A 53,997-nucleotide genomic window follows, 5' to 3' on the forward strand; every position below is an offset into this window, starting at 1 on the left:
TTGGCGCCGACGTCGAGCACGGTGGTGCTGAAGTGCAGCACCAGGTCCACCGGGTGGCCCGTGGTGTTGCTCCACTGCGCCGGGAACGTCGCCTTCACGGTGCCGGCCGGGGACTCGGCGACCGTGATGGTGCCGGGCAGCGCGGCGCCGTCGAGGGTGCAGGCGACCTGGCAGATGCTGCCGGGCACCAGCTGCTGCTGGCTGTTGATCGTGTCGACGACCGTCGGGATCCCGTAGATCGTGGTGCCCTTCGGGATGGTCGTGGTGACCGTGTAGTCGATCCGCTCACCGATGGTGGCCTGGTCGGCCGCGGTGTTGCCGGTCTCGTCGACCGACGTGGCCCGGATCTTCACCACGGCGGCACCGGGGGTGTAGATGTCGGAGGGGTCCTCGGCCTTGACCGTGTTCGGCGTCAGGGTCGGGTCCTTGACGATCGGGTTGTCCGGCACCAGCAGGACGTGCTGGTCGTGGTTGCCGATGTAGGTGTACTCGATGACGCCGGCCCGGTTCACGAAGGTCTGGGCCGGGCTCACGCCGGCGGGCACGGTCACCTGGTAGGTGAGCGTCTTGCTCGCGGCCTTCGCGATGTCGATGCCGGTCCACTGGAGCCGTCCGGCGCTGCAGGTCCCGCCGTCGGAGATGCTGCCCCCGACCAGGTCGGCGCAGGTGATGCCAGCGGGCAGGACGTCCCATACCTTCGCGTCCCAGGCCTTGGCCAGCCCGTTGTTCGTGACGTCGATGCGGTAGGTGACGACGTCGCTGCCCTGGACCTCGACGTGGTCGTGGTCGGGGCCGTACGTCGGGCCGCTGTCGACCTGCTGCACGCCCTTGACTAGCGCCAGCTGCGGCATCTTGAGCTGGAAGTCCGTGCGGTCGCGCAGGGTGAAGGCGCTGCGGGGGGTGTTCTCGTAGGAGAACTTCTGGAGGTTGCCCTCGACGTCGCCGGAGTGGTGGCCGGCCGGCGGACCGACGGTCGTCTTGATCGTGACCTCGAAGACCTGGTGGCCGGTGTCGACGTCGTCGTTGCCGGCGCCGGTGCCGATGGGCCAGCTGAGGCGCCCCGCGGTGCTGGTGTCGATCGGACCGACGTACACCGTGTTGTTGCTCGTGGCCTGCCAGGAGCCGGCCACGTAGTCGATGCCCGACGGCAGGATGTCGAAGACGTCCTGGCTGAGCGTGTCCAGGTCGGCCGGGAAGTCCAGCCGGAGCTTCCAGCAGACGAAGTCGCCGGGGCCGTAGAGCGGCACCGTCTTGCCGTAGTCCGCCGCCGCGAGGTTGTTGCAGTTGCCCGAGGCGGGGTAGTTCGCGCCGACGGTCTTGAGGATCGTGGGACCGGTGGCGGCCTTGCCCGAGCCGGAGACGTCGTAGTCCGTGGTGCCGTCGGTCTCGTCGGCGTCGATCGGGGCGCCGGCGCCGGTGCAGTCCGGGTCCGCCGGTGCGCAGCGGATCCAGTCCTCGCCGTGGGTGTCGATGTCGTTGTGGACCGCGTCGCGCGACAGCACGGGGGTGCTGTTGGTGAAGTTCTCCTGGTAGTTGGCCCGGGTGCGGGTCCAGAAGGTGAGCTGGCGGGTGCCGTTCGGCTGGATCTTCGCCAGGGTCGGGAAGGTCGCCTTGGTCCACGTCATGTCGAAGGTGCCGTTGCCCTGCTCCTCGACCGTCGTGTACGGCGCGCTGGGGCCCTTGCCCGGGGCCGCGGCGCACTCGGCGTCCTGGGCGTTCGGGTTGTGGGTCAGGTTCAGCGTCGCGCTCAGCGGGCACAGCCCGTCGGGCGACACGTCGTGGATCACGAGGTCGGTGACGTAGCGGTACTCGGAGACCTGCACGTCGATCGTCCACTGGGTGACGTCACCCTGGTCGAGGCTGGGCAGGTTGTTCGACTTCTGGATCGCGATGTCCTCGGCCGTCCGCAGCAGCGTGCCCTCGTCGGACACCGAGAAGGGCGGCTTCACCGGTGACTGGTAGGTGCCGGTCGCGACGGCCCCGTTGAGCAGCGGCTGCTCGTCGTAGGTCTCCGGGCCGGAGTTGTTGTCCAGGTTCGAGGCCTGCGCACCTGTCGTCGCGGGGGTCGCGCCGCTCCACGTCATCGTGTTCTCGCGGATCGGAATGGCGGCCGCGTAGGTGAGGAGCCGCTCCTGGCTGGCGGCGAAGTTCCCCACGTTGTTCCAGCGCACGTGGGTGTAGACGCCGGCGGTGAGCGGGCCGGACCCGTCGGGGTCGGCGTTCACGGTCTCGACCAGGTCCGGCACGACGCAGTCCTCCGCGGCGGTCGGGTGGGTCACGACGATCGGCCCGGAGCCGGGGTACTCCTGCGCCGAGCCCGGGTTGGTCGGGGCGTCGGTCGTGTGGTCCGTGGTGCCCGCGCAGCCCAGGAACTCCAGCCCGGCCGGGAGCCAGTCGTCGACCTGGACGCCGTTGGTCGGGTTGACCTCGTTGTTGGTGAGCTTCAGCGTGTACACGACCTGCTGGTCGTGGACGCCGCGCGGGATCTCGCCCTCGGGGCTGGGCTCGCTCTTGCGGATCTGGATCGCGGTCAGCGCGGTGGTCGAGCTCAGGGTGTCGGAACCGGTGTAGGAGTCGGGCCCGGCCGTCGCGTTGCCGAGCGCGTCGAAGTCGGTCTCGTCGCGCGGGTCGGTGGAGATGTAGGCGCCCGAGTCGATCGCGAGCGTGTCGCCCACGTCGTACCTCGGCGTGCCGGCCGCGCTCGTGTCGTTGTAGTCCACCTGGAAGCTCAGCGTGTGCGAGGAGCTCGCGACGAGGTCGTCGACGTTGGGCCAGATCAGCGTGGTCTTGCCCGCGGTGGGGGCGTTGGTCAGGATCGTGGGCTCGCCGTCGTTGCCGGCCGACCCGGCGACGTACGTCGTCCCGGCGGGCAGGACGACCCGGTAGGCGAGGTTGTAGCCCTTCGGCTGGCCGGCGCCGAGCGCTGCCGTCAGGTCGACCGGCACGGTGCGCCCGTAGAGGACCGACGCGGCGGGTCCGCCGCTGAGGTCGAGGTCCGGTGTGCCGGCCGCCTGGGCCGGCGCGGCCGCGAGGGCGACACCGAGCAGGCCGAGCGTCGCGGCGACCAGGCCGAGCACGACGGTCTGTGCCAGCCCGGGCACTCGGTGAAGCGATCCGATCCCTGTCGTCCGGTGCGCGCGACTGCGACCCATGACGGCCCCCCAGCGGTCGTTGTGCCGTCCAGGACGGCGGTGAGGAAGTGGTCAGCCCGCTCCCCCGAGCGGGGGGCCAGCGGTCATCGTGTCAAGCGGACGCGCGGCGCGTGCAGGTTTTCCACAGGTACGTCGGAACTGGTCCACACCGGCTGCCCGCCGGCGCGGGTCCCGCTGCGACTTGGTAGTAACCGCGCAGCGGGGAGAGGCTGCCGACCATGCCCGCCACCACCTCGTCGTACTCCATCACCATGCGCCTGCACACCGCACCGGACCACGGCGTGGTCGGTCACGTGGCCACGGCGATCTCGGCGGCCGGCGGGATCGTGACCGCGATCGACGTGGCGGAGTCCAGCCACGTGCGCCTCGTCGTCGACGTGACCTGCTCGGCGAGCGACGCCGAGCACGCGGACGAGCTGCGGGTGGTCGTCGACGCGCTGGACGGCGTCGAGGTGCATCGCGTCAGCGACCGGACCTTCCTGCTGCACCTCGGCGGCAAGATCGAGGTGAGCTCCAAGGTCCCGCTGCGCACCCGCGACGACCTCTCGATGGCCTACACCCCCGGGGTGGGCCGGGTCAGCCAGGCGCTCGCCGACAGCCCCGAGGACATCGCGCGGCTGACGGTGAAGGGCAACTCGGTCGCGGTGGTCACCGACGGCTCGGCCGTGCTCGGCCTCGGCAACATCGGCCCCGGGGCCGCGCTGCCGGTGATGGAGGGCAAGGCCGCGCTGTTCAAGCGGTTCGCCGGCATCGACGCCTGGCCGATCTGCCTCGCCTCGCAGGACACCGACGAGATCGTCCGGGCGGTCGAGATGATCGCGCCCGGCTTCGGGGGCATCAACCTCGAGGACATCGCAGCGCCGCGCTGCTTCGAGATCGAGCGCCGGCTGCGGGCGAGCCTCGACATCCCGGTCTTCCACGACGACCAGCACGGCACCGCGATCGTCGTGCTCGCCGCGCTCACCAACGCGCTGCGCGTGGTCGGCAAGGAGCTGACCGCCGTGCGGATCGTCGTCTCCGGCGGTGGCGCGGCCGGCACCGCCATCGTCACCCTGCTGCTCGCCGCCGGCGTCACCGACGTCGTGGTCGTCGACCGCGAGGGCGCGCTGGCCGCCGACGACGAGTCGCTCTCGCCGGCCCACCGCCAGCTCGCGTCCGTGACCAACCCGCGCCGGGTCCGCGGCGACCTGCACACCGTCCTCACCGGCGCCGACGTATTCATCGGGGTCAGTGCACCCGGGGTGCTGCGGGCCGAGTGGATCCCGGACATGGCGCAGGACGCCGTGGTGTTCGCCCTGGCCAACCCCGACCCCGAGGTCGACCCGGCCGAGGCGGACAAGTACGCCGCGGTGGTCGCCAGCGGCCGCTCGGACTACCCCAACCAGATCAACAACGTGCTGGCGTTCCCCGGGGTGTTCCGTGGCCTGCTCGACGCCCGTGCCCACGAGGTCACGGTCGACATGCTGCTGCGGGCGGCCGAGGCGATCGCGCTCGTCGTCAAGGACGACGAGCTCAACCCCAACTTCATCATCCCGACGGTGTTCCACCCCGATGTGCCGCACGCGGTCGCTGCGGCGATCCGAGGGTCGGAGCACCCGACTCGCTGACCGGTGCCCCCCCGGGCACCGACGGCCACCAGAACCGGTCGCCGAGCTTCAGGGCCAGGGCCGGCACCAGCAGCGTCCGCACCACCAGGGTGTCGAGCAGCACGCCGATGCAGATGACGGTGCCCAGCTGCGCCAGGACGACGAGCGGCAGCACGCCGAGCACCGCGAACACGGCGGCGAGCAGGATGCCGGCGCTCGTGATCACCCCGCCGGTGGCGGCCAGGGCGCGCAGCATCCCCTGGCGCGAGCCGGCGGCCGGCGTCTCCTCCCGGGCCCGGGTCACGAGGAAGATGTTGTAGTCGACGCCGAGCGCGACCAGGAACAGGAACGCCAGCAGCGGCACCCCGCTGTCCATCGCGTCGAAGCCGAGCAGGCCGGTGAAGACCCACCAGGACGCGCCCATCGCGGCGACGTAGGTCGCCACCACCGTCAGCACCAGCAGGACGGGGGCGACCACCGAGCGGAGCAGCAGGAGCAGGGCGCCGAGCACCAGGACCAGGATCAGCGGCACGATCACGCGCAGGTCGCGGGCGTTGGCGGCCTCCTCGTCGATCGACTGCGCCGCCGAGCCCGTGACGTGGGTGTCGTCGTAGGACGCCAGCGCGTCGCGCAGGTCCTCGATCGAGCCCGACGAGGTCCCGGAGCCGGTGAACACGGTGTCGATCACGGTCACGCCGCCACCGGACTGGCTGACGGTCGCCGACTCCACGCCCGGGGTGGCCTCGATGGTGGCGACCACCTGGTCGGCGTCGTCGGTGGTGACGACCTGGGTCGGGTCGGCGACACCGGCGGGGAACGACTCGGCCAGCCGCGTGGAGGCGGTGATCGCCTCGGGGGTGTCGAGGAACTGGTCGGACTGGTCCAGCCCCAGGTTGATGAACCCCACGCCGGAGGCGAGCAGGGCGAGCAGCACGAGGGTGCCGGCGACGACCCCGCCGGGCCGGCGCGCGACCCGGTCGCCGATGCGGTGCCAGATGGTGTCGGACTCGCTCGCGGCCGGCTCGCCCACGTGCGGCACCCGCGGCCAGAACACCCAGCGGCCGAAGAGCACCAGCGTCGCCGGCAGGACGACCAGGGCGAACGCGGCGGCCACCACGATCCCGACGGCACACGCGAAGCCCAGTCCCCGCGTGCTCGGGAAGACCGAGAGCAGGAGCGTCAGCAGGCCGAGCACGACGGTGGTCGCGCTCGCCAGCACCGCCTCGGCGGTACGACGCAGCGCGGCCGCCATGGCGACGTACCGGGACTCCTCGCGGCGCAGCTCGTCGCGGTAGCGCGAGATGAGCAGCAGGGCGTAGTCGGTGCCCGCACCGAAGACCAGCACGGAGAGGATGCCGGTCGTCGACTCGTCCCAGGCCATGTCCAGGCCGGCCATCAGCTGGGTGGCGGCGACGGCCGCGAACCGGTCGGCGACGCCGACGACGACGAGCGGGATCACCCACAGCACCGGGCTGCGGTAGGTGATGACGAGCAGGAACGCCACCACCAGGGCGGTCGCGAGCAGCAACCGGGTGTTGGCGCCGTCGAAGACCGCCGCGAGGTCGGCCTCGATCGCCGCGGGTCCGGTGACCTGCGCGGTGACGCCGTCGGGCGCGAGCTCGTCGGCCTGGGCGCGGAGGTCGCCGACCTCGGCGCTGACCTCGGTCGCGCCGGCGTCGGGCACCGCGACCACCGCGATCGCGGCGGTGCCGTCCTCGGAGGGCAGCACCTGCTGCCCGGCGGCGCCGAGCTCGCCGGCGGCCTGCTGGAGGCCGCGCAGCTGGGCGCGGTCGAGCGTGCCCTGGTCGGCGGTGAAGAGGACGACCGCCGCGGTGGTGGTCTCGTCGGGGAGCTCGTCGAGCAGCGCCGTGCCCGCCGTGCTGTCGTAACCCGCCGGCAGGCTGTCGGTGCTCAGCTGGGTGTGCTTCCCCTCGCCGGCCCCGGTCATCACGGCGATGGCCACCAGCAGCGGGACGAGGGCGACCGCCCAGGCCGTGCGGCGTCCGGTGATGAGACCGACGACCCTGCCCACGAATGAGCGGTCCGGCGTCGCGGGCATGAGAACCTCCGGGGGAGACGACGTACTATTGCTAACTAGATTAGACATCAAGTGGGTGAATCAAAATGGCGGACCCCTCCGTGCCGGCCGGACCGGCCAGCGAGTTCGCCGACTCCTGGCAGCAGACGGGCAGCCTGCTCGCGCTGCGCGAGGTCGTCGAGGCGGCCAACCGGGTGCGGCACCTGATCGCCCGGCGCGCGGGTCTGACCGAGACCGACCTGCTCGCCATGGAGCACCTGCTGCGCGAGCCGGCCGGCCCCGGCGAGCTCGCCCGTCACCTCGACGTGACGACCGCGGCCGCGACCGGCCTGGTGGACCGGCTCGTCGGCCGCGGCCACGCCGAGCGGCGCCCGCACGACCGGGACCGGCGCCGGACGACGGTCGAGGTGACCGCGTCGGGGCGCGAGGAGGTGCTCGCGCACCTGCTGCCGATGTTCGTGGCGCTCGACCGGCTGGACGCCTCCTTCACCGACGACGAGCGCGCGGTGGTCGAGCGCTACCTCCGCGGTGCGATCGACGCGTTCGCCGCTGTCGAGGCGCAGCCGCGCGGATGACCGGGACCCGCCCCGCTCCCCTCAGTCGTCGTGCAGCACCCCGCCGCCCTCGCTGGCGTAGAGCGCGGCGCCGACGACCCCGGCCTTGTTGAGCAAGGTGGCGGGGACGATCTCGGTGTCGATGTCGACGAGCGGGAGGAACTGGTCGCTCTCCTTGCTCACCCCGCCGCCGACGACGAACAGCTCGGGGGAGAACAGTCGCTCGAGCGTGCGGTAGTAGGTGGTCAGCCGCTTGGCCCAGTGGTGCCAGGAGAGGTCGTCGCGCTCGCGGGCGCTGTTGGCCGCGCGCGACTCGGCGTCGTGCCCGTCGATCTCGAGGTGGCCGAGCTCGGAGTTCGGCACCAGGACGCCGTCGTACACCATCGCCGAGCCGATCCCGGTGCCGAGGGTGGTCACGATCACCAGGCCGGACCGGCCCTTCGCGGCGCCGTACCGGACCTCGGCGAGGCCGGCCGCGTCCGCGTCGTTCACCACGTGCACCTCGCGGCCGGTGGCGTCGGTGAAGACCCGGTCGGCGTCGGTTCCCACCCACGACTTGTCGATGTTCGCGGCCGAGTGCACGACCCCGTGGCGCACGACGCCGGGGACCGTCACGCCGACGGCGCCGTGGCAGTCGGGGAACTGCGCCAGCAGGTCGGCGAAGACCTCGGCGACGTTCTTCGGCGTCGACTTCTCCGGCGTGCGGATGCGCACCCGCTCCGCCGCGAACTCACCGGTGTCGAGGTCGACGGGCGCCCCCTTGATGCCCGTCCCGCCGAAGTCGATCCCGAACGGCTGCTCCGTGGTGGTCATTGCGCGACCTTAGTCGGCGGGGCTGCTCGCAGCCGAGCCCTTCGCGGCGGACTTCTTGGCCGTCTTCCTCGCGGCCCGCTTCGCTCCCTCCGCGGGAGCGGCCTTCGCGGGAGCGCCCTCCCCACCCGCCGTCGCGCGCTTCGCGGAGGACGTCCGCTTGCGCGGCTGCCGCTGGGTCCGCAGCCGGACCCGCGGCTGGCCGCCCTCGGGGTGGTCGAGGTCGAGGTAGTCCTGCGCACCGGCGAGCGCGCCGAGCCGGGGGAACCCGTAGTGGCGCGGGTCGAAGGCGGCATGGGTCTTCCCCAGGTAGGTGCCGACGGCTCCCAGCGGCGCCCACCCGTCGTCCTGGGCGGTGCTGCGCACCGCCGCCTCGAGGATCGTGCGCAGGTCCGGGAGCGAGTCGCCCTCGGCGTCCGCGTCCCGCTCGCCGTCGGCCTCGTCCTCGTCGCGCAGCACCTCGAGGAAGATGAACTTGTCGCAGGCCGCCTGGAGCGAGGCCGGCGTCTTGCGCTGGCCGAGGCCGTAGACCGTCTTGCCGGACTCGCGCAGCCGGGTCGCGAGCCGGGTGAAGTCGGAGTCGCTGGAGACCAGCGCGAACGCGTCGAGGCTGCCGGAGTAGAGCAGGTCCATCGCGTCGATGATGAGGGCCGAGTCGGTCGAGTTCTTGCCGACGGTGTTGGCGAACTGCTGGATCGGCTGGATCGCGTGCCGCGCCAGCTCGCCCTTCCAGCCGCTGAGCTGCTGTGTCGTCCAGTCGCCGTAGGCGCGCTTGACGGTCGGCACGCCGTACCGGGCGAGCTCGGCGAGCAGCGCCGCGGAGTGCGAGGAGGAGACGTTGTCAGCGTCGATGAGGACGGCGAGACGGACGGTGGCGGGCTCGGTCACCTCCCACTCCTACCACTGCCGACCCCGGTCGACGCGTAATCGGGATGCCCCACGCCGACGGAGGTGCCACGCTCGCCGGGTGCCCACCGAGCTTCCCCTGGACCGTCACCTCGACGGTCTGCGCTGCGCGATGGTCGCGTTCGTGCGGTACGCCGACCGCGCCGGCCCGACCGCGCCGGTGCCGACCTGCCCGGACTGGACCGTGCTCGACCTGGTCGCGCACCAGGGGATGGTGCACCGGTGGGCGGCGGCCCTCCTGCGCGGGCAGCAGGACGTGGACGCGGACGCGCTCGAGGCGCAGGGCCGGGCGGAGCCGGACCCGCTCGCGTGGCTGCTGGCCGGCGCTGCCGACCTCGCCGGGGTGCTCGACCGGGCCGCGCCCGACACGCGGGCACCGGTCTTCCTCCGGGACGCACCCGCGCCCCGGGAGTTCTGGGCCCGGCGGCAGTGCCACGAGACCACGGTGCACGCCGCGGACGCGCTGTCCGCGGCGCTCGGCCGGCTGCCGGTCCCGGCCGACACCTGGATCGACGACGACGTGGCGGTGGACGGGATCGACGAGCTGCTCGGCGGCTTCCTGACCCGCCCGCGCTCGCAGCTGCGGTGCGACGACGACGCCGTCCTCGTGGTCGCGCCGGACGACGCGGTCGACTGGTGGCGGGTCCGGCTGGGACCGCGGCCGGCCGTGACCGAGCGGCTGACCGGGCCGCGCCACGGCCTGGACGACGCGGACTGGGTGCTCGGCGGGTCGGCCGTCGACCTCTACCTGTCGCTGTGGAACCGCACCGGCAGCCCGGTCCTCGGGGACGGCTGGCGGGAGCGGGCCGCCATCACCTGGTCGTGAGCCGGGCACCGATGACTGCGCGGCCGCCGCCGGGTCTGCCCTGGCGCGCTGGGATCTCACACGGACTCGGACGAGAGGAGCTCGGATGATCGACGCACGAGGGCTCGTGCAGACGTTCCGCACGGGGCGGGGCAAGAAGGTGAAGGAGGTCCGGGCCGTGGACGGCGTCGACCTCCACGTCGGCGCGGGCGAGGTGGTCGCCTTCCTCGGCCCCAACGGTGCCGGCAAGACGACGACGCTGCGCATGCTCACCACCTTGCTGCGGCCCACCGCGGGGACCGCCACCGTCGCCGGCTACGACGTCGTCGAGGAGTCGGTCCAGGTACGCCGCAGCATCGGCTACGTGTCCCAGGTCGGGTCGACGTTCTCCGGCGCCTACGCCGGAGACGAGGTCGTCGACCACGGGATGCTCTACGGGATGGGTCGCGCCGACGCCGTACGCCGCGGGCAGGAGCTCTTCGAGCGGCTCCAGCTCGACGGGCTGTGGAAGCGGATGCCCAAGAACATGTCCGGCGGCCAGAAGCGCCGGCTCGACGTCGTGATGGGGCTGATCCACGACCCCACGCTGGTCTTCCTCGACGAGCCGACCACCGGGCTCGACCCGCAGGCTCGGGCCAACCTGTGGGAGCACATCGAGGGGCTGCGCTCCGAGCACGGCGCCACGGTCTTCCTCACCACGCACTACCTCGACGAGGCCGACGCGCTCGCCGACCGCATCCTCATCATCGACCAGGGCCGGATCGTCGCGGCCGACACGGCCGACAACCTCAAGGCGCAGGTCGCCGGCGACCTGGTGGACCTCGAGGTCGCCGAGACCGACCAGGTCGGCCGGGTGGCCGAGCGGCTGGCCGCGGTCGCCGAGGGCGTCGAGGTCGACGGCCGGCGGGTCAGCGGACGGGTCGGCCGGGCCGGGCGCGTCGTCCCGGTCCTCCTGCGCGACCTCGTCGGCGCCGACGTCGTGCTCGAGTCGATCGAGGTGGCGCGCCCCACCCTCGACGACGTCTTCCTCACCCTGACCGGGCGCAGCCTGCGCGACGCGGAGACCGGTGAGACCGGCGACGCGACGAGCGTGGACGAGCGGCAGGAGGTGGCCTGATGGCCTTCGCACGCGAGAGCTCCATCGTCTTCCGGCGCCAGATCCGGATGAACCTGCGCAACCCGGCCTGGGTGCTGATCGGGATCATGCAGCCGGTCCTCTACCTGCTGCTGTTCGGGCCGCTGCTCGAGCCGCTGGTCGGCTCCTTCGACTCCAGCACCGACAACGCCTACACGTTCCTGGTCCCCGGGCTGCTGGTGCAGCTGGGGATGTTCGGCGCCTTCTTCGCCGGCTTCGGCCTGATCGGGGAGTGGCGCGAGGGCGTGATCGAGGCCGAGCGGGTCACCCCGGCGAACCGGTCGGCGCTGCTGGCCGGCCGGCTGATGCGCGACGTGCTCCAGCTCTTCGTCCAGGCCCTGATCCTGGTCGCGCTCGGCTACGTCATGGGGATGCGCGGCTCGGCCGCCGGCGCCGTGCTCGGCATCGTCATCACGCTGATCATCGGCGGCGCCTGCGCGGCGGCGTCCAACGCGCTCGCGCTGACCACGAAGAGCGAGGACGTGATGGCCCCCGTCATCAACATCGTGATGATGCCGGTCCTGCTGCTCAGCGGGATCCTGCTGCCGATGACGATCGGCCCGCAGTGGCTGCAGGACCTCAGCGACCTGATGCCGTTCAAGTACGTCGTCACCGGGGTGCGCGACGCGTTCGCCGGCAGCTTCGGCAGCGGCGCGGTCCTGTGGGGCACCTTCTGGGCCCTGCTGCTCGGCGTGCTGGCGACCTGGTGGGGCACCGCGACGTTCCGGCGGGAGAACGCCTGACTTTACATTCCCGCCCCTCTTGTCAAGTTGCTTGACATCGCCTACCGTCCTGTCAATCACGTGACCGCCGTCACCGGCCCCGCCGGTGACGTCACCGACGGAAGGCATGGGGCATGTCGGAGATCGCGCACAGCACCGTCCCGTCCGGGTCCACCGCGACCTGGACCGACAAGAAGCGCTACCTGTGGCTGATCGGCCTGGTGGTGCCGTCCCTGGCATTTATCGGGTACGGCGCCTGGGAGCTGACCGGCTGGGGCGTCTGGTTCTGGATCGGGCCGATCGTCATCCTCGGCGTGGTCCCGGCCATCGACCTGGTCGCGGGCCTGGACCGGTCGAACCCGCCCGACGACGTCATCGAGGCGCTCGAGCAGGACCGGTACTACCGGTGGATCACCTACCTGTTCCTGCCGATCCAGTACGTCGGCTTCGTCGGCGCGATGTGGCTGATCGCCGGCGGTGCCGACCTGACGACCCTCGACCAGGTCGGCCTCGCGGTCTCGATCGGCTGCATCGGCGGCATCGGCATCAACACCGCCCACGAGCTCGGCCACAAGCGCGAGGAGAACGAGCGCTGGCTCTCGAAGATCGCGCTGGCCCAGAGCTTCTACGGGCACTTCTACATCGAGCACAACCGCGGCCACCACGTCCGGGTCGCGACCCCGGAGGACCCGGCGAGCAGTCGGGTGGGCGAGAACTTCTACCAGTTCTGGCCGCGCACGGTCGCCGGGTCGCTGCGCTCGGCATGGAACCTCGAGAAGCGGCGGCTGGCCCGGCGCAAGCAGCACCCGTTCCGGCTCTCGAACGACGTCCTCAACGCCTGGCTGATGTCGGCGGTGCTCTGGGGCGCGCTGGTCGCGTGGCTCGGGGTCGGGATCCTGCCCTACCTGGTCATCCAGGCGGTCGTCGGCTTCTCGCTGCTCGAGGTCGTCAACTACATGGAGCACTACGGGATGCTGCGCCAGAAGGTCGGCGTCGGTGAGCGGCAGCGCTACGAGCGGGTCGACCCGTCCCACTCGTGGAACTCCAACAACATCGCCACGAACGTGCTGCTCTACCACCTGCAGCGGCACAGCGACCACCACGCGAACCCGACGCGGCGCTACCAGACCCTGCGCGACTACGAGGAGTCCCCGGTGCTGCCGACCGGGTACGCCGGGATGATCGTGCTCGCCATCGTGCCCGCGGTGTGGCGCCGGGTGATGGACCCGCGGGTCCTCGCGCACTTCGACGGGGACCTGTCCCGGGCCAACCTGAGCCCGCGCAAGCGCGCCAAGATCCTCGCCCGCTACCCCGTCCCGGTGGCCGCGGAGGCCACCCCACGGGGGGCCGGCGACGCCGGCGCGGCCGCGACCCCGGCGGTCGACGAGGTGCTCGCCGCCCGGTGCCCCGGCTGCGGCTACACCTACCGCGTCGAGGAGGGCAACGAGCTCGAGGGGTTCGCGGCCGGGACGGCGTGGAGCGAGGTGCCCGACGACTGGTGCTGCCCCGACTGCGGCGTGCGGGAGAAGGTCGACTTCGTGCCGCTCACCGAGGCGGCGGCCTGACCGTCGGGCCGGCGCGGGGTGGTTCCTAGACTGGGCGGGTGACCACCGCCGCGACCCCGACCATGCGCGAGCGGATCATCGACGCCGCCGTCGCGGTCACCTCGGAGTCTGGCTGGTCGAGCGTCACGATGGCCGCGGTCGCCGACCGGGTCGGCGTCAGCCGCCAGACCGTCTACAACGAGATGGGCACCAAGCAGGGCCTCGCCGAGGCGATGATCCTGCACGAGCTCGACCGCTTCCTCGGCGTGGTCGTCGGGGCCTTCGACGCCCACCCCGACGACCTGGTCGACGCGATCCGCGCCGCGTCGCGCGGCGTGCTCGAGCTGGCCCCCGACAACAAGCTGCTGCACGCGGTCGTGTCCGCCACCCACGGCGCCGACACCGAGCTGCTGCCACTGCTGACCACCCACGCCGAGTCGCTGCTGGCGGCGGCCAAGCTGGTCGTGGGCGAGCGGGTGGCGCCGTACCGCGTCGACCTGGACCGCGCCCACCTGGACGCCGCCACCGACATGGTCGTCCGGCTGGTGCTCAGCCACGTGATGCAGCCCTCCGCGGCGCCCGAGCGCACCGCCGACGACATCGCCTGGATCGCGGCCCGCGTCCTGCCCTGACGCCCGCCACCGCTGCTACCGGGCCAGCTCCACGGCCTCGCGGAACGCGCGGGCGACGTACGCCGGCACCCGCAGCCCCTGCCGGTGCGCCCAGAGCAGGTCGCGCTCGACGCGGGAGACCTGCTCGGCGAACTCCTCGGGGCGGTCGACCTCGAGCCGCCGCATCACCTCGCCGAAGTCGGCCCGCTGGCGGAGGGTGCCGGCGCCGACCGGGGCGAAGGAGAGGCTGCGCAGCCGGCGCACGAGCCACCGCTGCCAGCCGCTCAGCTCCGCCCAGAGTCCCTCGGCCGACAGTCGGTAGAAGGCGTAGTGGCCCGGCTCCTGGCGCCGGATCGGCGCGACGACCGTCCGCACGATCGCGGTCTCGCCGAGGTCGACGAGGCCGTCGTGGAGGAGGTTGTAGGCGAGCACGGCGGAGCGCTCGGTGGCCGCACCGGTGAGGTAGTAGAGCATCCGGCACACGTCCTGGACCGCGTCGAGGTGCGCGAGCGCTCCGAGCACCCGCATCTTCGCGCCGATCGTCGTGAGGTCGGGCTCGGCCGGCGGCCGGCCGAGCCGGACCTGGAGCTCGTCGAGGATCAGCCCGTGCTGCACCTCCTGCGGCCGCCACACCTCGGCGTAGAAGCGCCGGTCGATGTCCGGCGGGTCGGGCAGCAGCGTGGTGAGCTCGAGGACGTTGCGGTCCACCTCGAGCTCGACCCGCGCCATGTAGTCCAGGACGTGCCCGTAGCGGTTCTCGAGCTCGCCGGGACGGTGGACGGTGAAGTCGACCGACGCGAGGTCGATCGGCGGGTGCTCGTGGCCGAGACGGTCGACGTGCTCGGCGAGCCTCGCCGCGGTGCTGGACGGTGGCATGTCGCGGGATCCTAGGGTCGGGGGAGGTCGTCCGGCATCGGGGACTTCCCTGGTTCTCTAGGCTCTTCGGAGTGAGCACCCCGTCCGGATCGGTCGGCGTCCACCTCGGGACGGCCACGGGCCGGGCCGTGGTGCTCGCCGCGGTGCTCGGGTCCGGCATGACGATGCTCGACGGCACCGTCGTCAACGTCGCGCTGCGCACGATCGGCGAGGACCTCGGCGCCTCGCTGGAGCAGCTCCAGTGGATCACCAACGGCTACTTGCTCTCGCTGTCCAGCTTCATCCTGCTCGGCGGCTCGCTCGGCGACCGGTTCGGGCGTCGTCGGGTCTTCGTGGTCGGCACGGTCTGGTTCGCGCTGGCCTCGCTGCTGTGCGGCCTGGCACCGAGCCCGGAGGTGCTGGTCGGTGCCCGGGTGCTCCAGGGGGTCGGCGCGGCGCTGCTCGTGCCGGGCAGCCTGGCGATGATCCAGGGCGCGTTCGTCGCCGGCGACCGCGCGAAGGCGATCGGCAGCTGGACCGGCCTGACCAGCGTCGCGGCGGCGATCGGCCCGTTCGTCGGCGGCGGCCTGGTGCAGTTCGCGAGCTGGCGCTGGATCTTCCTGATCAACCTGCCGGTGGCGCTGGTGACCGTCCTCGTCGCGCAGCGCGCGGTCCCCGAGACCCTCGACCCGGGCGCGCCGCGCCGCTTCGACGTCGCCGGGGCGCTGCTGGCCGCGCTGGCGCTCGGCGGCCTGACCTACGCCCTCATCGAGTGGGGGACCCCGCTCGCGCCCTGGGCGGTCCTCGTCGCGGTGGTCGCCGCCGTCGGGTACGTCGTGGACGAGCGTCGCAGCGACCACCCGATGCTGCCGCTCGGGATCTTCGCCGACCGCACCTTCACCGCGGCCAACGCGATGACGCTGCTCGTGTACGCCGCCCTGGGGGCCGTGCTGTTCTTCCTGGTGCTCCAGCTCCAGACCGTGAGCGGGTACGGCGCCCTCGAGGCCGGCGTCGCGACCCTGCCGATCACGATCTGCATGCTGCTGCTCGCGCCCCGGGGCGGCGCACTCGGCGCCCGGATCGGGCCGCGGATCCCGATGACCGTCGGCCCGCTGGTCATGGCCGCCGGCACCCTGCTCCTGCTGCGGGTCGGCCCGGACACGAGCTACTGGACCGACGTGCTGCCGGGGCTGACCGTCTTCGGTCTCGGCCTGGCGCTGATGGTCGCGCCGCTGACCGCCACCGTGCTCGCCGCCGCGTCGGACGAGCACGCCGGCATCGCCAGCGGCGTCAACAACGCGGTCGCGCGCGCCGGCTCGCTGCTCGCGGTCGCCGCCCTGCCGGTCGCGGTCGGTCTCGGCGGGGAGGAGTACGCCGACCCGGTCGCCTTCGACGCGGCGTACGACGCCGCCACCCTCGCCTGCGCCGTCCTGCTCGTCGCCGGTGGCCTGCTGTCCTGGGTCACCATCCGCGACCCGGGCGTCGCCGCGCCTCGGCCGACGAGCCTCTAGGAGCGGCCCTCCGCGCGGCGGCGGACGAGGTCGGAGACCGACGGCGGCACCGGGAGGTGCTCGGCGGCGGGTGCGGCGACCGGTGGGTCGAGCACGGTGCGGACCGGGACCACCCCGCTCCAGACGTCCGGCTCGGCGCCGGCCTCCTCCGGCGTCGCCGGGCCCTCGTCGGAGACCTTGAGCAGCCAGCCGTCCGGCCGGATCGGCAGCGCGAGGGCCAGGGTGCTGGCGAGCTCCTTGCGTGTGGAGGCCCGGACCTCCGACGTGCGGCCGGGGAGCAGGGCCTCGCTGAAGAGGTCGAGGGCGGCCTCGCGCTCGTCGTCGGGCAGCGGCTCGAGCCGGCCGCTGACCGTCGCGGACCGGTAGCCGACCGAGGACTCGAAGGTCGTCGGGGCGACGACGAGGGCGTCGAGGACGAAGACCGTGAGCACGGCCGGTGCCCCGGCCGCGACCCGGCGCAGCGCACCGGCGCCGGTCGAGCCGTGCAGCAGCAGCCGGTCGCCGTCGCGGGCGTAGAGCATCGGGACCGCGAGCGGCTCGCCGTCCACCACGGTGGAGAGCACGCCGGCCCACTGGGAGTCGAGGAGCGCGTCGAGGGCGGCGCGCTCCGTGACCTCGTGCTCGGGCAGGCGGTGCAGCCGGGACGTCATGCGGGCCGCCCCAGCTCGAGGGTGAAGAACGTGCTGTAGCCCGACGGCGCGTAGTCGCCGAACGGCCCGCACTCGACGAAGCCGCGCCGGGTGTAGAGGGCGCGGGCGGCGGCGAAGGCGTCCGGCGTCCCCGTCTCGAGGCTGAGCCGGGCGAGGCCGCGGGCGCGCGCCAGCTCGACGAGGTGGTCGAGGACCGCCGCACCCACCCCACGGCCGCGGGCGTGCTCGGCGGTGTGCATCGACTTCAGCTCGCCGCGCTCGCCGCCGAGGTCCTGGAGGGCGCCGACGCCGAGGAGCTCGCCGTCGTCGCGGTAGGACACGAACGTGATGGACGGCGCGGCCAGCGCGTCGACGTCGAGCGCGTGCACGTCCTCGGGCGGGCTGTGGTCGTTCGCGAACGCCAGGTGCCGCTCGAGCAGCGCCCGGACGTCGTCCCGGCGCGGATCGTCGACCGCCACCACTCCCACCACCCGCCGAGGCTAGGGCATCTCGGGGACGCGGCCCTAGGAGGACACGAAGATGCAGAACGGGTGGCCGGCCGGGTCCGCGAAGACGTAGAGCGGCTCCTCCGCGTCGTCGGTGCGGTCGTGCAGGACCGTGCCGCCGAGGCCGACCACGCGGGCGCGCTGGTGCTCGAGGCTCTCGGGGTCGCCGACAGCCAGGTCGAGGTGCAGCATCATCTGCTGGTCGCCGGGGCGGTCCGGCCCCGGGGTCCACACCGGGGGGACGTACTCGGCGTTGGCCTGGAACGCGAGGCCGCGGCCGGCGGACCAGGCGTCCGGCTGCGGACGCAGGACCAGCCAGTCGGTGCCGCGCGCGTCGGGTCCGTCGTCCGGCGGCTCGTCGCCGGGCCGGTAGGCGTAGCCGAGGAGCTCCCGGTAGAACTCCGCGAGCCGACGCGGGTGCGGGCAGTCGAGCACCGTCTGGGCGACGAAGGGGTGTCGGTCGGTCACCACCCGACGGTACGACGGAACCGGCCCGGTCTGGACCGGCGCCGGGACCGCGAAGGTATCTACACAAAGTTGATAGACTTTAACCATGAGGAGGTCTGGACCGGTCGGCCCGCCAGGTGTCGTGCTCGCCGCGACGGGAACCGTCGTGGTCGGGACCCTCGCCCTCACCGAGAGCTTCTCGGTGCTGCCGGCGGCGGTGGTGGCCTACGCGGCCGCCTGGTGGGTGTGGGGCCTCGACGAGCAGTCGCCTCGGACCCCGGAGGAGGAGACCCCATGACGACCTTGCAGGGTGAGCCCCGCGTCGACGAGCACCACCTCGCCGACCGCTCGAGCCGCTACGAGTTCTACCCGTTGCCGCGCGCCAACCACCCAGCCGACCTGATGGTCCGCCGTCCCGACCTCTACGGCGTCTCGAAGCTCGCCGACGTCGCCGCCGACTCCGTGCTCTGGTCCGCCTGACCCGACGGCTAGCTGTACCCGGCCGGGACGTTGGTAGCGGTCCTGGCCGTTGACGTGAAAGAGAACCTCCGGGTGGGGTGTGGCTTGTCTAAGGCCCACATCCACCCGGAGGTTCCATGTCTCACGGTAGTGCGCGGCTGACCGTCTACGGCCGGCTGCTGATCGTTCAACGCCACCAACAGGGCTGGCGCCAGGCCCACATCGCGGCCGCGATGGGGGTCTCCCGCAAATGCGTGAAGACCTGGCTCGATCGCTATGCCGCCGAAGGCGAGGCAGGTCTGCAGACCCGGTCCTCACGACCACACTCCTCGCCAACTCGAACCTCGCACGAGGTCGAGCAGCGAGTGCTCGTGCTGCGCCACCGGGAGCGGCGCGGCCAGGACTGGCTCGGCCCGGAGCTGGGTCTGCCGCCACGCACGGTCTCGCGCATCCTGCGCCGCCACCAGGTGCCCTACCTACGTGAGTGCGACCCGATGACCGGCGAAGTGATCCGGGCCTCCAAGGTCACCGCGGTCCGTTACGAGCGGCCCCGGCCCGGCGACCTAGCCCACATGGACGTCAAGAAGCTCGGGCGAATTCACGACGGCGGCGGATGGAAGGCAGGCCCCGCGCACCGACAGACCGCGAAGCAGAAGCGCGCCAAGATCGGCTACGACTACGTCCACTCACTGATCGACGACCACTCCCGCTACGCCCATTCAGAGATCCTGCCCGATGAGAAGGGCGCGACCTGTGCGGCGTTCCTGCTCCGGGCCGCCGAAGCATTCGCCGCTGCCGGGATCACCCGAATCGAGCAGGTCATCACCGACAACCACATGTCCTACAAGCTCTCGCGCGACATGCGCGAGGCGATCGCCGCGATCGGCGCCCGCCACCTGTTCATCAAGCCCCACTGCCCCTGGCAGAACGGGAAGGTCGAGCGCTACAACCGCACCATCGCCACCGAATGGGCCTACCGACAACCATTCACCAGCAACCTCGAGCGCGCAGCAGCACTTGCGCCCTGGCTCGAGCACTACAACACTCAACGCCGCCACAGCGCACTCGGCGGACTCCCACCGATCAGCCGGCTACCAACCTGATGGCCGGGTACAGCTAGCGGAAGACGACCGTCCGCGACCCGTTGAGCAGCACCCGCGACTGCGAGTGCCAGCGCACCGCCCGCGAGAGCACCTGCGCCTCGACGTCGCGCCCGGCGGCCACCAGCTCGTCCTGGTCGTAGCCGTGGTCCACGCGGATCACGTCCTGCTCGATGATCGGACCCTCGTCGAGCTCGGCGGTCACGTAGTGCGCGGTCGCGCCGACCAGCTTCACGCCCCGGTCGAAGGCCTGGTGGTAGGGCTTGGCACCCTTGAAGCTCGGCAGGAACGAGTGGTGGATGTTGATCGCCCGCCCCGACAGCTCACGGCACAGGTCGTCGGAGAGCACCTGCATGTAGCGGGCCAGCACCACGAGCTGCACGTCGAGGTCCCGCACCAGCTCCAGCAGCCGCGCCTCCGCCTGTGGCTTGGTGTCGGGGGTGACCGGGACGTGCACGAACGGCACGCCGTACGACGCCGCCATGTCGGCCGCGTCGGGGTGGTTCGAGACCACCGCCGGGACCTCGATGCGCAGCGACCCGGTGCTGGTGCGGAACAGCAGGTCGTTGAGGCAGTGCAGCTGCTTGGAGACCAGGACCAGGGTCCGGTACGGCGCCCGGGCGTCCCAGAGCTCGAACCGCATGTCGAACTCGGCGGCGATGCCGGCGAACTCGGCGCGCAGCTCCTCGGCGGTCACCGGCCCCGGGACGGCGACGTCGATGCGCATGAAGAACCGGCCGCTGAGCCGGTCGCCGAACTGCTGGCTCTCGAGGATGTTGCCGCCGTGCGCCACCAGGAAGCCGGACACGGCGTGCACGATGCCGGGTCGGTCCGGGCAGGACAGGATCAGGACGAAGTCGCCGGCAGCGATCGTCGGCGGCGCGAGGGAGGACACGGGGTCAGCCTCGCACCGCCGCGCCCGGCGTGCCCAACCCGGCTCCCGGGAGGCCGCGTGCGAGGTCGCACGCGTGGCCGGCCGCGAACGGGGTAGACGTACCCTGAGCGGGGAGGGAAAGCATGCGACTGGGGCGTGCGCTCGTGACGGCGGCACTGGCCGCCGCTGTCGGTCTGGCCGCGTCCGGCTGCGACGACGGCAGCGCCCACGCCGGCGACCCCGCCGGATCGGGCAGCAGCGCGAGCACCGGCTCGGGCAGGTCGAGCGGGTCCACCTCCGCGCCCACCTCGCCCTCGGGTGGCGCCACCCCGACCGGCCTCGACCCGGAGCACGCGGTCGACCCGCCGGGCCGGCGTACCGGCCTGATCGCGCCCGCCGACATCGTCGCCAACGGCTCGGCGACCATCCCCGACGACAAGGTCGCCGCGATCCGGCACCTCGACGGCGTGCTCGGCGTCGAGCAGATCGCGCTCGCGTCGGTGCCGATCGAGAACCGCGCGCTCAGCGTCGCCGCGGTGGACCCGGCGACCTACCGCAACTGGGTGACCGACGCGAACAGCGCCCAGACCGCCGCGGTCTGGGACCGCGTCGCCGGCGGCGAGCTCGCCCTCCGCCCGGCGCTGCGGAAGCGGACGCCGATCGCGGACGACGGGTTCCTCGCGCTGGGCAGCACCGAGGACGCCGACCGCGTGCACGTCGGTGCCTACGCGCAGCAGTCGTGGCTGGTCGACGCGGTCGTCAACGACACCTGGATCCCGACCCTGGACATGACCCCGGGCAACGCGCTGCTCATCCGCACCGGCGGCACCTCGCCGGAGCGGCTGCGCAAGCCGATCGAGCGGATCCTGCGGGGCACCGAGGCGTCGGTGCAGATGACCGACGTGGTCGCCCGCGAGGGTCTCGACCCGGGCGCCGTGCAGACCGCGGTGGTCGTCGGCACCATCGCCGACGCGGTCGGGACGTTCCGCTACACGGTGCTCGCCGGCGGCCACATCGCCCCGGCCGCGGACTGGGTGTCGGCCCACATCGCGACCGAGCCGGTGCCGCTGCTGGGGAACGTCACCTGCAACAAGCTGATCTTCCCGCAGCTGCGGGCGGCGCTCGAGGACGTGATCGCCCAGGGCCTCGCCGACAAGATCCACCCGAGCGAGTACGCCGGCTGCTACTACCCGCGGTTCATCGCCGGCACCACCACGCTCTCCAACCACGCCTTCGGGCTCGCCCTCGACCTGAACGTCCCCGGCAACCAGCGCGGCACCGCCGGCGAGATCGACCGCGGCGTGGTCGCGATCTTCAAGCACTGGGGCTTCACCTGGGGCGGCGACTGGGCCTACACCGACCCGATGCACTTCGAGATGAACCACCTGGTCCGGCCGCAGTGAGGGACCGCTAGCGTCACCTCCATGCGCGCCGCCCAGGTCGTCACCACCACCGGTCCCGCCGACGTCGTCGTCCAGGACGTCCCCGACCCGACGCCCGGCCCCGACGACGTGCTCGTCGAGGTGCACAGCGTCGGCGTCTCGTTCCCCGACCTGCTGCTGAGCAAGGGCGAGTACCAGCTCAAGCCCGACCTGCCCTTCACGCTCGGGGTCGACTTCGCCGGGACGGTCGTCTCCGGGCCCGACGGCTACGAGCCCGGCCAGCGGGTCGCCGGCGTCGGCGGGTGGGGCGGTGCCGCCGAGCTGGTGGCCAACCCCGCGCAGTCGACGTTCCTGCTGCCCGACGACGTGTCGTACGACGAGGGCGCGGCGCTGCCGATGAACTACCTGACCGCGCAGTTCGCGCTCGCCGAGCGCGGCCAGCTGCGGGCGGGCGAGACCGTCCTCGTGCACGGCGCCGCCGGCGGCGTGGGGACGGCGACCATCCAGGTCGCGAAGGGGTACGGCGCCCGCACCATCGCGGTGGTCAGCACCGAGGAGAAGGGTGCCGTCGCCCGCGCTGCCGGCGCGGACGAGGTCGTGCTGCTCGACGGCTTCCGCGCCGCCGTCCAGGAGCTGACCGACAACCGCGGCGTCGACGTCGTCCTCGACGTCGTCGGCGGTGACGTCTTCACCGACTCGCTGCGGGTGCTTGCGACCCAGGGCCGCCTGCTCGTGGTCGGCTTCGCCGCCGGCCAGGGCATCCCCGAGGTGAAGGTCAACCGGTTGCTGCTCAACAACGTCGACGTGCGCGGTGTCGGCTGGGGCGCGTTCGCGATGTTCCGCCCCGGGTTCATGCAGGAGCAGTGGGCCGAGCTGCTGCCGATGCTGGAGTCCGGCGTGGTCAAGCCACCGATCGGCGCGACGTACGACTTCGACGGCTTCGGCCGGGCGCTGGCCGACATGGACGCGCGCCGGACCCTGGGCAAGTCGGTCGTCCACGTCCGCTGACCCGGTCCCCGGCCGCGACGAGGCCGGGGCTCAGTGCCGCCGGGGGAGCCGCACCTGCTGGTGGTAGAGCGCCTGGCCGTTGTTGATCACGATGTCGGCCGAGCGGTCGGTGCCCGCGATGCTGACGCCGTAGAGGTCCGGAGCAGCCCGGGGCGGGCGCAGCGACCGGACCGGGCCGAAGGACACGCCGCGGGCCGAGGTCGCGACCACCTTGACCCGGTCGTACGTCGTCCAGGCGATCCACAGGCGGCCGTGCGGTGCGGCCGCGATGGCGATGTCGCGCGCCTCCCGTGACCCGGGCACGGTCGTCGGGTGCGCGGTGCCGACCCGCCACAGACCGATCCTCGAGCAGGTCGGGTAGCCGATGCAGTACGCCAGGTACTGGCCGCCGCCGTGCCGCGGCACGAACGCGGTCGACTGCAGCGGCGTCAGCGTGTTCGTGCCCTGGCTGGACTGCGGCACCTTCGTGGTCGGTCCGGTCGCCGGCACCAGCTGCTTGACGAACAGTCCGGCGGTCACGGGGGTGGGGCCGTTGGCGGCGAAGGACACCCAGACATCGCCACCGGAGCGGGCCAGCGTCGAGTCGTAGAGGCAGCAGGTGCCGAAGTCGTAGGTCGTGTCGCCGGCGCCGGAGTTCCAGGTGAGGATGCCGCTCAGCGGGAACGACACCATCGGCGTGCCGTCGGCGAGCGCGGTCGCGCCGGTGCCGTAGCTGTCGACGGCATAGTGGCTGGCGGTCAGCGCGTCGGCCAGGGTCCAGGTGGTGCCGGCGGCCGGTGCCGTCGCCTGGAACATCTGGCCGGTCCCGTAGGGGTCGGAGGGGTCCGTCGTCCGGATGCCGCCGAAGACGACACGCAACCCGCCTCCGGGGGCGGGGACGACCTTCGGGTCGGTGGTCAGCGCCGACCAGCCCGTGACCACGGTCCCGGTCGCCACGGTGCGGCCGGTCGCGGAGATGTTGGTGTAGGCGAGGGTGTCGATCGACGGCTGCTCGCGGCGGTAGAGGACGTGCAGGACGCCGTCCGAGGTCCGCAACAGGCCGGGCTCGACGGTGTTGGTCACCGGGCCCGAGGTCACCTTGGTCCAGGTGCCCGGTCCACCACGCCCCGAGGTGGGTGGCGCGCCGGCGGTGCTCGGCGCCACGGCCAGGGCGGGCACCACGATCGCGACGACGGAGACGGCGGCGAGGAGGGCGCGGGACGTTCGCATGGGTCGGAATCTGGCACCGGCCGACCCGCGGCGCCATGGTCCTAGGTCCCCGGCGTAGACCAGCACATCGGCCCGGTCGTGGCGGGACCTCGGGCGCCCCGGCCTCAGTGCCGCTTGCGGCGGACCTGGCGCCCGTGCGCCCGCCGCCGCTTCCGCTCCCGGCGCTCCCGGCTGCCGTGCCGGGTCTGCGAGGCGTGCTCGGTGCCGGTGTTCCGGCGCGGGTGGGCCGTGCGCTTCACCGTGGGCGGGCGGTGGCGGCGGCGGTAGAGCACGGCGACCACGAGGCCGATCGCCACGACCGCGAAGACGCCCAGGCCGACGTACCAGGTCATCGAGGGCTCAGAGGGCGCGGAGCGGGTGGATCGCGACGTCCCCGACGATGGCCGGGCCGAGCACGGTGAACGCCTCGGCGATGTGCGGGGTGCTCATGTGGGCGTCCATGTCGGCCTGCGAGCGCCAGGCCTCGATCGTGACGAACAGGCCCGGGACGGCCCCCGACTCGAAGACGTCGTACTGGTGGCAGCCCTCCTCCGCGAGCGACGCGCTCGCGAGCGTCGAGAGCGCTGCGGCCACCTCGCGCGACTTCGCGGGGTCGGTGGGGATGGTGGCGACGACGCGCAGGGCGTCCGCGGAGGCGTCGGTCATGGGTCGCAACCTAGCGGCCCTCCCCGGCGCGCCGTGCGGGTTTCACCGGTCGGCCGGTGAAACCCGGACGCGCGCGAGCGCCCCCCACGTTCGCCCTGCGCGAAGGAGGGGCGACGTCGCTCGGGTCGGCGGCTAGGGTCGCCGGGTGACCACGCTCGACGACGCCCGCGAGGGCATGAACCCCGACATCCGGCCGCAGGACGACCTGTTCGGCCACGTGAACGGCCGCTGGCTCGACGAGACGGAGATCCCCTCCGACCGGTCGAGCTGGGGCCCCTTCGTGCAGCTCGCCGACACCGCCGAGGAGCAGGTGCACGCGATCATCGAGGACCTCGCCCGGCGCGTGGCGGCCGGCGAGGAGGTCGACGAGGACGAGCGCAAGATCGGCGACCTGTTCGCGTCCTTCATGGACGAGGCCGCGATCGCCGCCAAGGGCACCCGGCCGATCCAGCCGCTGCTCGCGGCGGTCGAGGGGCTGCGCGACGTGCGCGACCTCGCCGCCTTCCTCGGCGAGTTCGAGCGGATCGGCGGCCACGGCCTGTTCGGCTCCTACGTCGACACCGACTCCAAGAACTCCGACCGCTACCTGTTCAACCTGGTGCAGGGCGGCCTCGGGCTCCCAGACGAGTCCTACTACCGCGACGAGAAGTTCGCCGAGATCCGGGAGGCGTACGTCGCCTACCTCTCGCGCCTCTTCACGCTCGCCGGGCACGCCGACCCCGCGGGTGCGGCGGCGACCGTCCTCGAGATCGACACCAAGATGGCGGCCGGGCACTGGGAGCGGGCCGAGACCCGGGACGTGCAGAAGACCTACAACCTGATGACCAAGGCCGACCTGGTCGAGCTCTGCCCGGCCTTCGACTGGGACGCCTACGTCACCAACCTCGGTGGCTCCGACGAGACCCTCGCCGAGGTGTGCGTCCGCCAGCCGTCGTACTTCTCCCACCTCTCCGGCGTCCTGGACGAGGTCGGCCTCGACGCCTGGCGGCAGTGGCTGCTCGCGCACGTGCTGCGGGCGAGCGCGGCGTACCTCACCGACGACTTCGTCGAGACGAACTTCGACTTCTACGGCCGCACCCTCAACGGCACCCCCGAGCTGCGCGCGCGCTGGAAGCGCGGCGTCGCGCTGGTCGAGGGCGCGATGGGCGAGGCGGTCGGCAAGGAGTACGTCAGCCGGCACTTCCCGCCGCACTCCAAGGCGATGATGGACGAGCTGGTGGCCAACCTGCTCGCGGCCTACCGGCAGTCGATCTCGCGGCTGGACTGGATGACCGAGGAGACCAAGCAGCGGGCGTTCGAGAAGCTGGACACGTTCCGGCCGAAGATCGGCTACCCCGAGAAGTTCCGCGACTACTCCCGCCTCCAGGTGACCCGCGACGACCTGCTTGGCAACGTCGCCGCGGCCTCGGCGTTCGAGACCGACCGGCAGCTGGCGAAGATCGGGTCGCCGGTCGACCGCGACGAGTGGTTCATGCTGCCGCAGACGGTCAACGCCTACTACAACCCCGGCACCAACGAGATCTGCTTCCCGGCGGGCATCCTGCAGAAGCCGTTCTTCTCGCCCGAGGCGGACCCGGCCGAGAACTACGGCGGCATCGGCGCGGTCATCGGCCACGAGATCGGCCACGGCTTCGACGACCAGGGCGCCCAGTACGACGGCGCCGGCAACCTGCACGACTGGTGGACGCCGGCCGACAAGGAGGCCTTCCAGGTCAAGTCCCGCGCGCTGGTGGAGCAGTACGACGGGTTCGAGCCGCGCGCCCTGCCCGGCGAGCACGTCAACGGCGCGCTCACCGTCGGCGAGAACATCGGCGACCTCGGGGGCCTGACGATCGGCCACACGGCGTACCTCATCGCCTGCGGCGGCACGGCGCCGGCCGAGGACCGGCAGAAGCTGTTCCTCAACTGGGCGTACTGCTGGCGGACCAAGCGGCGCAAGGAGCAGGAGCAGCAGTACCTCACGATCGACCCGCACAGCCCGCCGGAGTTCCGGGCCAACATCGTGCGCAACCTGGACGAGTTCCACGAGGTCTTCGGGACGAGCGAGGGCGACGGGCTCTGGCTCGACCCGGCCGACCGGGTCCGCATCTGGTGATCACAGCCGCGCCAGCCCACCGCCAGCCGGACCACCGGGTCCGCTTCGAGTGGGGCCCGGTGGGTGCGGGGGCGGTCGCCGGCGACGGCGGCGTGGCGGTCGTGGTCGACGTGCTGTCGTTCACGACGACGCTGACGGTGGCGGTCGAGCGCGGCATCACCGTGCACCCGTTCCGCTGGAAGGACGAGCGCGCGGCGGCGTACGCCGCGGAGCGCGACGCGGTGCTGGCCACCGGCCGGTCGCGGCGCGACGGGGTGAGCCTCTCGCCGGCCTCGGTGCGCGCTGCGGTCGGGGTCGAGCGGCTGGTGCTGCCCTCCCCGAACGGGTCGGCGATCGCCTTCGCCCTCGCCGGTTCGGGTGCCACGGTCGTCGGCGCGTCGCTGCGCAACGCCCGCGCCGTCGCCCGGTGGCTCGCGGACCGGGACGGGCCGGTCGCGGTCGTCGCGGCTGGGGAGCGGTGGCCGGACGGCTCCCTGCGCCCGGCGGTGGAGGACCTGTGGGGCGCGGGCGCGGTGCTGGCCGGTCTGGTGGACCTCGGCGCGACCAGCCTCAGCCCGGAGGCCCGCGTCGCCGAGCGGGCGTACCGCGCGGCGGTGCTCCCCGACGACCTGGTCGGCTGCGCCAGCGGGCAGGAGCTGGTCGACGCCGGCTTCGGTGCCGACGTCGACGTCGCCGCCGAGCTGGACGCGACCGACGTCGTGCCGGTGCTCGTCGGGGACGCGTTCGTGGCCGGCTGACCGGGCGGCCGGCCGGCTGGGCCGGAGGCCGGGTCACTCGTAGCGCTGCACGCTCATCGTCCAGTCGTCGAGCCAGCCGGAGTCGGTGGTGGCGTCGCCGGTCGTGCTCGCCTCGACGGTCAGCACGTGGGTGCCGCGACCGACCTTGGTGCAGAACTGGGCGCTGGCGCTGACGTAGGAGGAGTTCGAGGTGAAGGCGAGCGGGCTGCCGTTGTCGGCGAACGGGGCGATCGGGACGCCGTCCTTGTGGACCTCGATGCCCATCCAGCCGCTGCCGGAGTAGTAGGACTCGGCGCTGAAGGTGACCAGCACGGTGTCGGTGCCGCGCTGCGGGCCCTTGACGTTGACCCGGGCCCCGGTCACCGGCACGTCGTTCCCGGTCGTCCCGGAGAAGGAGAAGGGCTCGGCGGAGAGCTTGCTGACCAGGCCCTTCGCCGTTCCTCCGACGCAGGTGACGGGGCCGGTCGCCGCCTTGGCGGGGACCGTGCGCTGGGCCGGCGGGCGGTGACCGGTGGCGGCGTCGGAGGGCGCCCAGGTGAGCGCGGCGCCACCGACGAGGGCGAGGGTGGCGAGCCCGGCGAGTGCGGCAGGGGTGGACGTGATCATGGCTGCTCCTGGTGACCGGCGACCCCGAGTGGACCGCACTGACCACGAGGAGCCCGATGCCCGACCCCAGATACCGTGCCGGCCCGCCCACAGGGCGGGCCAGCAGGTCTCAGCAGGTGTCAGTTGGCGATGACGCAGGTGATGACGAGGCGCAACGTGTCGTTCGCGCCCGAGGTGTTCTTGCCATAGGCGTTGGCGGTGGTCGCGTTGATGAAGCGGGTGGCCGTCCCCGCATAGCTGGAGGCCCAGTCCGCCGCCGCGCCGACGATCTTCTTGCCGGCGGGGCAGCCCGCCGACGTGAAGCCCTGGGCCCCGTTGGCGATGGGCGTCGAGCTCGACACCTGCTCGAGCCCGCTGACGCCGTCCACGCCGGGATTGCCCTGCGGGCCGGCGTCGCCCTTGGGACCGGCGGGTCCGACGTCGCCCTGGGGCCCGGCAGGGCCCTCGGGGCCGGCAGGGCCGGCGGGGCCCTCGGGGCCGGCAGGGCCGGCGGCACCGCTCTGGAGCTCGTCGATGGTGGCGCCGGACAGGTCCTGGGTCAACAACGACCCGTTCTTGATGTCCTTGGTGGTGACCGTGTTGTCCTTGATCTGCTTGCCGGTGATCATCTTGGCGGCCATGGCACCGCCCGAGAACGACAGGGCCAGGACGACGGCGGCGACGAGGAGCACGGGTGCTGAACGGGGGATTCGATTCATCCTCCGACGCTAGAGCGGCGGAATCTGGACCGGCCATGGCCGGAACAGGCCGCACGGCGTCCCGTGGGGACGGGATTCCCGTAGCCCGGACGTCCCTCCGAGCGCTGGGGTCACGCCCCCGTGTCCGGAGGGGGTGGCCGCGTCAGGACGGCAGGCAGGCGTCCACGTCGGCGAGCTGCTGGTCGCCCGGCTCGGGCACGGCGAAGTAGCGCACGACGACGTTGCCGGCGATCCGCGTGGTGGGGGTGTCCTCGTCGGAGAGCGTGATCATCGCCCGGTTCGCCGCGGCGGCCGTCGGGTCGGCGAAGACCCACAGCTCGACGCCCTGGGTGCCGTCCCAGCCGTCGAGCGGCTTCACCTCGATGCCCTGGGTGGGGTCCTCGACCCCCATCGGCGTCGCGTCGTTCATGCCGGCCGGAAGGCCGGCGTCGGTCAGGCAGCCGAGGAGGTCGTCGGGGCCGGTGCCGTCGGTGACCTCCAGGCCGGCGCCGGTGCTCCCGGCGGCCGACGAGGTGCCCGCGGCTCCCGGGTCACCGTCCGCTCGTCCGACCCGCCGCAGGCCGCCAGGGCCGTGCCGAGCAGCAGGACGGTGGGACCGACCAGGGCGGTGCGCAGGACGTTCGGTCGGTTCACCCTCCGTAGCCTGCCCTGCCGGGCCCGGGTCCGCACGCCCTTCGGGGCGGAGGCCGCGATCGGGCGACGGTCGCACTGTCGGGTGCCGCTGGTAGACAGTGGCCATGCCCACCGCTCCGCAGACCGACGTACGCCGCAGCGCGGAGGCCCACCTCCGGGCGCTGGTGGGCAGCGACGACGCCGTCCTCCGCGAGGACCAGTGGAGCGCGATCGAGGCGCTGGCCGTCGACCGGCGGCGCGCGCTCGTCGTGCAGCGCACCGGCTGGGGCAAGTCGGCGGTCTACTTCGTCGCGACGCTGCTGCTGCGCGAGCAGGGCGCCGGCCCCACCGTCATCGTCTCGCCGCTGCTGGCCCTGATGCGCAACCAGGTCGCCGCCGCCGAGCGGGCCGGCATCCGGGCCGTGACCATCAACTCCACCAACGCCGAGGAGTGGGAGCCGATCCAGGAGGCGATCCGCGCCGGCGAGGTCGACGTGCTCCTCGTCAGCCCGGAGCGGCTCAACAACCCCGGGTTCCGCGACGAGGTGCTCCCGCGGCTGGCCGCGACCTGCGGGCTCCTGGTGGTCGACGAGGCGCACTGCATCTCCGATTGGGGCCACGACTTCCGCCCCGACTACCGCCGGATCCGCACCCTCCTCGGCGACCTCCCGGACGGGATCCCGGTGCTCGCCACCACGGCCACCGCGAACGCGCGGGTGACCCAGGACGTCGCCGAGCAGCTCGGCAGCACCGGCTCCCTCCAGGACGTGCTGGTGCTGCGCGGCTCGCTGGACCGGGAGTCGCTGCGGCTCGGGGTGGTCCGCCTGAGGACGCCCGAGCAGCGGCTGGCCTGGCTGGCCGACCACCTCGCCGAGCAGCCCGGGTCCGGCATCGTCTACTGCCTGACGGTGGCGGCCACCCAGGAGATCGCCGACTACCTCCGCTCGCGCGGGCACGCCGTGGCGGCGTACTCCGGTCAGACCGAGACCACCGAGCGGCAGGCCCTCGAGCAGGACCTCCTCGCCGGCCGGGTGAAGGCGCTGGTCGCGACCAGCGCGCTGGGCATGGGGTTCGACGCGACCCTCGGGTTCGTCGTCAACATGGGGGCGCCGGCGTCCCCCGTGGCCTACTACCAGCAGGTCGGCCGCGCCGGCCGCGGCAGCGGCCTGCCGCCCGAGGGAGCCACCGTCGTGCTGCTCCCGGCGATCGAGGACCGCGACATCTGGGCCTACTTCGCCTCGCTCGCGTTCCCGCGCGAGGAGCAGGTCCGCCGCACCCTCGAGGTGCTCGCCGGCGAGGGCCGGCCGATGAGCACCGCCGCCCTCGAGACGTACGTCGACCTCAGCCGCAACCGCCTCGAGACGATGCTCAAGGTCCTCGACGTCGACGGTGCGGTCCGGCGGGTCCGCGGCGGCTGGGAGGCGACCGGGCAGCCGTGGGCCTACGACGAGGAGCGCTACCGCCGCGTCACCGAGGCGCGCGAGCGCGAGCAGCGGGCGATGCTCGACTACCTCGGGACCGACCGGTGCCGGATGCGCTTCCTGCGCGAGCAGCTCGACGACCCCGAGGCCGCCGACTGCGGCCGCTGCGACAACTGCGGCGGCCTCACCCTGGCGACCGACGTGTCCGCGGCGGCCGTCGAGGAGGCGGGTGCCCGGCTGGCCCGGCCCGGCGTCCCCGTCGAGCCGCGCCGGATGTGGCCCACCGCGCTCGCCAACCTCGGCATCGACCTGCGCGGCAAGATCGCCGAGCCGGCCGAGGAGGGCCGGGCGGTCGCGCGGCTCACCGACCTCGGCTACGGCAACGCTCTGCGCGAGCTGTTCGCGCCCGGAACGCCGGACGGCCCGGTGCCGCTGCCGCTGGTGCGGGCGGTGATCGAGGTGCTCGGTGACTGGCGGCCCGCGGTCGACGGCATCGTCGTCGTCGAGTCCGCGAGCCGGCCGACCCTGACCGCCGACCTCGCCGACGGCCTCTCGCGCTACCTGAAGGTGCCGGTCATCGGCCGGTGGGCGCTCGTCGACCCCGACGTGGCGCCGGGCCAGGGCGCGGCCAACTCCGCCCAGCGGGTGGCGGCCGTCGGCCGGCGCTCGGCCCTGCAGCTCGACGACCCGTCCGCCCTGGCGGGGCGGCGGGTCCTGCTCGTCGACGACCTCGTGGTGACCGGCTGGACCCTCACCCTCGCGACGCGGGCGCTCCGGTCCGCGGGCGCCGGTGCGGTGCTGCCGCTCGTGCTCGCCACGACCGCCTGACGGCCCGCCCGGCACCCGGCCGAGGTCGTCGTCCCCTCTCGCCGGGGTCGGTGTCGTTCTCGTTCAATTGCTGGGCCAGGCCCGAGGTACCGGTGGGTAACGCGTACCGGACCGAGCAATTGAACGGAGACGCCGCGCCGTGGGTCGCGGCACGCGATGGTGGTCACCCAACGAGAACACGTTCTAGTCTGCGTCGCATGGAGAGACCGCTGCGCGTGATCCAGTGGACGACCGGCAACATCGGCCGGCGCTCGCTGCACGCCATCATCGCCCGTCCCGACCTCGAGCTGGTGGGCGTCTACGCGCACGGCGCGGAGAAGGTCGGCACCGACGCCGCCGAGCTGTGCGGCTGGCCGAAGCCGACCGGCGTGCTGGCGACCGACGACGTCGGGGCGCTCCTCGCGCTCGGCGCGGACGCCTGCTGCTACAACCCGCTGTGGCCCAGCGTCGACGAGCTCTGCGCGCTGCTCGAGGCCGGCGTGAACGTCTGCTCGAGCGCGGCCTGGATCACCGGCGGCAAGCAGAGCCCGGCCGACCTCGACCGGGTCCGGGCAGCGTGCGAGCGCGGCGGGTCGACCATCTTCGGCAGCGGGGCGCACCCGGGCATGACGAACCTCGTCGGCATGGTGCTCAGCGGCTCGTGCGAGCGGGTGGACGAGATCCGGATCACCGAGTCGGTCGACTGCTCGACCTACGAGTCCGCCGACACCCAGCGGGCGATGGGGTTCTCGCTGCCGCCGGACACCCCGGGTCTCGCCGAGACCGTGCGGCGCGAGAGCGAGGTGTTCGCCGAGTCCGCGGCGATGATGGCCGACGCGATCGGCGCCCGGCTGGACCGGATGACCTTCGACGTCGAGTTCACCGCCGCCCCCGGCGACAGCGACCTCGGCTTCATGACGATCCCGGCCGGGACCGTCGGCGGCGTCCTGGGCTACCACCGCGGGTGGGTCGGTGACCGCAACGTGGTGAGCGTCGGCTTCAACTGGACGATGGGCCAGCACGTCGTACCGCCCAAGCCGCTCGCGCACGGCCACGTGATCCAGGTCTTCGGGGTGCCGAACATGCGCACCGTGCTGCACTGCCTGCCGCCGGAGGGCTGGACCGAGCCCGGCTTCATGGGCCTGGGGATGATCTACACCGCGATGCCGGTGACCAACGCGGTGCCGTACGTCGTCGCTGCGGCTCCGGGGATCGTCACCCTCGCCGACCTGCCACCGGTGACCGGACGCTTCTCGGGTTGAGTCAGCCCACCAGCGACTCGACCGCGGCCACGAGCGCCGGGTCGTCGGGCTCGACCTGGGGCCGGAAGCGGGCGACGACCTCGCCGTCGGCGCCGATGAGGAACTTCTCGAAGTTCCAGGAGACGTCGCCGGCCTCGCCCAGGTCGTTCGGCGTCCCGACGAGGGCCTGGTAGATCTCGTGGCGATGCTCGCCGTTGACGTCGACCTTCTCGGTCATCGGGAAGGTGACGCCGTACGTCGCGGAGCAGAACTCCGCGATCTCCTCGGCCGACCCGGGCTCCTGCCCGTAGAACTGGTTGCAGGGCACGCCGACGACGGTGAACCCGCGGTCGGCGTACCGCTCGTGGAGCGCCTCGAGCCCGGTGTACTGCGGGGTGAGCCCGCACCTGCTCGCCACGTTGACGACCAACGCCGGCCGGCCGCCGGTGATCTCGCCCAGGGTCGCGGCACTGCCGTCCAGCCGCGCGATCTTCGCCTCGAGGATGCTCATGCGCCCAGGCTACGGGCGGCCCGGGAGCCCGATGTCCCACCGTCCGGCTAGCGTCGCCACCGTGAGCTTCGTCCCGGTGACCGGTCCGGCCACGTTCCGGGCTGCGGCGCCCCCGCGCGCCGGTGTCGTCGAGTTCACCGACGAGCAGCGGTCGGTCAGCCTGCCGATCCGCGCGGCGCTCCCCGTCCTGGCCAAGGCCCGCAGCCGCGACGACCTGCACCCGACGGTCGGGCTGCTCGCCGGCGCGGTGCTGCTCGCGATGCGGATCGTCGCGGCCGGCAAGTTCGCGCCGGCTGACGGGCACTGGCGTGCGGCCGGGCTCGACGCCGACGACGAGGACCGGATCGCGATGCTGGCCCGCGGCGGCCCGGACGACGAGCGGCTGGTGCGCGACCTGATCGACGCCGTCACGGACGCGATGCCGCGGGGTGCCCCGACCACCGACGCGGCGCCGGTGCGTCGGCCGGACCGGCCGACCTTCGAGCAGCGGCTCCAGGCGCGGCTGGCCCGGCACCAGCGGGTCGACCCGCGGGAGCTGCCGCAGCTGGTGTCGGTGTCGCTGCGCGTGGAGGCCGACGAGGAGGAGCTGGTCGCCGGCGCGGTGCGCCTGGTGCCGCAGGCCCACGACGAGCGCGACCCGCTCCACGTCTGCGACCTGGCCCTGCTGTGGACCGGAACCTCCGACGAGCACGGCTTCGGCGAGCGCGCCCGGACCCACGCGACCATCGCGCTCCGGGCCGCGGCCGACGCCTGGCCGGTGCTCGACCGGTTGCTCGAGCTGCGGGTGCCCGACGAGATCACCCTCGGCACCGACGACCTGGTCAGCCTCCTCGACGAGGGCGTCGGCGCGCTGCGGCAGGCCGGGGTCGACGTGCTGTGGCCGAGGAGCCTGGGTCGCGACCTGACCACGACCACCGTCCTCGACCACGTCCAGGAGCCGGCGGACCGGTCGGGGCCGGTGCGCGAGGAGCCGCTGAACGAGCCGGTGCTGAGCACCGAGGCGCTCTTCGCGTTCCGCTGGCAGGTCGCGGTGCACGGCGACCCGCTCACGGAGGAGGAGATGGACCGGCTCGCCAGCTCGGCGAGCCCGCTGCTGCGGCTGCGCGGCGGCTGGGCGGTCGTCGACCCCGCGGTCGCCCGGAAGGCGCGCAAGCGGCTGGTCCGCACGGCCCGGCCGGCCGAGGCGGTCGCGGCGGCGCTGACCGGCGTGGTCCAGGTCGCCGACGCCGAGGGCGAGCGCGAGGAGCAGGTGGTCGTCGGGGCGAGCCTGCTCCGCGTCCGCGAGCGGCTGCTCGCCGCCGCCACCCGCGAGCCCGTCGAGCCGCCGGCCGCGCTGACGGCGACGCTGCGCGACTACCAGCGACACGGCCTCACCTGGCTCACCGAGCTCACCGGCCTCGGCCTGGGCGCCTGCCTCGCCGACGACATGGGCCTGGGCAAGACCGTGACGCTGATCGCCCTGCACCTGCACCGGCGCGAGGCCGGGCGGACCGGCCCGACCCTCGTCGTCTGCCCGGCGAGCCTGCTCGGCAACTGGGAGGCGGAGGTGCGCCGGTTCGCCCCGGGCACGCCGGTCGTCCGGTTCCACGGCGGCGCCCGGGACGTCTCCGCCGCCCGCGACGGGTTCGTGCTGACGACGTACGGCACGATGCGGACCTCGGCCACCGAGCTCGCGACGGTCCCGTGGGACCTCGTCGTCGCCGACGAGGCGCAGCACGTCAAGAACCCGCGGACGGCGACCGCCCGCGCGCTGCGCTCCATCGGGAGCGCCGCCCGGGTGGCGCTCACCGGCACCCCGGTCGAGAACGACCTCACCGAGCTGTGGGCGATCCTCGACTGGGCGACACCCGGCCTGCTCGGCAGCCGCAACGCCTTCCGCAAGGTCTGGGCCGCGCCGATCGAGTCCGGGCGCGAGCCGACCAAGACCCGGCAGTTCGCCGAGCTCGTCGGCCCCTTCCTGCTGCGCCGGCGCAAGTCCGACCCGGGGATCGCGCCCGAGCTGCCGGCGAAGACCGAGACCGATCACCCGCTCCGGCTCACTCGGGAGCAGGTCGTGCTCTACGAGTCGTTCGTGCGCGACACGATGGCGCGCATCGAGCGTGCCGACCCGCGCGACCCGGCCAGCCGCCGCGGCCTGGTGCTGATGCTGCTCACCGGCCTGAAGCAGATCTGCAACCACCCCGACCACTTCCTCAAGCGCTCCGGGGCGCGGCTGTCGGGGCGGTCCGAGAAGGTCGACCTCCTCGACGAGCTGGTCGGCACGGTGCTCGCCGAGGACGGCGCGGTCCTGGTCTTCACCCAGTACGTCGCGATGGCCCGACTGCTCGAGGGGCACCTCGCCCGCGCCGGCGTGCCCCACCAGCTGCTGCACGGCGGCGTGCCGGTCCGGGAGCGCGAGCGGATGGTCGAGCGGTTCCAGGCCGGCGAGGTGCCGGTCTTCCTGCTCTCGCTCAAGGCCGGCGGCACCGGGCTGAACCTCACCCGTGCCGACCACGTCGTGCACGTCGACCGCTGGTGGAACCCCGCCGTCGAGGAGCAGGCCACCGACCGCGCCTACCGGATCGGGCAGACCAAGCCGGTGCAGGTGCACCGGATGATCACCCGCGGCACCGTCGAGGAGAAGGTCGCCGAGCTGCTCACCCGCAAGCGGGCGCTGGCCGACGCCGTGCTCGGTGGCGGCGAGGCGGCGCTGACCGAGTTGAGCGACGAGGAGCTGCGCGACCTCGTGGCGCTGCGGACGGACTGATGGCCGTCCTCCACCCGCGGGTCCCGCCGCGGCGCTCGTCGGTCCGGGCGGTCACCTGGTGGGGCAAGGCGTGGGTGCGTGCCGTCGAGGAGGCGGCGTACGCCGACGCCGACCTGGTCGCCGGCCGGGTCCTGGCCCGCGGGGGCCGGGTCGGTCAGGTCGCGACCGAGCCCGGCCGGTTCGTCGCCGCGGTCGAGGACCAGCACGGCGTGTGGACCGTCGAGGGCTCGTTCCCCGTCCTCGACCCGACCGACGTCGACGCCCTGGTCGAGGCCGTCGCCGCCGAGTCCGGACGGGTCGCCGCGCTGCTGGCCGGCGAGCTGCCGCACGGCCTGGTCGAGCACGCCGAGGAGGCCGGGGTCGAGCTGCTCCCCTACGGCGGGGAGCTGGGTGCCTCCTGCACCTGCGAGCACTGGGTCGACCCGTGCGTGCACGCGCTCGCCGTCCTCCAGCAGCTCGCGTGGCTGGTGGAGGCCGACCCGTTCGTGCTGCTCCAGCTGCGCGGGCTGCCGCGCGAGGAGCTGCTGGCGCGGCTGCACGCGCGCACCGAGCCGGGGCCCGGGCCGGTGCCGGAGGACGACGACGCCGACCTCGACGCCGCGGTCGAGGCCGCGCTCTACGCCGCCCGGCTGCTCGGCGACGTCGACGACGTCCGGGACGTCGGGGACGTCAGCGACGACCCAGCGCCCCCAGCGCCATCCGGGTGAGCACACTCCGCATCGCCTCGTCGGGCAGCAGGCCGCTGTGCGGGGTGGAGTTGATCAGCCCGAACGCCGCGTGCGCCGTGGCCCTGGCGGTCGGCACGTCCAGCCCGGGGTCGAGCAGCCGCAGCTGCTCGGCCCACAGGTCGACGTACTCCCGCTGGAGCGTGCGCACCTGCTCGCGTGCCTCCTCCGGCAACGACTCCCAGTCGCGGTCCTGGACCACGATGAGCGGTCGGTGCCGCAGCGCGAAGTCGACGTGCCAGTCGACCAGCGCCGCCACGGCCGCGCCGGGGTCGGCCGCCTCGGCCACGCGGGCCCGGCCGACGCGGAGCAGCTCCTCGCTGATCGAGACCAGCATCTCGGCGAGCATCGCCTGCTTGGAGGAGAAGTGCTTGTAGAGCGCCGGGCCCGAGATGCCGCAGGCCGCCCCGAGGTCGGCGACCGAGACGCCGTGGAAGCCCCGCGCCGCGAACAGGTCCGCCGCGGTCGCGAGGATCTGGCTCCGTCGATCCGTGGGCCGGCTCACGGCGCCCAGGTTAGCGGGCGTTAACCGCGGGCGGCGGGGACGCGCGAGGGCTGGGACACCACCCCTCGTGCGCGTCAGGCGAGGGAGAGGAAGAGCTTCTCCATCTTCTTCACGTCCATCCCGGAGGCGCCCTCCTCCGACAGCAGGCACTGCTGGAGCCCGGTGGCGACGATCGCGAAGCCGGCGCGGTCCAGCGCCTTGGAGACCGCGGCGAGCTGCGTGACGACGTCCTCGCACTCGCGGCCCTCCTCGAGCATCCGCAGCACGCCGTCGAGCTGGCCGCGGGCGCGCTTGATCCGGTTGATGACCGGGCCCATCTCCTGCGGGTCGAGCTCCATCAGCCCTGACCCTCCTGCCGGCCCTGCTGGCCGTCCTGCTCCTGCTGGGCGGCGATCTGGGCGCGGACGTCCTCCATGTCGAGGTCCTTGACCGCGGCGATGACCTGCTCGAGCGCCGGCGCCGGGAGGGCCCCGGGCTGCGCGAAGACGAGGATGCCCTCGCGGAAGACCATCAGCGTCGGGATCGAGGTGATCTGCGCGGCGGCGGCGAGCTCGCGCTCGGCCTCGGTGTCGACCTTGCCGAAGACGACGTCCTCGTGGGTCTCCGAGGCGGCCTCGTAGATGGGGGCGAACTGACGGCACGGGCCGCACCACGCGGCCCAGAAGTCGACGAGCACGATGTCGTCGCCGGTGACCGTCGCCTCGAAGGTGTCCTTGGTCAGGGTGGTGGTGCCCATGCGTCCTCCTGGGTGGCTCGGTGGAAGGATACCCCGGGGGGTGTCCACCTGTCCCAGCGTCGGACCGCCCGCCCCTATTCCCAGCGCCCGTGCCCGAGGTGGACCGGTCACCACCCTCGACTCGACCGGTGGTGCCGGAGGTTAATGATCGCTAACCTGGCGGGGTGAGCGAGATGCGAGAGCTCGTCGGGGAGCTGCGGGAGCGGCTGGCGACGGTCCGGCTCGGCGGCAGCGAGGCCGCCCGGCGCAAGCACACCGACCGCGGCAAGCTGCTGGTGCGCGAGCGGGTGGACCGGCTTCTCGACCCAGGCAGCCCGTTCCTGGAGCTGAGCCCGCTGGCCGCCTACGACATGTACGGCGACCCGGGCTCGAACGCCGTGCCCTCGGCCGGCGTCGTGACCGGTGTCGGCCGGGTGAGCGGCCGCGAGGTGGTCGTCGTCGCCAACGACGCCACAGTCAAGGGCGGTACCTACTACCCGATGACGGTCAAGAAGCACCTGCGCGCGCAGACCGTCGCCGCCGACAACCACCTCCCGTGCGTCTACCTCGTCGACTCCGGCGGCGCCTTCCTGCCGATGCAGGACGAGGTCTTCCCCGATCGCGAGCACTTCGGCCGGATCTTCTTCAACCAGGCCAACCTCTCCGCGCGCGGCATCCCGCAGGTCGCCAGCGTGATGGGCTCGTGTACCGCCGGCGGCGCCTACGTCCCGGCGATGTCCGACGAGACCGTGATCGTGCGCAACCAGGGCACGATCTTCCTCGGCGGGCCGCCGCTGGTGAAGGCCGCGACCGGCGAGGTCGTCACCGCCGAGGAGCTCGGCGGCGGCGACGTGCACGCCCGCACGTCCGGGGTCGTCGACCACCTCGCCGAGGACGACGCGCACGCGCTGGCGATCGTCCGCAGCATCGTCGGCACCCTCGAGCGTCGGCCCGACGGCGCGCCGTACCAGCTCGCGCCGGTCGAGGAGCCGCACGAGGACCCGGCCACCCTGTACGACGTGGTGCCGGCCGACACCCGCACGCCCTACGACGTGCGCGAGGTGATCCGCCGGGTCGTCGACGGCAGCCGGTTCCACGAGTTCAAGAAGCTCTACGGCGAGACGCTGGTGACCGGCTTCGCCCACGTGTGGGGGCACCCGGTCGGGATCGTCGCCAACAACGGCATCCTGTTCAGCGAGTCGGCGCTCAAGGGCGCGCACTTCATCGAGCTGTGCAACCAGCGCGGCATCCCGCTGGTGTTCCTGCAGAACATCTCCGGCTTCATGGTCGGCAAGGAGTACGAGAACGGCGGCATCGCGAAGGACGGCGCCAAGCTCGTCACCGCCGTCGCCTGCTCGGTCGTGCCCAAGTTCACCGTCGTGATCGGCGGCTCGTTCGGCGCCGGCAACTACGGGATGTGCGGCCGCGCCTACGACCCGCGGTTCCTCTGGATGTGGCCGAACGCCCGGATCTCGGTCATGGGCGGCGAGCAGGCCGCGAGCGTGCTCGCGACCGTCGCCGGCACGCCCGACGACGAGGCAGTCAAGGCCCCGATCCGCCAGCAGTACGAGCACCAGGGCTCGCCGTACTACTCCACCGCCCGCCTGTGGGACGACGGGATCATCGACCCCGCCGACACCCGCCGCGTCCTCGGCATGGGCCTCGCCGCCGCCGCCAACGCACCGACCCCCGCGCCGTCGTACGGCGTCTTCCGGATGTGATCTGATGCCCGTCTCGCTAGCCGCTTCCCTGGAGTCCGTGCTCGTCGCCAACCGCGGCGAGATCGCGCTGCGCGTCATGCGCACCTGCCGGGCACACGGCGTCCGCACGATCGCGATCTACACCGAGCCCGACCGCACCGCCCCGCACGTGCGCGCGGCCGACGACGCGGTCCTCGTCCCCAGCTACCTCGACGTCGACGCCGTGGTCGCGGCCGCGGTCGCCACCGAGGCCACCGCCGTCCACCCGGGCTACGGCTTCCTGTCCGAGCGGGCCGCGTTCGTCCGGGCCGTCGAGGCGGCCGGCATCGTCTTCGTCGGGCCGAGCGCCGATGTGATGGAGGCGATGGGCCGCAAGGACGCCGCCCGGGAGATCGCGGTCGCCGCCGGCGTGCCGGTCGTGCCGCGCGGCGAGGACGCGGGCATGCCGGTGCTGGTCAAGGCCGCCGCCGGCGGGGGCGGCAAGGGCATGCGCATCGTCCGCGACGAAGCGGACCTCGAGGAGGCCAGGGCCGCCGCGGCGCGCGAGGCCCGCAGCGCCTTCGGCGACGACACCCTGCTGGTCGAGAAGTACGTCGAGCGCGGCCGCCACATCGAGGTCCAGGTCATCGGCGACGCCCACGGCCACGTCGTCCACCTCGGCGAGCGCGACTGCTCGACCCAGCGCCGCCACCAGAAGGTGCTCGAGGAGGCGCCTGCCCCGACGATCACGCCGGAGGTCCGCGAGCTCGTCACCTCGTCCGCGGTCGCCCTCGCGAAGCACGTCGGCTACCGCAACGCCGGCACCGTGGAGTTCCTGCTGGACGACGCCACGGGCGAGGCCTACTTCCTGGAGATGAACACCCGCCTCCAGGTCGAGCACCCGGTCACCGAGCTGGTCCACCACGGCATCGACCTGGTCCTCCACCAGCTCCTCGTCGCGCTCGGCCACCCGCTGGAGATCGACCAGGACACCGTCCGGCCGCACGGCCACGCGATCGAGGCGCGGGTCTACGCCGAGGACTCCTTCGGCGGCTTCCTGCCCCAGGCCGGCACCACCAGCATCGTCCGGTGGCCGGAGCGGGTGCGCGTCGACCACGCCCTCGAGCCGCGGCAGGTCGTGAGCACGTCCTTCGACCCGATGCTCGGGAAGATCATCGCGCACGGTCCCGACCGCGAGTCCGCCCGCCGGCTGCTCGTCGACGCCCTCGACCGCACGGCGATCCTGGGGATCACGACGAACGTCGGGTTCCTGCGGGCGCTGGCCGCGAGCGAGGAGTTCGCCGAGGCCACGATCGACACGGCCTGGCTCGACCACCACACGCTGCCCACGCCGGACGACGAGCTCCCCCGGGTCTTCGCGGCCTGGGTGAGCGCGATGCTGGCCGCCGTCGAGGAGACCGGGCACCCGTTCCAGTCCGATGGCTGGCGCTCCGGCGCCGACCCGGCGCCGACCATCGTCGAGCTCGACCGGCCGGTCGTCGTCGACCGGTACGCCGGCCGGGTCGACGACCTCGCGGTGCGGGAGGTGTCCGCGGCCGATCACGTCCTCACCCTGGAGATCGACGGGCAGCTCGTGTCCGCCGTCGTCAACGTGCAGCCCCACGTCGCCGAGGTCGCCTACCGGGGCCAGCGGTTCGTCTTCGAACGGCCCGACGTCTTCGGCGACCACGCGGTCGACATCAGCGACGGGGCGATCGTGGCCCCGATGCCGGGCACCGTGCTCGACGTCCGCGTCGGTGACGGCGACCGCGTCGAGACCGGCCAGGTGCTCGTGGTCCTGGAGGCGATGAAGATGGAGCTGGCGCTCAAGGCGCCGTTCGACGGCGTCGTCGGCGGCCTGACCGCCACCACCGGCGCCCAGGTGGCGCTCGGCACGACCCTCCTGGAGGTGGCCCCTCATGAGTGACCTGCCCACGACCGTGCCGGCCGCCGGCCTGCCCGAGCGCGTCACGATCTACGAGGTCGGTCCGCGCGACGGCCTGCAGAACGAGCAGGCGCTGGTGCCGACCGCGGTGAAGGCGGAGTTCGTCCAGCGGCTGCTCGCCGCCGGGCTGCCGGTCGTCGAGGCGACCAGCTTCGTGCACCCGAGGTGGGTGCCCCAGCTCGCCGACGCGGCCGAGCTGATGGAGCTCCTCGGCGAGGCGGGCCGCGACTGCCCGGTCCTGGTGCCCAACGAGCGCGGCCTCGACCGCGCGCTCGAGCTCGGCTGCCGGCACGTCGCGATCTTCGGCTCCGCCACGGAGACCTTCGCGCAGAAGAACCTCAACCGCAGCCTCGACGAGCAGTTCGCGATGTTCGAGCCGACCGTCCGTCGCGCACGCGACGCCGGCCTGGACGTCCGGGCCTACGTCAGCATGTGCTTCGGCGACCCGTGGGAGGGCGGCGTCCCCGTCGCGCAGGTGGTCGAGGTCGGCAAGCGGCTCTTCGACCTCGGCGCGAGCCAGCTCAGCCTCGGCGACACGATCGGCGTCGGCACCGCCGGCCACGTGACGTCGCTCGTGCGCGCCTTCGTCGACGCCGGCATGAGCACCGACCAGCTGGCGATGCACTTCCACGACACCTACGGGCAGGCGCTCGCGAACGCCTACGCCGCCCTCCAGGCCGGCATCACGACGTACGACGCCAGCGCCGGCGGCCTGGGCGGCTGCCCGTACGCGAAGAGCGCGACCGGCAACCTCGCCACCGAGGACCTGGTCTGGATGCTCACCGGTCTCGGCATCGAGCACGGCGTCGACCTGGGCCAGGTGGTCGCGACCAGCGCGTGGATGGCGGAGCAGCTCGGTCGGCCCAGCCCGTCGGCCGTCGTGCGGGCGCTGGCACAATCCCCCACATGAGCCGGAGGGTCTACCTGCACGTGGGTGCACCCAAGACCGGCACCACCTACCTGCAGGACCGGCTCTCGCTGAACGCGAGGAGCCTGGCCGCGCACGGCGTGCACTTCCCGACGACCTCCCCGCTGGTCAGCCCCGGCCTGGCGCACTTCCGGGCCGCGCTCGACCTGCTCGACCAGGACTGGGGCGGTGCGCCCGGTCACGCCGACGGCAGCTGGGACGTGCTCGTCCGCCGGGTGCGCCGACGCTCGGGGACCGTCGTCATCAGCCACGAGATCCTCGCGCCCGCGACGCCGGCGCAGGCCGCCAAGGCCGTGCGCGACCTCGCCGGCAGCGAGATCCACATCGTCTACACCGCGCGGGACCTGGGCCGGCAGCTGCCCGCCGCGTGGCAGGAGAGCATCAAGCAGGGCCGGGGCTGGAGCTTCAAGCGCTTCCTGGACCGGTCGCAGAAGGGCCGCACCTGGTTCGCCCGCTCCTTCGACCTGCCCAGCGTCCTCGGCAGCTGGGGTGCCGGCCTGCCGCCGGAGCGGGTCCACGTCGTGACCGTGCCCCACGAGCGCCGCGCCGACCAGGACGGCGGCCTGCTGTGGACCCGGATGTGCGAGGTGCTCGGCATCGACCCGGCCTGGGCAGCCCTCGACAGCGACCGCTCCAACCGTTCGCTCGGCATCGCCGAGACCCAGGTGATCCGCCAGCTCAACCGCCGCATCGACCGGCAGGCGGGCCGCGAGACGCAGTACGACCAGCTGATCCGGTTCATGCTCGACCGCGGCGAGCTGGTCAAGCGCCGGTCCGCGGCGGTGACCCTGCCGCGCGCCCGCTACCCCTGGGCGCAGGAGCAGGCCGAGCGCTGGATCGAGTGGATCGAGGGCAGCGGCGTGGACGTCGTCGGGGACGTCGCCGAGCTCCGCCCGGTCGAGCCGGACCCGACGGAGCGCTGGAAGAACCCCGACAAGGTCGGCGCGAAGCGGCAGCTCGAGACCGCCCTGGACTCGCTCGCCGCGATGACCCGCGAGGCCGCCCGCCGCCCGCAGCCCGACCGCCAGCTCTCGAAGCGGGTCCGGGCCCAGGCGCAACGGCTGCGCGAGCGCTGATGGGCCGCGGCCGGGGAGGGGCGTCGTGAGCGAGCGCGTCCTGCTGCACGTCGGCACCCCGAAGACCGGCACGTCGTACCTCCAGGAGGTGCTGTTCCGGAACCGGCGCACCCTCCTACGGTCCGGCATCCTCTACCCGCTCGAGCGCCGCGACGCCCACTTCCGCGCGGCGCTCGACCTGGTCGAGCACCCCTGGGGCGGGATCGGGACCGCGTCGGCGGGCGCCTGGGACCGGCTCGCGGCGCAGGTGCGCGAGCACCGCGGGACGTCGGTCGTCAGCCACGAGATCCTCGCGTCCGCGTCGCGGGACCAGGCCGACCGGGCGCTGGCCTCGCTCGGGCACGGCACCGGCGCCGAGGTCCACCTGGTCCTGACGGTCCGCGACCTGGTCCGCCAGATCCCCGCGGAGTGGCAGGAGAACCTCAAGCACCGCGGGTTCCTCACCTACGGCGAGTTCGTCGAGCAGCTCGTCGACCCGCGGCGGGAGAGCCGGACGGCCGACTGGTTCTGGCGGGTCCAGGAGATCCCCGACGTCCTCGACCGGTGGGGCCACGACCTGCCGCCGGGGCACGTCCACCTGGTGACCGTCCCTCCGCCCGGCAGCCCGCAGCCGCAGCTCTGGGAGCGCTTCAGCCGCGCGCTCGGCCTCGACGAGATCGACGTCGACCTGCACGCCGAGCGCTCCAACCCCTCGCTCGGTGTGCCGGAGACCGCGCTGCTGCGCCGCGTCAACGAGGCGGTGGACGGCCGGCTCGACCTCGCCGACTACCGCCCCCTGGTCCGCCGGCTGCTGGCGCAGCGGACCCTGGCCCACCGGACCGGCTCGCCCCGGCTGGCGCTGCCTCCCGACGTGCACCCGTGGGCGAGCGAGGTCGTAGCGTCCTGGGTCGCGGAGGTCGAGCGCCGCGGCTACGACGTCGTCGGCGACCTCCGAGACCTCGTCGGCGCCCCGCCCGAGGCGCCGTACGCCGACCCCGACCGGCCCGCGGAGGAGCAGGTGGCCGCGGCCGCCGTCGACGCGGTCGAGGCGTTGCTGCTCGAAGGCGCCCGGCTGCGCCGGACCGCGGAGGCGTGGCGGCGCGAGCTCGACGCGACCGGGCGCCCGGCGTACCGGTGGCGGTCGCGGGTCGTGCGGCGGCTCGAGGCCGCGCGGTCCGGCCGGGCCGCGCTGCGGGCCTACCGCAGGGTGCGCGGCCGCAGCTCGCGCGCGGCGTAGCGGCCGACCCGCCAGGTCGCCCAGCCGTCGGCGCCCATGCCGAAGGCGCCGCCGACGATCGGGGTGCGGCGGACGATCGTGATCGCGAGCCGCTTGCCGCCCACCCGCGCGATGAGGTCGGAGGCGACCTCGTTGGCGAGCAGCCGGTCGAGGTCGGGGTCGTGCACGGGTGCCGTGGCGACCGCCATCGGGGGGCCGGGCAGCAGGCGCTCCCGGATCCGCTGGTCGACCAGCTCGCGGCCGAGCATGCAGGTGAGGATCGCGTTGCGCACCCGGGGGTCGTCGAGGTCGTAGCCGTGCAGGTGCGCGATGCCGGCCACCATCCGGGCCTGCACCAGCGCCAGGCCGGCCAGGTTCGCCGGGATGGTGATGGTCGCGGTCACCACGCCGCCGAGGCCGGTGAGCAGACCCTGCGCGCCGGCGTACCGGACGTGGTTCTCGATGACCTCGTGCACCCCGCGGTCCACGCGCCCGTGCTGCTCGGCGAGCTGCTTGTCCGCCGCCGCGGCTGCGGGCGGGAGCGGGCCGACGCCGTGGATGGCGCGGTGCAGGGCCTCGCGGACGAAGGAGTGGGTCAGGTCGGGAGCCAGCCGCGGCACGTGCGGCGCCACGTGCTGCCCGACCAGCTTGCCCGTCGTGCCCGCCATCCCCATGCGTCCGATCGTACGGGGGCTAGGTTCGGGGCATGCCTGTCGAGCCCCCGCCGTCGCGGTGGGCGTTCGGGGACCCGGCGCGGTACGACGCCCTCGACGACCTGGTCGCGATCGGTGCCGACCTCGAGCCTGGCACCCTCCTCGAGGCCTACCGGCACGGCCTGTTCCCGATGCCCGCCGGGTCCCCGGGCGAGCCGATGTACTGGTTCTGCCCGGTGCGCCGCGGGGTGGTGCCGCTGGACGGGCTCCGGGTGTCCCGGTCGCTGCGCCGGGCGCGGCGCGACTTCGAGGTGCGGGTGGACACCGCGTTCGAGGACGTCCTGGCCGGCTGCGCCGACCCCGCCCGGGCGTCGGGCTGGATCGACGACGAGATCGCGGCGGCGTACCTCCGGCTGCACCGGCTCGGGTGGGCGCACTCGGTCGAGGCCTGGCGCGACGGACGCCTCGCCGGCGGCCTGTACGGCGTCGCGATCGGCGGGCTGTTCGCGGGCGAGTCGATGTTCCACCGCGAGCGGGACGCGTCGAAGGTGGCGCTGGTCGCGCTCGTCGACCTGCTGAACGACCGGTACGCCGAGCGCCGGCTCCTCGACGTGCAGTGGCTGACGCCGCACCTGGCCTCGCTGGGCGCCGTGGAGCTGCCCCGGGCGGCGTACCTGCGCCGGCTGGAGGCCGCGCTCCGGGCGCCCGGGCCAGACCTGGCGAGCGCGAACCCCCCGGGATAGGGCAGGGTGGGGACATGAGGACAGCACCCAAGAGGACAGCACTGAGCATCGCCGGACTCGCCCTCGTCCTCGGGGGCCTGGCCGGATGCGGCAGCAGCGACAGCGGCGGGGGCAGCGACGGCGGCAGCGATGCCGGGATGCCGACGGACGCGTCGCAGGAGGAGTTCTGCGCGAACTTCAAGGGCCTCGCCGACGACCTGAGCACGCTCGACCCGACCGGCGACGCGTCGGAGGCGATCAGCACGCTCCAGGACGCCGCCGACCAGATGGCCGAGACCGGGACGCCCGACGGCATCTCCGACGAGGCCCGCCACGGCCTCGAGGTCACCCTCGCCGCGATCCAGGGCCTGCCCGACGACGCGACGGCCGACGACATCACCAACCTCGAGTCCACCCTCAGCGAGGCGGACAAGAAGGACGCGCAGGCGTTCGACGACTACCTGTCCGAGGAGTGCCCGGACATCAGCTAGACGACCTGGGGCGGCCGGCCGGTCTCGCTGACCATCGGCCGGCCGGCCGCCGCCCAGTCGAGCATCCCGCCGGCCAGGTTGACCGCGTCGTGGCCCTGCTGCTGCAGCCACGTCACGGCGTGCGCGGAGCGGGCGCCGACCTTGCACACGACGAGCGTCTGCGCCGTCGGCAGCTCGGCGAGCCGCTGCGGCAGCAGCGCGAGCGGCACGTGGACCGCGCCCTCGATGTGGCCGTGCTGCCACTCGACCGGCTCGCGCACGTCGAGCACGACCAGCCCCTCGGGCAGCGGGTCGGGCACCCCGTCGACCGTCACGGTGGGGATCACTTGAGCAGCCTGCTCATCCGCCGGTCGGCCAGCGGCTTGCCGCCGGTCTGGCAGGTCGGGCAGTACTGCAGGCTGGAGTCGGCGAAGGACACCTCGCGGACCGTGTCGCCGCAGACCGGGCAGGCCTGACCGGTGCGCCCGTGCACCGCGAGGTTCGACTTCTTCTCGCCCTTGAGCTCGCTGGCCGCCAGCCCCCGGGACCGGTCGACGGCGTCGCCGAGGGTGACCCGCAGGGCGTCGTACAGGACGTGCAGCTCGTCGTCGGTGAGCTTGCCGGCGGCCTTGAACGGCGACATCCGGGCCGCGTGCAGGATCTCGTCGGAGTAGGCGTTGCCGATGCCGGCGATGGTGCCCTGGTGGCGCAGCACGCCCTTGAGCTGCTTGCCGCCCTCGCGCTGGAGGATCTCGCGGAAGCGCTCGATGGTGAAGTCGTCGGTGAGCGGGTCGGGCCCGAGGCTCGCGATGCCGGGCACGTCGAGCGGGTCGCGGACGACGTACGCCGCCAGGCTCTTGCGGGTGCCCGCCTCGGTGACGTCGAGGCCGGACTGGTCGTCGAGCACGATGCGCAGTGCCAGGGTCGACTTGGGGCTGGGCTTGGGCGGGATCGTCGGGACCTCGTCGCGCCAGCGCACCCAGCCGGCGCGGGCCAGGTGCAGCACCAGGTGGATCCCGGAGGCCTCGATGTCGAGGAACTTGCCGTGCCGGGTGACGTCGTCGACGAGCGTGCCCTCGAGCGCCGTCAGCGGCGGGTCGAAGGTCTTGAGGGCGCTGAACTGCGCGACGTGGATCTTCGCGATCGCGTGCCCGTCCAGCCGGCCCTTCAGGTCGAGGGCCAGCGCTTCCACCTCGGGCAGCTCGGGCACGGGGCGAGTCTAGGCGGCGGACGGAGCCGGCAGGGGAGCGAGCAGGGGAGCGAGGAGGCGGCGGCGAACCGGTGACAGGGGTGGCCGGTCGGGCGCAGAATGTGGCATGCCCGCCGCTCGTCCGCTCCCGCAGACGGGGTCGATCTTCCTCGACGCCCGCGGGGCCGACCGTGCGCTGCGGGTCTCCTGGCACCAGGAGTCCGACCTGGTGGTGCTCTCGCTGTGGCGAGACAACGTCTGCACCGGCTCGTTCCGGCTGGCCGTCGACGAGGTGCCGGCCCTCATCGACCTGCTCCGCACCGGCCTGGTGCGCTCCTACGAGCAGGCCCGGGACCGGCTCGAGGCCGTTGACCCGACCGGGTCCGCGGGCGCGGCGTCGGCCTGACGGCGCCTCGGCGACCGCGCCCCTGCCGCTCCTGTAACGCCGTGTTACGGCGTGTTCCCACCCCGCTGGAACCTCGTGGGAACAGGTACTAACACGGCGTTACAGCACAGCAGCACCGCCCGGCGCGTTGTCTACGGATTCCGCTAGAGACGCCGATACCGTCCTGAGGTGGACCCGATCCGGAACCCGTACGCGCCCGGCGCCGGCCAGCGACCCCCCGAGCTCGCCGGCCGTGACCGCGAGCTCGAGCAGTTCGAGGTGACCTTGGAACGGGTGGCGGCCGGCCGGCCGGAGCGCAGCATGGTGCTCTCCGGGCTCCGCGGCGTGGGCAAGACGGTGCTGCTCAACGCGCTGCGCAGCCAGGCGGTGAAGCGCGCGTGGGGCACCGGCAAGATCGAGGCCCGCCCCGACCAGAGCATCCGGATCCCGGTGGCCCAGGCGGTCCACGCCGCCGTGCGCGAGGTGTCGCACCGCCACCGCGACCCCGACCGGGTGGACGCCGTCGCCGGCGTCCTCAAGAGCTTCGCCCTGCGGACGGCGGCGCCGGACCGCAAGGGCATGCGCTGGACCCCGCCCGTCGACGTGCCCGCCGCCCGCGGCCGGGCCGACTCCGGCGACCTCGAGCTCGACCTGGTCGAGCTGTTCACCGACGTCGCGACGCTGGCCGGCGACCTCGGGGTCGGCGTCGGGCTGTTCGTCGACGAGATGCAGGACATCGCGACCGACGAGCTGGGCGCGCTGTGCGGCGCCTGCCACGAGATCAGCCAGCAGGGCGCCCCGCTCGTCGTGGTCGGCGCCGGCCTGCCGCACCTCCCGGTGGCGCTCGCGGCGTCCAAGTCGTACGCCGAGCGGCTGTTCCGCTACGTCTCGGTCGACCGGCTCCCGCGCGACATGGCCGACCGGGCGTGGCGCCGACCTGCCGCGGAGGAGGGGGTGGAGTTCGAGCAGGAGGCCCTCGACGAGCTGTACCGGCTCACCGACGGCTACCCCTACTTCGTCCAGGCCTACGGCAAGGTCACCTGGGACGTCGCGCTCGGGTCGCCGGTCACCGCCGACGACGTCCGCGAGGCCGCCCCCGACGCGCAGGCCGAGCTCGCGGTCGGGTTCTTCGGCGCCCGCTACGACCGCGCGACCCCCGCCGAGCGCGACTACATGACCGCGATGGCCGACCTCGGCGCCGAGCACGGCGACGGCGCGATCGCGACGGCGGAGGTCGCGCGGCACCTCGCCCGCAAGCCGCAGTCCCTCTCGCCGGCCCGCGACGGGCTGATCAAGAAGGGCCTGGTCTACTCCGGCGAGCGGGGGAGCGTGGCGTTCACGGTCCCGCACTTCGGGCAGTTCCTGCGCTCTCGCTGACGGCCGAGGAGAGCGCGCGCAGCGCGGGCGACGCAGCCACCACCGCGCGCCGCTCCGGGGTCGGCAGCGCGCGGAGGGCGGCGGCGATGGCCGCCACGCGTCGGTCGGCCGCGCGCGTCATCAGGTCGGTCCCGTCCGGCGTCGCGCGGACCAGCACCTCGCGCGCGCTGCCCGGGTGGGGCTCTCGGACGGCCAGGCCGAGGCCCACCAGGCCGTCGACGATCCGGGTCATGGTCGGGCTGGAGACGTCCTCGGCGCGGGCGAGACGTCCCAGCGTGCACGGTCCGCCGAACACCAGGACCGACAGCGCACTGAGCCGCGCGGCAGTGAGGCCGGACTCGCGGTCGACGGCGCGCAGGCCCCGCAGGAGGTGGATCGCGGCGGAGTTCAGGTCGCGCGCAGCGGAGTCCAGGGTGTCCTTGCCGTCGCTCATCCCAGATGTATAGCATCCCTAACAGTTAGGGCTGCTATCGATCGGACGGTGTGTGATGGACCTGGTGCAGGTCGCCCAGCGCGTCGAGGACCTGGAGCGCGCGGCAGCGTTCTACGCCGATCTCCTCGGTGCCGCTCCCACCGCGACGTACGACCCGCCCGGGCTGGCCTTCTTCGACCTCGGTGGTGTCCGGCTGCTGCTCGACCGGGTGGCGCCGAGCGCCCTGATCTACCTCCGGGTGGACGACATCGACGCCACCGTCGCCCGGCTCCGCCGGGCCGGCGTGGAGATCGAGACCGAGCCGCACGTCATCTTCAGCCACGCCGACGACACGCTCGGCCCGGCCGGGACCGACGAGTGGCAGGCCTTCGTCCGCGACCCGGAGGGCAACACGGTGGGACTGGTCCAGCACCGACCCGGCGCCTGACCCCAGAATGGGCCGGGTGAGACCTCAGGTCGTCGCCCATCGCGGCGCGAGCCACGACCGGCCCGAGCACACCCTGGGTGCGTACGTCGCGGCACTCGACGACGGCGCCGACGGCGTGGAGTGCGACGTCCGGCTCACCGCCGACGGTCACCTGGTCTGCGTGCACGACCGCGACCTGCGCCGGATCGCCAGCAACCGCGGCATCGTCTCGACGATGGAGCTCGCCGAGCTCGACCAGCTCGACTTCGCGTCGTGGAAGAACCCGTGGGCCGAGCTCGACGACGAGGCGCCCGAGCGCGACGACCGGCTGGACCGGGTGCTCACCCTGCGCACCCTGCTGGAGACCATCGCGGACTACGACCGGCGGGTGGAGGTCGCGATCGAGACCAAGCACCCGACGCGGTACGGCGGGCTCGTCGAGCGGCGGCTGGTCGAGCAGCTGCGCCAGTTCGGCTGGGACCGGGCCGGCTCCCCGGCCCGGGTGATGAGCTTCAGCTGGACCGCGCTGCAGCGCGTGGAGCGGCTCGCCCCCGACGTCACGCTCGTGCAGCTGGTGGAGAAGGCCCACCACTGGCCGATGCTGCGCCAGGTGATCGGCCCGGACTGGGTCGTCGGGCCGGGCATCGACGAGCTGACCGACCACCGCAAGCTCGGCCGGCGCATCACCAAGGCCGGCCACGACCTGCACGTCTGGACGGTGAACACCCCGACCGAGCTCGACCTGTGCCTCGAGCTCGGGGTGAAGGCCGTCATCACCGACCGCCCGGCGTACATGCTCGACCTGCTCGACCAGCGTGAGCGGCCGCCGGGCTAGGGTCCCCGCCATGGCGAAGAAGTCCCGCACCAAGGCCCGTCAGCAGCAGCCCGCCGGCGAGGTCGGGCCCCGGCAGCCGTGCCCGTGCGGATCCGGGAAGCGCTACAAGGCCTGCCACGGCGCCGCCGACGGTGCGCCCGCCCCGTTCGTCAGCCGCCCGTTCGAGGGGCTGCCCTCCGAGTGCGACGTGGTGGCCCTGCGCGAGCTCGTGCCCGCCGCGACCGCACCGCTGACGCTGGCCGACAGCACCGGGCACGCCGACCGCGTCGTCCAGCTCTGCACGCTGCTGCCGATGGCCGCGCCGGCGATGGTCCGCGACAGCGGCGAGGTCTGGCTCGGGCTCCAGGTCCAGCACAACTTCGGGGACCCGGCGCGCGACCTGGGCGCGGTGCTGCTCAAGGCGCTCGAGTCCGAGCCGGGCATCGTCGGGCTCACCGACCCTCCGGGCGAGGGCCCGCGGCTCCAGGACCTCGTCGTCGGCGACGGCCTCGACGTCACCGTGCACGACGGGTTCGAGTTCTGGATCGCCGACGCGGCCGAGTCGGACCGGGCGGCGCTCGCGGCCGGCCTGGAGCAGGCCAACGCCGCGGCCTCGCCGACCGCGCGGCTGACGACCGTCGAGGCGGCGTACTGGACCAACGTCGGCGCCAAGGAGCACCTGCGCTGGGTGCTGCCCGAGGAAGAGGGGCCGCTGCTCGACGCGCTCGCGCGGCTGCACGCGGCCGGGCAGGACGCCCTCGTCGACGGATCCCGGTTCGTCGGCATGTTCCGCGCGCACGGCCTGCTGGCCCCGGTGTGGGACCTCGCCGTCGGCACCGGGCCCGAGGCGCTGGAGGAGTCGGCCGAGCGGTTCGCCGCCGACCTCGCCGCCGCGCTGGCCGACACCTCGGACCTCACCACCGAGCAGCGCTCGGCGCGCTCCGGGTTGGCCAACCGGCAGGTCACGCTGCGCTGACCGGCCGCCGGGCCCGAGGTCGGGCGGAACCAGGTCCGCGAATCGCGTTCGTCACGGCGCGCCGGAGTTGTGCCCGCCGTCGCCGGGCACGTACATTCGCTGCGCTCGGTCGTTGTCGTGTCCCCCGTCGGCAGCGGCCGAGCCCCTATTTCTCGGACCTCAGGCCCGGCGCAGCACGAACGGCTGGAGCCGCGCGTAGCCCTTCACCGGGGTACGCCGGACGCCGCGGAGCAGGTACGCCGGGTCCTCGACGAGCTCGTCGTGGGCGCCGCGGTCGACCAGCACGGTGCCGGGCCGGGCCACCGAGGTGAGGCGGGCCGCGATGTTGACCGTCGGGCCGAACACGTCGCCGAGCCGGCTGACCACCGGGCCGTGGGCGAGCCCGACCCGCACCTCGGGGAACGGGTCGTCGGGATCCTCCCCGCGCTCGGTCATGAGCAGTGCGGCCTCGGCCGCTGCGCCTACCCGGTCGGCGACGAAGAGCACCTCGTCGCCGATCGTCTTGATGATCCGGCCGCCCAGGTCGACGACCAGCCCGGTCGCCTCGGACTCGAAGTGCTCGAGCCAGCCCACCAGCTCCCGCTCGTCGAGCCGCTTGCTGCGCGCGGTGTAGCCGACGATGTCGACGAAGCACACGCCGAGCACCGAGCCGGCGCCGCCGTCGGTGTCCGTGGCCGCGGTCCGCCCGATCGCGCTCGCGAGGTGGCGGCGCCAGGCGTAGGACTGCAGCGACTCGACCCGCGGGAGGAGGGCCCGCGCGAGGTCCTCGTCGGGCGCGACGTCGGCGAGCAGGCTCGCCTGCCACTCGGCGAGGCGCGCGTAGCTGCGCCCCCAGGTGCGCACCAGCGCGGCCTGGGAGTCGGGTCCGAGCACCCCGAGCTCCATCAGCTCCCGCGCCTGACGCAGCGCGTCGACGTCGGCGTCGGTGAACGCGACGTCCTCGTCGGCCGTCCGCGGGAAGCCCAGCAGCCGCCACAGCTCCTCCGCGAGCGCGATCGGCACGCCGGACCGCTCGGCCACCTCGATGCGGGTGAGGTGCGGTGCGCCACCGAGCAGCAGCGGCTCGAGGTCGACCACGGGCTAGTGCGCCCCGAACCGCTCGAGCGCGACCGCCTCGAGCGCGGCCTTGAACGACGGCATCTCCTCGCACAACCGGCGGACCGCGTCGTCGGTGAAGTGGATCAGCTCCAGCGGGGTCAGCGCCACGATGGACGCCGTGCGCAGCGAGTGGTTCACGATCGCGGCCTCGCCGACCACCTCGCCCGGGCCCAGCTGGGCGATCTCCTCGCCGTGCTGCCGCACGGAGACGGTGCCGTCCAGGATGACGTAGGCCTTGTCGGCCGGCGTCCGTTCCCAGATCGGTGACCAGCCCGCCGGCAGGTGCACGCGCGTGCCGGCCGCGCTGATCCGGGCGATCTCCTCGGGGGAGAACGCGTCGTAGAACGAGTCAGCCATGGTCCACCCTTCCTGCCTCACCCTCCCCGCGGCCGATCCTTCCCGAGCCTCCGGCGCCGCTAAACCGCCCCGGGACGTGGACCGGACCACTCCGGCCGTTAGCGTTCGACGGGTGCCCCACCTGCTCATCCGGAACGCCCGGCTCGTCCCGCTCCGCACCGACGACGCCGTCCCCGACGCGCCGGTCGACGTCGCGGTCGTCGACGGGGTGGTCGCTGCCGTCGGTCCGGGTCTCGAGCGGCCGGCCGGTGCCGACGAGGTCGACGCCGGCGGCCGCTGGACGATCCCCGGCCTCTGGGACCAGCACACCCACCTCGCCCAGTGGACGCTCTCCTCGCAGCGCCTCGACCTGGCCGGCGCGCGCTCACCGGAGGACGTGACCCGGGC

The 53,997-nt window shown here is 73.4% G+C and carries 58 protein-coding genes (2 of these 58 running past the window's edge); 32 read left to right on the top strand and 26 right to left on the bottom strand.

Translation table 11 applies throughout. The annotated features are described in order from the left end of the window. A protein-coding gene (locus ACILQ5_RS11590) for an isopeptide-forming domain-containing fimbrial protein (RefSeq protein ID WP_395658152.1) crosses the window boundary here: on the bottom strand, positions 1–3,101 show its 5' portion. It extends 3,010 nt beyond the left edge of the window; 3,101 of the gene's 6,111 nt are visible here — the first part of the coding sequence; the start codon lies at positions 3,099–3,101; its stop codon lies off the left edge, out of view. Between the two features lie 269 nt (positions 3,102–3,370). Between ACILQ5_RS11590 and ACILQ5_RS11595 the strand changes: the two genes are divergently transcribed. Next, positions 3,371–4,759: an NAD-dependent malic enzyme gene (locus tag ACILQ5_RS11595; protein ID WP_395658153.1), complete on the top strand. Its 1,389-nt coding sequence runs from the start codon at positions 3,371–3,373 to the stop codon at positions 4,757–4,759. Here the strand turns inward: ACILQ5_RS11595 and ACILQ5_RS11600 are convergent. Then, positions 4,680–6,770 carry an MMPL family transporter gene (locus tag ACILQ5_RS11600; RefSeq protein WP_395658154.1) on the bottom strand — a complete coding sequence of 697 codons (2,091 nt, stop codon included), beginning with the start codon at positions 6,768–6,770 and terminating at the stop codon, positions 4,680–4,682. The two genes, ACILQ5_RS11595 and ACILQ5_RS11600, sit on opposite strands and share 80 nt — an antisense overlap. 92 nt (positions 6,771–6,862) lie before the next feature. On the opposite strand from ACILQ5_RS11600, the gene ACILQ5_RS11605 reads away from it, so the two are divergent. Continuing rightward, positions 6,863–7,351 carry a MarR family winged helix-turn-helix transcriptional regulator gene (locus ACILQ5_RS11605; RefSeq protein ID WP_395658155.1) on the top strand — a complete coding sequence of 163 codons (489 nt, stop codon included), beginning with the start codon at positions 6,863–6,865 and terminating at the stop codon, positions 7,349–7,351. Between the two features lie 21 nt (positions 7,352–7,372). Here the strand turns inward: ACILQ5_RS11605 and ppgK are convergent, their stop codons facing one another. Both ppgK and ACILQ5_RS11615 read right to left on the bottom strand, forming a co-directional pair. Next, entirely contained in the window at positions 7,373–8,143 is a 771-nt protein-coding gene (gene ppgK, locus ACILQ5_RS11610) for a polyphosphate--glucose phosphotransferase (protein ID WP_395658156.1), read from the bottom strand. A gap of 9 nt (positions 8,144–8,152) precedes the next feature. Continuing rightward, positions 8,153–9,028 (bottom strand): NYN domain-containing protein, encoded by an 876-nt coding sequence (locus ACILQ5_RS11615; RefSeq protein WP_395658157.1) that lies wholly within the window; start codon positions 9,026–9,028, stop codon positions 8,153–8,155. A 79-nt stretch (positions 9,029–9,107) separates the two neighbouring features. Between ACILQ5_RS11615 and ACILQ5_RS11620 the strand changes: the two genes are divergently transcribed. From ACILQ5_RS11620 to ACILQ5_RS11640, 5 genes are all read left to right on the top strand, one after another. Further along, positions 9,108–9,872, top strand: coding sequence for a maleylpyruvate isomerase family mycothiol-dependent enzyme (locus tag ACILQ5_RS11620; RefSeq protein WP_395658158.1), 765 nt, complete (start codon positions 9,108–9,110; stop codon positions 9,870–9,872). An 85-nt stretch (positions 9,873–9,957) separates the two neighbouring features. Beyond that, positions 9,958–10,968 carry an ATP-binding cassette domain-containing protein gene (locus ACILQ5_RS11625; protein ID WP_395658159.1) on the top strand — a complete coding sequence of 337 codons (1,011 nt, stop codon included), beginning with the start codon at positions 9,958–9,960 and terminating at the stop codon, positions 10,966–10,968. Further along, positions 10,968–11,729, top strand: a complete 762-nt coding sequence (locus tag ACILQ5_RS11630; protein WP_395658160.1) for an ABC transporter permease — start codon at positions 10,968–10,970, stop codon at positions 11,727–11,729. Before ACILQ5_RS11625 ends, ACILQ5_RS11630 begins: the two co-directional genes overlap by 1 nt. A 113-nt stretch (positions 11,730–11,842) precedes the next feature. After that, entirely contained in the window at positions 11,843–13,273 is a 1,431-nt protein-coding gene (locus ACILQ5_RS11635) for a fatty acid desaturase (RefSeq protein ID WP_395658161.1), read from the top strand. Between the two features lie 38 nt (positions 13,274–13,311). Further along, complete coding sequence (locus ACILQ5_RS11640; RefSeq protein ID WP_395658162.1) at positions 13,312–13,884, top strand: TetR family transcriptional regulator; 573 nt, start codon at positions 13,312–13,314, stop codon at positions 13,882–13,884. Positions 13,885–13,899: 15 nt separating this feature from the next. On the opposite strand, the gene ACILQ5_RS11645 is transcribed toward ACILQ5_RS11640, so the two are convergent. Further along, a complete protein-coding gene (locus tag ACILQ5_RS11645; RefSeq protein ID WP_395658163.1) occupies positions 13,900–14,739 on the bottom strand; it encodes a GTP-binding protein LepA in 840 nt (279 codons plus the stop codon). A 71-nt stretch (positions 14,740–14,810) separates the two neighbouring features. Between ACILQ5_RS11645 and ACILQ5_RS11650 the strand changes: the two genes are divergently transcribed. Then, positions 14,811–16,229, top strand: a complete 1,419-nt coding sequence (locus ACILQ5_RS11650) for an MFS transporter (RefSeq protein WP_395658164.1) — start codon at positions 14,811–14,813, stop codon at positions 16,227–16,229. On the opposite strand, the gene ACILQ5_RS11655 is transcribed toward ACILQ5_RS11650, so the two are convergent. The 3 genes from ACILQ5_RS11655 to ACILQ5_RS11665 are packed head-to-tail and all read right to left on the bottom strand — an operon-like array spanning position 16,226 to position 17,832. Further along, on the bottom strand, positions 16,226–16,879 hold the full coding sequence (locus tag ACILQ5_RS11655; RefSeq protein WP_395658165.1) for a pyridoxamine 5'-phosphate oxidase family protein: 654 nt from the start codon (positions 16,877–16,879) through the stop codon (positions 16,226–16,228). The two genes, ACILQ5_RS11650 and ACILQ5_RS11655, sit on opposite strands and share 4 nt — an antisense overlap. Further along, positions 16,876–17,349, bottom strand: a complete 474-nt coding sequence (locus tag ACILQ5_RS11660) for a GNAT family N-acetyltransferase (protein WP_395658166.1) — start codon at positions 17,347–17,349, stop codon at positions 16,876–16,878. Before ACILQ5_RS11660 ends, ACILQ5_RS11655 begins: the two co-directional genes overlap by 4 nt. 33 nt (positions 17,350–17,382) lie before the next feature. Then, the gene (locus tag ACILQ5_RS11665) at positions 17,383–17,832 is read right to left on the bottom strand and encodes a VOC family protein (RefSeq protein ID WP_395658167.1); all 450 of its coding nucleotides are present in this window, start codon (positions 17,830–17,832) and stop codon (positions 17,383–17,385) included. Positions 17,833–17,917: 85 nt separating this feature from the next. On the opposite strand from ACILQ5_RS11665, the gene ACILQ5_RS11670 reads away from it, so the two are divergent. The 3 genes from ACILQ5_RS11670 (at position 17,918) to ACILQ5_RS11680 (ending at position 19,373) form a co-directional block, all read left to right on the top strand. Further along, positions 17,918–18,109, top strand: a complete 192-nt coding sequence (locus ACILQ5_RS11670) for a hypothetical protein (RefSeq protein WP_395658168.1) — start codon at positions 17,918–17,920, stop codon at positions 18,107–18,109. Further along, positions 18,106–18,291: a hypothetical protein gene (locus ACILQ5_RS11675; protein ID WP_395658169.1), complete on the top strand. Its 186-nt coding sequence runs from the start codon at positions 18,106–18,108 to the stop codon at positions 18,289–18,291. Before ACILQ5_RS11670 ends, ACILQ5_RS11675 begins: the two co-directional genes overlap by 4 nt. Before the next feature lie 116 nt (positions 18,292–18,407). Further along, positions 18,408–19,373, top strand: coding sequence for an IS481 family transposase (locus ACILQ5_RS11680; protein ID WP_395657829.1), 966 nt, complete (start codon positions 18,408–18,410; stop codon positions 19,371–19,373). Positions 19,374–19,386: 13 nt separating this feature from the next. Here the strand turns inward: ACILQ5_RS11680 and purU are convergent, their stop codons facing one another. Next, the gene (gene purU, locus ACILQ5_RS11685; RefSeq protein ID WP_395658170.1) at positions 19,387–20,265 is read right to left on the bottom strand and encodes a formyltetrahydrofolate deformylase; all 879 of its coding nucleotides are present in this window, start codon (positions 20,263–20,265) and stop codon (positions 19,387–19,389) included. Positions 20,266–20,387: 122 nt separating this feature from the next. Between purU and ACILQ5_RS11690 the strand changes: the two genes are divergently transcribed. Continuing rightward, the gene (locus tag ACILQ5_RS11690; protein ID WP_395658171.1) at positions 20,388–21,647 is read left to right on the top strand and encodes a M15 family metallopeptidase; all 1,260 of its coding nucleotides are present in this window, start codon (positions 20,388–20,390) and stop codon (positions 21,645–21,647) included. A gap of 21 nt (positions 21,648–21,668) precedes the next feature. Further along, positions 21,669–22,634, top strand: a complete 966-nt coding sequence (locus tag ACILQ5_RS11695) for an NADPH:quinone oxidoreductase family protein (protein ID WP_395658172.1) — start codon at positions 21,669–21,671, stop codon at positions 22,632–22,634. A 30-nt stretch (positions 22,635–22,664) separates the two neighbouring features. On the opposite strand, the gene ACILQ5_RS11700 is transcribed toward ACILQ5_RS11695, so the two are convergent. From ACILQ5_RS11700 to ACILQ5_RS11710, 3 genes are all read right to left on the bottom strand, one after another. Beyond that, on the bottom strand, positions 22,665–23,843 hold the full coding sequence (locus ACILQ5_RS11700; RefSeq protein ID WP_395658173.1) for a hypothetical protein: 1,179 nt from the start codon (positions 23,841–23,843) through the stop codon (positions 22,665–22,667). A gap of 104 nt (positions 23,844–23,947) precedes the next feature. Continuing rightward, positions 23,948–24,175, bottom strand: coding sequence for a hypothetical protein (locus ACILQ5_RS11705; RefSeq protein ID WP_395658174.1), 228 nt, complete (start codon positions 24,173–24,175; stop codon positions 23,948–23,950). Between the two features lie 7 nt (positions 24,176–24,182). Continuing rightward, positions 24,183–24,488 carry a putative quinol monooxygenase gene (locus ACILQ5_RS11710; protein ID WP_395658175.1) on the bottom strand — a complete coding sequence of 102 codons (306 nt, stop codon included), beginning with the start codon at positions 24,486–24,488 and terminating at the stop codon, positions 24,183–24,185. A 175-nt stretch (positions 24,489–24,663) separates the two neighbouring features. Between ACILQ5_RS11710 and ACILQ5_RS11715 the strand changes: the two genes are divergently transcribed. Together ACILQ5_RS11715 and ACILQ5_RS11720 are read left to right on the top strand one after the other, a co-directional pair. After that, the gene (locus tag ACILQ5_RS11715) at positions 24,664–26,583 is read left to right on the top strand and encodes a M13 family metallopeptidase (RefSeq protein ID WP_395658257.1); all 1,920 of its coding nucleotides are present in this window, start codon (positions 24,664–24,666) and stop codon (positions 26,581–26,583) included. Between the two features lie 59 nt (positions 26,584–26,642). Then, positions 26,643–27,320, top strand: coding sequence for a 2-phosphosulfolactate phosphatase (locus ACILQ5_RS11720; RefSeq protein ID WP_395658176.1), 678 nt, complete (start codon positions 26,643–26,645; stop codon positions 27,318–27,320). 33 nt (positions 27,321–27,353) lie between these two features. On the opposite strand, the gene ACILQ5_RS11725 is transcribed toward ACILQ5_RS11720, so the two are convergent. The 4 genes from ACILQ5_RS11725 to ACILQ5_RS11740 form a co-directional block, all read right to left on the bottom strand. Continuing rightward, positions 27,354–27,926: a hypothetical protein gene (locus ACILQ5_RS11725; protein ID WP_395658177.1), complete on the bottom strand. Its 573-nt coding sequence runs from the start codon at positions 27,924–27,926 to the stop codon at positions 27,354–27,356. Positions 27,927–28,045: 119 nt separating this feature from the next. After that, positions 28,046–28,597 (bottom strand): hypothetical protein, encoded by a 552-nt coding sequence (locus tag ACILQ5_RS11730; protein WP_395658178.1) that lies wholly within the window; start codon positions 28,595–28,597, stop codon positions 28,046–28,048. A gap of 169 nt (positions 28,598–28,766) precedes the next feature. Beyond that, positions 28,767–29,033 carry a hypothetical protein gene (locus ACILQ5_RS11735; protein WP_395658179.1) on the bottom strand — a complete coding sequence of 89 codons (267 nt, stop codon included), beginning with the start codon at positions 29,031–29,033 and terminating at the stop codon, positions 28,767–28,769. A gap of 23 nt (positions 29,034–29,056) precedes the next feature. Next, positions 29,057–29,257 (bottom strand): hypothetical protein, encoded by a 201-nt coding sequence (locus tag ACILQ5_RS11740; protein WP_395658180.1) that lies wholly within the window; start codon positions 29,255–29,257, stop codon positions 29,057–29,059. A gap of 104 nt (positions 29,258–29,361) precedes the next feature. Here ACILQ5_RS11740 and ACILQ5_RS11745 point away from each other — a divergent pair, with 104 nt between their 5' ends. Further along, complete coding sequence (locus ACILQ5_RS11745; protein WP_395658181.1) at positions 29,362–31,485, top strand: DEAD/DEAH box helicase; 2,124 nt, start codon at positions 29,362–29,364, stop codon at positions 31,483–31,485. A 197-nt stretch (positions 31,486–31,682) separates the two neighbouring features. Further along, entirely contained in the window at positions 31,683–32,726 is a 1,044-nt protein-coding gene (locus tag ACILQ5_RS11750; RefSeq protein ID WP_395658182.1) for a hypothetical protein, read from the top strand. A 1-nt stretch (position 32,727) separates the two neighbouring features. Here the strand turns inward: ACILQ5_RS11750 and ACILQ5_RS11755 are convergent, their stop codons facing one another. After that, positions 32,728–33,216, bottom strand: a complete 489-nt coding sequence (locus ACILQ5_RS11755; RefSeq protein WP_395658183.1) for a glutathione peroxidase — start codon at positions 33,214–33,216, stop codon at positions 32,728–32,730. A 61-nt stretch (positions 33,217–33,277) separates the two neighbouring features. Here ACILQ5_RS11755 and ACILQ5_RS11760 point away from each other — a divergent pair, with 61 nt between their 5' ends. Further along, positions 33,278–35,962, top strand: a complete 2,685-nt coding sequence (locus tag ACILQ5_RS11760) for a DEAD/DEAH box helicase (RefSeq protein ID WP_395658184.1) — start codon at positions 33,278–33,280, stop codon at positions 35,960–35,962. Then, a complete protein-coding gene (locus ACILQ5_RS11765) occupies positions 35,962–36,669 on the top strand; it encodes an SWIM zinc finger family protein (protein ID WP_395658185.1) in 708 nt (235 codons plus the stop codon). The genes ACILQ5_RS11760 and ACILQ5_RS11765 overlap by 1 nt, the downstream gene beginning before the upstream one ends. Here ACILQ5_RS11765 and ACILQ5_RS11770 read toward each other — a convergent pair. The 3 genes from ACILQ5_RS11770 to trxA form a co-directional block, all read right to left on the bottom strand. Next, positions 36,632–37,192 (bottom strand): TetR/AcrR family transcriptional regulator, encoded by a 561-nt coding sequence (locus ACILQ5_RS11770; RefSeq protein ID WP_395658186.1) that lies wholly within the window; start codon positions 37,190–37,192, stop codon positions 36,632–36,634. The genes ACILQ5_RS11765 and ACILQ5_RS11770 overlap by 38 nt on opposite strands. A 74-nt stretch (positions 37,193–37,266) precedes the next feature. Beyond that, complete coding sequence (locus ACILQ5_RS11775) at positions 37,267–37,530, bottom strand: metal-sensitive transcriptional regulator (RefSeq protein WP_395658187.1); 264 nt, start codon at positions 37,528–37,530, stop codon at positions 37,267–37,269. Next, entirely contained in the window at positions 37,530–37,928 is a 399-nt protein-coding gene (gene trxA / locus ACILQ5_RS11780) for a thioredoxin (protein WP_395658188.1), read from the bottom strand. The genes ACILQ5_RS11775 and trxA overlap by 1 nt, the downstream gene beginning before the upstream one ends. Positions 37,929–38,101: 173 nt before the next feature. On the opposite strand from trxA, the gene ACILQ5_RS11785 reads away from it, so the two are divergent. The 5 genes from ACILQ5_RS11785 to ACILQ5_RS11805 are packed head-to-tail and all read left to right on the top strand — an operon-like array spanning position 38,102 to position 44,751. Next, entirely contained in the window at positions 38,102–39,628 is a 1,527-nt protein-coding gene (locus ACILQ5_RS11785) for a carboxyl transferase domain-containing protein (RefSeq protein WP_395658258.1), read from the top strand. A 4-nt stretch (positions 39,629–39,632) separates the two neighbouring features. After that, positions 39,633–41,513, top strand: coding sequence for an acetyl/propionyl/methylcrotonyl-CoA carboxylase subunit alpha (locus tag ACILQ5_RS11790; protein ID WP_395658189.1), 1,881 nt, complete (start codon positions 39,633–39,635; stop codon positions 41,511–41,513). Beyond that, the gene (locus tag ACILQ5_RS11795) at positions 41,506–42,441 is read left to right on the top strand and encodes a hydroxymethylglutaryl-CoA lyase (RefSeq protein ID WP_395658190.1); all 936 of its coding nucleotides are present in this window, start codon (positions 41,506–41,508) and stop codon (positions 42,439–42,441) included. Before ACILQ5_RS11790 ends, ACILQ5_RS11795 begins: the two co-directional genes overlap by 8 nt. Next, positions 42,438–43,535 carry a hypothetical protein gene (locus ACILQ5_RS11800; RefSeq protein ID WP_395658191.1) on the top strand — a complete coding sequence of 366 codons (1,098 nt, stop codon included), beginning with the start codon at positions 42,438–42,440 and terminating at the stop codon, positions 43,533–43,535. Before ACILQ5_RS11795 ends, ACILQ5_RS11800 begins: the two co-directional genes overlap by 4 nt. A gap of 25 nt (positions 43,536–43,560) precedes the next feature. Further along, a complete protein-coding gene (locus ACILQ5_RS11805; RefSeq protein WP_395658192.1) occupies positions 43,561–44,751 on the top strand; it encodes a hypothetical protein in 1,191 nt (396 codons plus the stop codon). Here ACILQ5_RS11805 and ACILQ5_RS11810 read toward each other — a convergent pair. After that, positions 44,712–45,404, bottom strand: a complete 693-nt coding sequence (locus tag ACILQ5_RS11810; protein WP_395658193.1) for an EcsC family protein — start codon at positions 45,402–45,404, stop codon at positions 44,712–44,714. The two genes, ACILQ5_RS11805 and ACILQ5_RS11810, sit on opposite strands and share 40 nt — an antisense overlap. A 32-nt stretch (positions 45,405–45,436) precedes the next feature. Here ACILQ5_RS11810 and aat point away from each other — a divergent pair, with 32 nt between their 5' ends. Then, positions 45,437–46,126 carry a leucyl/phenylalanyl-tRNA--protein transferase gene (aat, locus tag ACILQ5_RS11815; protein WP_395658194.1) on the top strand — a complete coding sequence of 230 codons (690 nt, stop codon included), beginning with the start codon at positions 45,437–45,439 and terminating at the stop codon, positions 46,124–46,126. Positions 46,127–46,140: 14 nt separating this feature from the next. Next, complete coding sequence (locus ACILQ5_RS11820) at positions 46,141–46,596, top strand: hypothetical protein (protein WP_395658195.1); 456 nt, start codon at positions 46,141–46,143, stop codon at positions 46,594–46,596. Here ACILQ5_RS11820 and ACILQ5_RS11825 read toward each other — a convergent pair. Together ACILQ5_RS11825 and ACILQ5_RS11830 are read right to left on the bottom strand one after the other, a co-directional pair. After that, positions 46,593–46,922 (bottom strand): rhodanese-like domain-containing protein, encoded by a 330-nt coding sequence (locus tag ACILQ5_RS11825; protein ID WP_395658196.1) that lies wholly within the window; start codon positions 46,920–46,922, stop codon positions 46,593–46,595. The genes ACILQ5_RS11820 and ACILQ5_RS11825 overlap by 4 nt on opposite strands. Continuing rightward, positions 46,919–47,785 (bottom strand): Fpg/Nei family DNA glycosylase, encoded by an 867-nt coding sequence (locus ACILQ5_RS11830; RefSeq protein WP_395658197.1) that lies wholly within the window; start codon positions 47,783–47,785, stop codon positions 46,919–46,921. The genes ACILQ5_RS11825 and ACILQ5_RS11830 overlap by 4 nt, the downstream gene beginning before the upstream one ends. A 106-nt stretch (positions 47,786–47,891) precedes the next feature. Here ACILQ5_RS11830 and ACILQ5_RS11835 point away from each other — a divergent pair, with 106 nt between their 5' ends. After that, positions 47,892–48,170: a hypothetical protein gene (locus ACILQ5_RS11835; protein ID WP_395658198.1), complete on the top strand. Its 279-nt coding sequence runs from the start codon at positions 47,892–47,894 to the stop codon at positions 48,168–48,170. A 168-nt stretch (positions 48,171–48,338) separates the two neighbouring features. Next, positions 48,339–49,526 carry an ATP-binding protein gene (locus ACILQ5_RS11840; RefSeq protein ID WP_395658199.1) on the top strand — a complete coding sequence of 396 codons (1,188 nt, stop codon included), beginning with the start codon at positions 48,339–48,341 and terminating at the stop codon, positions 49,524–49,526. Here ACILQ5_RS11840 and ACILQ5_RS11845 read toward each other — a convergent pair. Continuing rightward, positions 49,486–49,959, bottom strand: coding sequence for a MarR family winged helix-turn-helix transcriptional regulator (locus ACILQ5_RS11845; RefSeq protein ID WP_395658200.1), 474 nt, complete (start codon positions 49,957–49,959; stop codon positions 49,486–49,488). The genes ACILQ5_RS11840 and ACILQ5_RS11845 overlap by 41 nt on opposite strands. A gap of 55 nt (positions 49,960–50,014) precedes the next feature. On the opposite strand from ACILQ5_RS11845, the gene ACILQ5_RS11850 reads away from it, so the two are divergent. Genes ACILQ5_RS11850 through ACILQ5_RS11860 form a run of 3 tightly spaced genes read left to right on the top strand, consistent with a single transcriptional unit; the run spans position 50,015 to position 52,155 of the window. Then, positions 50,015–50,386: a VOC family protein gene (locus ACILQ5_RS11850; RefSeq protein WP_395658201.1), complete on the top strand. Its 372-nt coding sequence runs from the start codon at positions 50,015–50,017 to the stop codon at positions 50,384–50,386. A 7-nt stretch (positions 50,387–50,393) separates the two neighbouring features. After that, positions 50,394–51,200 carry a glycerophosphodiester phosphodiesterase gene (locus ACILQ5_RS11855; protein ID WP_395658202.1) on the top strand — a complete coding sequence of 269 codons (807 nt, stop codon included), beginning with the start codon at positions 50,394–50,396 and terminating at the stop codon, positions 51,198–51,200. Between the two features lie 10 nt (positions 51,201–51,210). After that, positions 51,211–52,155, top strand: coding sequence for a DUF5926 family protein (locus tag ACILQ5_RS11860; RefSeq protein WP_395658203.1), 945 nt, complete (start codon positions 51,211–51,213; stop codon positions 52,153–52,155). 159 nt (positions 52,156–52,314) lie between these two features. On the opposite strand, the gene ACILQ5_RS11865 is transcribed toward ACILQ5_RS11860, so the two are convergent. Further along, positions 52,315–53,232 carry an adenylate/guanylate cyclase domain-containing protein gene (locus ACILQ5_RS11865; RefSeq protein WP_395658204.1) on the bottom strand — a complete coding sequence of 306 codons (918 nt, stop codon included), beginning with the start codon at positions 53,230–53,232 and terminating at the stop codon, positions 52,315–52,317. Between the two features lie 3 nt (positions 53,233–53,235). Continuing rightward, entirely contained in the window at positions 53,236–53,610 is a 375-nt protein-coding gene (locus ACILQ5_RS11870) for a Crp/Fnr family transcriptional regulator (protein ID WP_395658205.1), read from the bottom strand. A gap of 112 nt (positions 53,611–53,722) precedes the next feature. Here ACILQ5_RS11870 and ACILQ5_RS11875 point away from each other — a divergent pair, with 112 nt between their 5' ends. Then, positions 53,723–53,997 carry the beginning of an amidohydrolase gene (locus tag ACILQ5_RS11875; protein ID WP_395658206.1) on the top strand. The gene runs 1,240 nt beyond the window's last position, so only the first 275 of its 1,515 coding nucleotides appear in the window; its start codon is at positions 53,723–53,725; its stop codon lies beyond the right edge, outside the window.

Origin of the sequence: Nocardioides sp., assembly GCF_044226305.1 — a bacterium.
Lineage (GTDB): Bacteria > Actinomycetota > Actinomycetes > Propionibacteriales > Nocardioidaceae > Nocardioides.

Excerpts from the sequence above, each read along its gene's own strand:
- ACILQ5_RS11595 (WP_395658153.1), top strand. The coding sequence starts at position 3,371 with ATGCCCGCCACCACCTCGTCGTACTCCATCACCATGCGCCTGCACACC.
- ACILQ5_RS11605 (WP_395658155.1), top strand. The coding sequence starts at position 6,863 with ATGGCGGACCCCTCCGTGCCGGCCGGACCGGCCAGCGAGTTCGCCGAC.
- ppgK (WP_395658156.1), bottom strand. The coding sequence starts at position 8,143 with ATGACCACCACGGAGCAGCCGTTCGGGATCGACTTCGGCGGGACGGGC.
- ACILQ5_RS11625 (WP_395658159.1), top strand. The coding sequence starts at position 9,958 with ATGATCGACGCACGAGGGCTCGTGCAGACGTTCCGCACGGGGCGGGGC.
- ACILQ5_RS11630 (WP_395658160.1), top strand. The coding sequence starts at position 10,968 with ATGGCCTTCGCACGCGAGAGCTCCATCGTCTTCCGGCGCCAGATCCGG.
- ACILQ5_RS11635 (WP_395658161.1), top strand. The coding sequence starts at position 11,843 with ATGTCGGAGATCGCGCACAGCACCGTCCCGTCCGGGTCCACCGCGACC.
- ACILQ5_RS11645 (WP_395658163.1), bottom strand. The coding sequence starts at position 14,739 with ATGCCACCGTCCAGCACCGCGGCGAGGCTCGCCGAGCACGTCGACCGT.
- ACILQ5_RS11655 (WP_395658165.1), bottom strand. The coding sequence starts at position 16,879 with ATGACGTCCCGGCTGCACCGCCTGCCCGAGCACGAGGTCACGGAGCGC.
- ACILQ5_RS11670 (WP_395658168.1), top strand. The coding sequence starts at position 17,918 with ATGAGGAGGTCTGGACCGGTCGGCCCGCCAGGTGTCGTGCTCGCCGCG.
- ACILQ5_RS11675 (WP_395658169.1), top strand. The coding sequence starts at position 18,106 with ATGACGACCTTGCAGGGTGAGCCCCGCGTCGACGAGCACCACCTCGCC.
- ACILQ5_RS11680 (WP_395657829.1), top strand. The coding sequence starts at position 18,408 with ATGTCTCACGGTAGTGCGCGGCTGACCGTCTACGGCCGGCTGCTGATC.
- ACILQ5_RS11690 (WP_395658171.1), top strand. The coding sequence starts at position 20,388 with ATGCGACTGGGGCGTGCGCTCGTGACGGCGGCACTGGCCGCCGCTGTC.
- ACILQ5_RS11695 (WP_395658172.1), top strand. The coding sequence starts at position 21,669 with ATGCGCGCCGCCCAGGTCGTCACCACCACCGGTCCCGCCGACGTCGTC.
- ACILQ5_RS11700 (WP_395658173.1), bottom strand. The coding sequence starts at position 23,843 with ATGCGAACGTCCCGCGCCCTCCTCGCCGCCGTCTCCGTCGTCGCGATC.
- ACILQ5_RS11705 (WP_395658174.1), bottom strand. The coding sequence starts at position 24,175 with ATGACCTGGTACGTCGGCCTGGGCGTCTTCGCGGTCGTGGCGATCGGC.
- ACILQ5_RS11710 (WP_395658175.1), bottom strand. The coding sequence starts at position 24,488 with ATGACCGACGCCTCCGCGGACGCCCTGCGCGTCGTCGCCACCATCCCC.
- ACILQ5_RS11715 (WP_395658257.1), top strand. The coding sequence starts at position 24,664 with ATGAACCCCGACATCCGGCCGCAGGACGACCTGTTCGGCCACGTGAAC.
- ACILQ5_RS11725 (WP_395658177.1), bottom strand. The coding sequence starts at position 27,926 with ATGATCACGTCCACCCCTGCCGCACTCGCCGGGCTCGCCACCCTCGCC.
- ACILQ5_RS11735 (WP_395658179.1), bottom strand. The coding sequence starts at position 29,033 with ATGAACGACGCGACGCCGATGGGGGTCGAGGACCCCACCCAGGGCATC.
- ACILQ5_RS11745 (WP_395658181.1), top strand. The coding sequence starts at position 29,362 with ATGCCCACCGCTCCGCAGACCGACGTACGCCGCAGCGCGGAGGCCCAC.
- ACILQ5_RS11750 (WP_395658182.1), top strand. The coding sequence starts at position 31,683 with ATGGAGAGACCGCTGCGCGTGATCCAGTGGACGACCGGCAACATCGGC.
- ACILQ5_RS11755 (WP_395658183.1), bottom strand. The coding sequence starts at position 33,216 with ATGAGCATCCTCGAGGCGAAGATCGCGCGGCTGGACGGCAGTGCCGCG.
- ACILQ5_RS11765 (WP_395658185.1), top strand. The coding sequence starts at position 35,962 with ATGGCCGTCCTCCACCCGCGGGTCCCGCCGCGGCGCTCGTCGGTCCGG.
- ACILQ5_RS11775 (WP_395658187.1), bottom strand. The coding sequence starts at position 37,530 with ATGGAGCTCGACCCGCAGGAGATGGGCCCGGTCATCAACCGGATCAAG.
- trxA (WP_395658188.1), bottom strand. The coding sequence starts at position 37,928 with ATGGGCACCACCACCCTGACCAAGGACACCTTCGAGGCGACGGTCACC.
- ACILQ5_RS11785 (WP_395658258.1), top strand. The coding sequence starts at position 38,102 with ATGCGAGAGCTCGTCGGGGAGCTGCGGGAGCGGCTGGCGACGGTCCGG.
- ACILQ5_RS11790 (WP_395658189.1), top strand. The coding sequence starts at position 39,633 with ATGCCCGTCTCGCTAGCCGCTTCCCTGGAGTCCGTGCTCGTCGCCAAC.
- ACILQ5_RS11795 (WP_395658190.1), top strand. The coding sequence starts at position 41,506 with ATGAGTGACCTGCCCACGACCGTGCCGGCCGCCGGCCTGCCCGAGCGC.
- ACILQ5_RS11800 (WP_395658191.1), top strand. The coding sequence starts at position 42,438 with ATGAGCCGGAGGGTCTACCTGCACGTGGGTGCACCCAAGACCGGCACC.
- ACILQ5_RS11810 (WP_395658193.1), bottom strand. The coding sequence starts at position 45,404 with ATGGGGATGGCGGGCACGACGGGCAAGCTGGTCGGGCAGCACGTGGCG.
- aat (WP_395658194.1), top strand. The coding sequence starts at position 45,437 with ATGCCTGTCGAGCCCCCGCCGTCGCGGTGGGCGTTCGGGGACCCGGCG.
- ACILQ5_RS11820 (WP_395658195.1), top strand. The coding sequence starts at position 46,141 with ATGAGGACAGCACCCAAGAGGACAGCACTGAGCATCGCCGGACTCGCC.
- ACILQ5_RS11835 (WP_395658198.1), top strand. The coding sequence starts at position 47,892 with ATGCCCGCCGCTCGTCCGCTCCCGCAGACGGGGTCGATCTTCCTCGAC.
- ACILQ5_RS11845 (WP_395658200.1), bottom strand. The coding sequence starts at position 49,959 with ATGAGCGACGGCAAGGACACCCTGGACTCCGCTGCGCGCGACCTGAAC.
- ACILQ5_RS11850 (WP_395658201.1), top strand. The coding sequence starts at position 50,015 with ATGGACCTGGTGCAGGTCGCCCAGCGCGTCGAGGACCTGGAGCGCGCG.
- ACILQ5_RS11855 (WP_395658202.1), top strand. The coding sequence starts at position 50,394 with ATGGGCCGGGTGAGACCTCAGGTCGTCGCCCATCGCGGCGCGAGCCAC.
- ACILQ5_RS11860 (WP_395658203.1), top strand. The coding sequence starts at position 51,211 with ATGGCGAAGAAGTCCCGCACCAAGGCCCGTCAGCAGCAGCCCGCCGGC.
- ACILQ5_RS11870 (WP_395658205.1), bottom strand. The coding sequence starts at position 53,610 with ATGGCTGACTCGTTCTACGACGCGTTCTCCCCCGAGGAGATCGCCCGG.